Source organism: Clostridioides sp. ES-S-0190-01 (genome assembly GCF_020658275.1).
Taxonomy (GTDB): Bacteria; Bacillota; Clostridia; order Peptostreptococcales; family Peptostreptococcaceae; genus Clostridioides.
Window position 1 is genome coordinate 346,030 of the sequence record NZ_JACVWA010000015.1, and the last position, 57,671, is coordinate 403,700.

Below are 57,671 nucleotides of genomic sequence, written 5' to 3' on the forward strand. Positions count from 1 at the left end.
CTTTAGTTTTTCACCTAAACTTCCTCCTGGATGATATTTATAAAAATCAGCTGAGTCAAAATTACTGTTTTTAGATAATGCACATGCAATAGAATCTCCTAAAACCAAAGTAATCGTAGATGATGTTGTTGGTGCTAAATTTAAGTGGTCAGCTTCACCCTTTGCAGGATATATTAAAGCATAATCGCACTCCTTTGCCAATACTGAATTTCTATTTGAGGTAAAAGCAATTGTTTTAGAACCTATTGCCTTAACATATTTTATACAATTTACAACTTCCATAGAATTACCACTATTTGAGATTAAAATTGTAATATCTCGACTTTCAATCATTCCTAAATCTCCATGTACTGCCTCTGTTGCATGTACAAAAAAACTTGGTGTACCAGTACTTGCAAATGTAGCTGCCAATTTTTTACCTATATGTGCAGATTTACCTACACCCATAAAAATCACTTTACCTTTACAATTTGCAATTTCATTAACTATATTTTCATATTCAATACCTGCTTCATCTATTAAACACTTTATAGCATTCATTTCAGTAGTCATAACATCAACCATTGTTTTTAAATAGTTCATAATCATCTCCCCTTCTATATTAAATATTTTTTGCAATATAATCTATAGTTTTTTTAATTCTATTTAAACCATCTTCAAGTTTTTCTCTTGAACATGCCACATTTAACCTCAAATAAAACTCACTTTCTTCTCCATATACCTTGCCTCCCATAATAGCAACTTCACCAATATCTATTAATAGATTTTGGAATTTTTCACTACTTATTTTAAGCTCCGAGAAATCAATCCAAGCAAAGTAACAACCTTCTGGCATAACCAATTTTAATGGCCTTAAATTATCTTCTATATAGTTAATTGTATATTGAAGATTCTCTTTAATGTATTTCAGTAACTCATCTAGCCAATATTCACAGTCATTATAACAAGTCATTGTTCCCAAAATAGCTAGTATAGCTGGTGAATTTACAAAATCACGATATCTAGTTATATTTTCAAACTTAGTTCTTATCTCTTCATTAGGTATAATTACATATGACCCAGTCAATGCTGGTATATTAAAAGACTTAGATGCTGATGTACAAATAAATATAGACTCCAAATAATTGTCTGCCACATTTAAAACAGGTGTCATTTTACTATCATATACAATATCCATATGTATATCATCTGATATTATTTTTACATTATTTTCCTTACAAATCCTTACAATCTTAATAAGCTCTAATTCACTCCACACCCTACCTGTTGGGTTATGAGGATTACATAAAATAAATATCTTAGAATCTTTACATTTTTTCTCAAAATCATCAAAATCAATAGAGTAAAATCCATTCTTATTTGTAAGAGGAGATTTTATAATATTGCGATTGTTATTTCCTATTACTTCATAAAAAGCATTGTATGCAGGAGTGTTTAGTAATACTCCATCTCCTTCATCACTAAAAATTTCAATGAGTTTACTAATTGAATACATTACACTTGGACTGTAATATATCCAATTGCTATCAATACTGCAATTAAATCTCTTAGAGTACCAATTTCTGATAGAATCTTTAAAATCATCATGCTTCCATCTGCTATATCCTAATACTCTATGATTTAATCTTTCTTTCAATACTTCTGTTATCTCATTTGGAAATTCCAAATCCATATCTGATATTGTAAAAGGAAGTAATCCTTTTTTTCCAAATCTATCTTCTACATAATCCCATTGGGTACAATATGTACCCAATCGGTTTACTTTTTTATCAAAGTTAATCATTACATTCCTCCAAATGACCTTCCATCGCCTTATCCATTTGCTTTCTTAAAGAATACACTTGAGTACCTATAATTACTTGAATTGTGTGTTCATCTAATTTAACAACTGCTATACCACCAGCTTCTTTAATTGCATCTTCATTTATTAGTGATACATCTTGTAATTTTAAACGTAATCTAGTTACACAATTATCTAATGATAGTATGTTAGATTTCCCTCCTAGCGCTGCTATCATTTGCTGACCTTTGTATGTAGATAGATTTTTAAAATCTGAACCATTTCCTTCAGAAACTTTTATTTCTTTATCTTCACGTCCTGGAGTTTTTATATTAAATTTAAGAATTGCCCATTTAAATACAAAGTAATATATTGCAAAGTATAAAGCTGCTACTAATACTGCTATTGGCCATCCTGTAGCTGTTCCTCTCAAGACTCCAAAACTTATAAATGCTATTAAATCTCCTGTGAATCCCATCAATACACCTAAGTATGGAAGTACCATGTTTGCTAAACCATTCATAAATGTATGGAAAGCAAATAATGCTGGTGAGATAAATAAGAATAAAAACTCTATTGGTTCACTTATTCCACCTATAATAACTGTCAACACTCCTGATATTAAAAGCCCTTTAAGTGCTTTTCTATTTTCTGGTTTTGCTGTACGATATATAGCTAATGCAGCTCCAGCTAAACCATATTGAATCATTAATTTACCTTGCTCCATTTTACCAGCTAAATCAAGAGGTATAATCTGATTATTCTCCACATATGCCATAAACATATTCAATGTTCCAAAGTATGTTTCTCCATCAATAACAGCAGTTCCACCTATTGGTGTAAAACGGAATACAGATGTTACAAGGTGATTTAATCCAAATGGTATTGTAACCCTTTCAGCTACTGCATATGAAAAATATCCTAATGGCCCTGCTGAAGAAATCCATCTTCCTAAACTTTGGAACGCATTGAAAAATGGTGGCCAAACAATAGGTATTAATAATCCCACAATACTCATAACTATTAAACTAACAATTGGAACTAATCTTGGTCCACTATAGAATCCTAGTGATTCTGGTATTTTCAAATTACTAACTTTATCATACATTGCATAAACAATTAAACCTGCTATAATACCACCTAAAACACTTGTGTTATATGTTTGTATACCCATAATCATGGCTTGACCATTAGTTGACATTTGGTCTGCTGCTACTAATAAATCAGCTCTTGTTAAATAAAAATTTGTACCTATATGCATTGCTATAAATCCTACTAAACCTGAAAATGCACCAAACTCTTTTTCTTTTTTTAATAATCCTAATGGAATTGCCATTGCAAATAATGCTCCCAAGTTATTAAATGCAAATAATCCTATTGTTAACATGAAATTTAAAATCATATTAACATATTCATTTCCTAGAAATGGAACCATTGCAATCATCTTAGGATCTGTAAAACCAGCCCCAAGACCTAGCATCATACCAGAAACACTAAGTAATGCTATTGGGAACATAAACGTTTTTCCTAACATTTGGAAGAAATTCCATAGACCTAACTTATTTTTTTTCATATTTTCACCCTCCTATTTTTATATAAAAAACATAATCTAATTTATAGAAAAACCTAAATCAAAAAACTTAATCCAATAACTAAGTTCAATGATTTAGGTTTTGCCTGCTCAACCAGTTACAACCCTAAAAGTCACTGTTTGTATTTAATAAAAAAGCCTAAATCAAAAAACTTAATCTAATAACTAAGTTCAATGATTTAGGTTTTGCCTGCTCAATCAGTTACAATCCTAAAAGCCATTGTGTTTATTTAATAAAAAAACCTAAATCAAAAAACTTAATCTAATAATTAAGTTCAATGATTTAGGTTTTGCCTGCTTAACCAGTTACAATCCTAAAAGTCACTGTCTGTATTCAATAAAAAAGCCTAAATCAAAAAACTTAACTAAAATTAAGTTCAATGACTTAGGTTTTGCCTGCTTTATCAGTTACAATCCTAACAACCACTGTTTGTTATTTTATTTATATGAATCATTAGATATAATTCTTCTTCTTTACTAATTTTATATTCAAATCTGTCTAATACCAATGCTGCAATTTCTTCAGTACATATTTTAGGTTTATTATAGTTTTTATTTACTAGTTTATACATATCTTCAACATCACTATCTTTGTAAGTTTCTTTTCTTAAAATTCTTTGAACGAAAAACTTTAAGTGAGTTATAAGCCTAGAGTAATTCAGTGAGTTTACATCTAATTTAAATCCATGTACTTCTTCTATTATCTGAACAACTTGTTTTGAAAACTCTAGTATATTAATACCTTCATCTTTTTGAGAATTTTCTAATCCATTGATTATATGAATAGCAATATAGCCTGCTTCATCTTCAGGCAACTTTATACCTATCTTTTTTTCAATTTCATCAATTGCCCATAATCCAAATTCAAATTCTTCTCTATAAAGTTGTTTTGTTTCATTAAGTATCAGGTTTGGTAATTTTATACCCTGTTTTTCTCTTTGGACAGCGAATTCTATGTGACTAGTTAAAGCCAATATTATTGAATCATTTACTTGAGTATTTAAAACTTCATTAGCTTTTTCTATAATTTCTTCTGAAATTTTAAAATATTCAATTGAGGTTTTATTAAGTATTTGATTGTATTTGTCTTTTTGATTATCTTGAACAAAATATTTCTTAGAAATCAAACTTTCATCTATCAAATCTCCTACTTTTTTCTTGAATCCAACTCCAGCACCAGTTACAATTATTTCTGTGCCATCTTCTAGGGAGCTTACTACTACATTGTTATTAAATACTTTTTTTATATTCACTATAAATCCCCTCTGAAAAAAATGTTTCATCACACTTACATAGTATATTATATTTAATTTAATGTCAATATTTAAAATTTCACTTTCGCATATATTTTGCATTTTCCCCTATAATACTACAATTGCAAAATATTTTAATTGTGCACTATATAATTGTCGTTTTTTGTATTTTTTTATTTAAATATATTTAAATATTTATTATATATATTCAATTCTTTAAAGTTATTCAAGATTTTTTATTACACCATATATTTTCCAGTATTTTCAAGTATCTAAATGCGCATTTATTAAGTATTTATTGAAATTTAAATTATATTGTATTATAAGTTTTTTTTTAATAGATATATCTAAAATGAGATTAATATAAAATATTCTTTATATGAAATTTTTATCAAATATTTTTTAAATTATATTTTTATTTTGTATTTATGAATAGATTTCGTATTTTTTCCTAAATTGCTGTAAATACATTAATATTTTAATACCTTATATAATATTTTCCAACTATTTATAATACATTTTATCATTAATTTTCTCTAATTATAACTTTATCACTTCTAATAATATCTAAGCAATTATAACATTTAACATTTTATGTAAAATTTATAAAAAAATGTATATAATCTAAAATAAGTGACTATACTAAAAATATGATACGGATAACCAATAAGTTCAACCTATCTCCCCCAAAATAGAATGAGCTACAGTTCCCCCCAACTGTAGCTCATTTTCGTGTAATTTAAATATTTTTCATATAATTTCAATATAAACTGAAACAACTTCTTTAAAGTTTAATCCATATTCTTTTCTTTACTTTTTATAAACATTAATTTTCCATTATTTATTCCCCATATCTCATCAGCAAATAAAGCAACTTCCTCTGAACTTGTTGCTATTATCACACATTTATTATCTTTATGTGCCAAATTGTAAAACACATTTATTAGACTTTCTTCACTTTTATCATCCGTGCTTTCTATAATATCATCACATACTATTAAGTCAGGATTATTAGATAATGACTTAGCAATACACACTTTTTGTTTATCATAATAAGATAAGTTTTCTACTCTATCCAGTACTTTTTCTCTATCAATTCCTACCTTTTGTAGAATTTTACATGCTATTTCCCTCTTATTCTTTTTCTTATTTTCACTAATTCTCATTGGTAAAAACATATTCTCCAAAATAGTTTCATTATTTAATAAGTTATAATCTTTAAATATGACTCCTATATCTTTATTTCTATACATATCCTTATTTATATTTCTTAAATCCTTACCCTTATAAATAATACTTCCATCAGTGTAATCATCAAGACCTGATATTATAGATAACAAAGTACTCTTTCCTGCCTGATGCTTTCCTATAACAACATACATTTTTCCAGTTTCAAATTTGGCACTTACATCTTTTAATACATATTTATTACTTCCCTCATACTTGTAATTAACATCTATCAGTTCTAGTATTATCAATCTACATCACCTAATTTCTATCATAAATTATCTGTATTGGTTTATATACAATTGTACTATATATGGCCACTATGCTAGTTAATAATATCAATATTATCGCTACAATAATTATCTTAAATATCAGATTTGGAATCAATTTATCTCTTAAACTTTTTATTTCTTGTTTGATATCATCACTATTTATATCTATATTTTTATATTCTCTATTATTCAGTAAATCAACATTATGTATTACATTATATTGATTTTGATATTCAAAAACATAATTTGATAGTTTTGAAGCTGATATACTTACAATTCCTCCTCCAAGTATAAGGCATACTAAAGTTATCATAATACTTTCACATATGAAACTCTGAACTATCTTAAATTTAGGCATTCCAGTTAATATTAACACACTAATGTAATACTTTATTTTTTTTATTGATATTATAGAATTTATCATCAATAATATCGAACCTAATATTAATATTCCAAGCGTAACTGTAAAAGCTATATTAGACAAATGTTGCATTGGAGTTATTAATTTACTGTACGCAAACTCATCTATAGTAACTTTATAAATGTCACTTAGACCTTTATCTCTTACCTCTTTCTCAAAATCTTTTCTACTATTAGAGTCTATCAATAAAAACCTAGCATTTGTATAAATTATTGGATTTTCTGATTCAATCTTCTTTTCAAATTCTACTAAAGTATTATACGAAGTTAATATATTATCATATATACTTTCATCTTGAGCTATTTCTATATCGTTAACATTCTTATTATCTTTTTTCTTATATGTTCCTACTATTTTTAAATTCAGTTTTGTATTAGTACTATAATCACTTAATAGAAATATCGTATCTCCAATTTTCAACTTATTAATATCAATAAATTCTTCGCTTACCATACATTCATTATCTTTTTGAAATAGTCGCCCTTTTACCTTCTCCAGATTATAGTGCTTAAGACTTTCATTCTTTTCTGTATATCCCATAATCCCGCAATTTTCAGCCCTCATATCATCATATAAGATTTGTCTGTCATCATTAGAATTATATTTTTTATTATCAAAGTGTGCTGTGATATTTCCAATAAAAGATACTTTTTTTACATATTTTGACTTTGCAAAATTTAAATAATCATTTACACTCAAGTTACTATATTTTATTAGAGATTCTCCTGAATCACTTTGAACAATCTTTTTAGCATCAAGCTTAATTTGAACTTCTGATTCAAATTTTTTCTCATAATTCGCCTTTATCACATTAACGTTTGAATTTATTATTGAGGAAATTAATATTGCTAAGACCATCAATAATATAACAACTGTACTAAATGAATTACGCAATTTATTTCTAAGTAAGTTTTTGATTGCATTATTTAAAATATACACTTCACATCTCCTCTTACCAATTCAATAGTGTCTTAGAGTTATTATATCTATCTTAATTTATTCTTTATATTCTTTAAATACTAAATAAAAAGTTGACCCTTTACCTTCTTCACTTTCTACCCATATAAATCCATTACATAAGTTACATACATGTTTTACTAAACTAAGACCTATACCATATCCATCTTTATTTAATTCATTTATTCTATATCTATCATAAAATATTTTTTTCATACTCTGTTTGTTCATTCCAATGCCATTATCTCTTACTGATACAATAACACTACCTTTTTGATTTTTCACATTTACACATATATCTTTACCTTCACCATATTTTATTGCATTGTCTAAAAGATTGGATACACCTCTATAAATCCACTTTTCTTTCCCATAGATACTCATATTTTCATCTTCATCAAAATCAAAACTTAAATTAGCATATACTTTAGAATAGTGGTCACATACTTGTGCACATATTAAAGCTATGTCAACTTCATACATATCTTCATTATTTTTTGTATCACTTATTGCAAGTACATCTTCTACATTATTTGCAACTTTATTGAGAGTATTCAATAGTTCTTCATTTCCGCTTAATTCTAAGCTTGTTCTAAGTATTGCTATGGCATTTTTTTGTTCATGAGATAAATATGAATTTAATCTTTTATAATCTTCAATATGAGAATCAAATTTATCTTTTAAATCTTTATATACTTTAGACATAATAGGGTCTATACTCAACACTTCGTCTTCATCTTCTATATTATTTATATTATTTAATATCTCCATTCTTTCTTTAAACTCTAGTCTATTCAATATTGATAAAAGGATAAAGTTAGAGGTTACTGTAAAGGCAAAAAATAACATTATAATTATATTAAAGTTACTATTAAGTACAATATTATAATCAAAACTTAATCTTTTATCTAAAGTCTTATCTTCCATAGTGTTATAAGTATTATCTATATTCATTCCATAATATGAATTTGAATCATTAGCTATTAATTCTTTACTTGTATTAGATATATTTATAATATATTTCAAACCTACTGTAAAAATTATAAAGACTATAACAGAATATAAAATTAAAACTATAGTTTTTTTATCTTTTAATCCTTGCATATAGAATATCCTATCCCTCTAGTAGTTATTATTATCTCTTTTCCTGCAACTTCTCTTAATTTCTTTTTTAATCTAGCTATATGCACCCTTAATACAGATGATAATGGGTCAAAGTATTCATCATAAACATGTTCTGATATATCTATACTTGATACAATATCTGGATATCTACTTGCAATATATTCTGCTATATCAAATTCTTTAGTTCCTAAGTTTACTTCTTTGTTATACACATACACTTTTCTAGATGATGGACTTATTGTAAGAGGACCTGCCTCTATATTTGAATTTGTCCTACCATAAAATCTTCTTATAACTGCTTGTATCCTAGCTCTCAATTCTATAATTTGAAATGGCTTTACTATATAATCATCAGCTCCCAAATCAAGACCTTTTGCCAATTCATTTACTCCATCTCTTGCTGTTACAATTATTATAGGAGTATTTAGATTATTACTTCTAAAAAATTCTAATATCTCTATTCCATCTCTATCTGGTAAATTTAAATCTAATAATATAGCATCATAGTCATTTATAAATGCTTTCTCTTCTCCATCTAATCCGCAATTTGCTATATCTACTACTAATCCTTCATTTTCCAGCCCTATCTTCATATTATAAGAAAGCTCTTTATTATCTTCTATTATTAATACTCTCATATAATCATCTCCTAAATAAAATATCAACTTAATCATTATATATAATTAATGTTTATTGAATGTTAATTATATTATAATTATTTAATTCTTATATAAAATCTAACCTTATTATTATTCAAATATTCATACTTGTCAAATTTATGCTTAATTAATATTCTATTTAATATCTCTACCAATATAACTATTAACTTGTTCATCATATTTAATAATTCCAAAATATAGATTAATAAGAATTAATTAACAAAATTCTTTACAAGAACATAACCTATATTAAACAAGCTCATAACTAAAACTTGAGTTTATTAAATTTAAAAATACGAAAGAGAATTATTTATATGCTATTAAAAATTTGGCTTTTAAATAAAATTTTTTTATTCCTTTTTAGTAATAGATAAGTAATAGCTAAAAAGACAATTTTATTGCACACTTAAAAAGGGGATGTCTTACAATATTCTTAAATTATAAATGAGATACCCTTTTTTATTTACATATAGACTATTCAACACTTTACAAAAAAAGTGGACTCATCTGATAAAGTCCACTTTTTTCTGTAGTCAAATCTTTATTTTGAAATAACTTCTTTTGGTGTTGGGAGTGTATTAAATAAATAATACCTGTAATTTCTATTTTATTAACTTTAAATACTTCTTTCAATATTGTATAAAACAACAATAAATACTTATAATAATTTCAAATATATGTAAAAATTTATTAACTATATTATAAATATAAACTTATAGTTATAACCACTAGTACTACTATTTACTTTTACTTAATAAGTATCAACAAGTACAGATTTTTTTATTTTCTGTTTATCTAAATGTGAAATTGCACTAGATACAGCAGTTTGACCTTGTCCTGCTGGTCCACTTCCTATTATTGCAATGTCGTATCTCATAATCTCACCTATTTTCTAGTAACCTTTCTTTTTTCTTTTATATAAATATAATATCAATAGCCAATATCACTGACAATTAGGCACTTATTTGTAACTACATAAATAAATCTTATAAATAAAAAAACTCATTTTATGATGAGTTTTTTATTTATATATATAATTGAAATTAGTTATATATATGATTCAATTTTATTTTTCAAATTATCTTTAGGTATAAACCCTATTAATCTATCTATAGGTTTACCATCTTTAAATATTATTACAGTTGGTACTGTAGAAATTTCAAACTTTTGGGCTAATTCCATACTTTGGTCTATATCTACTTTTAAGAAATTTGCTTTTTCAGACATTTCGTTTCCTAAAGCCTCGTATACTGGTGATAACATTTTACAAGGTCCACACCATGTAGCAAAGAAATCCACCACTACTAATCCATCTTTGTTATTTACTTCATTTATAAATTCATTGTTATTTATTATTTTTACCATAATATATATCTCCTTTATTATTTTATTGTTTTCTTGATATTAATATACTACGACTTATGTACTAGTTCAATTAGTCACTTTTTTGTAACCATCTATTTTTAACACTCTTAAGATTATCATCATAATCAAACATTAATTAAACTTATTTATGAAAATTCAATAGTTACTTATGTAGTAATTATAGAAATCTGTAAATTTTATATATATGTTAACTAAATTTGAGCTTCATTTCAAAAATATACTAAAAAACTTTTCTAATTTATAACTTAATTTTTTGCTTTGTATGATTGACAATTATATATATACATTATAAAATAATATTAGTACCTACTAAGGTAGTTATTATACTTTTGTTAAAGGAGTTTATATATGGATACTATAGTTAACGAACTACAAAACATAGGATTTACCAAATATGAATCACAAATCTACATATCATTACTAACGGAAAACCCTCTAACTGGTTATGAAATAAGTAAATTATCAGGTGTACCACAATCAAAAGTCTACGAAAATATAACAAAATTACTTAACAATAATATAATTATCAATATTGAAACTGACCCTATAAAATATGTACCTATAAACCCTAATGAATTACTAAAAAGTAAAAAAGAAGAATTCAATAATTCTATGGACAAACTAGAAAACAACTTACAGATATTAAATAAAGGAAAAAGTATAGAATATGTTTTAAACATAAAAAGCTCTAAAAATATATTAAAAAAAGCAATCGAAATGATAAATAACGCCAAACAAGAAATTATAATTTCTTGTTCTCATGAAGAAATTCTAGACCTAAAAGATGAGCTTTTAACTGCTTCTAAAAAAAATGTTAATGTTGAAATACTACTTTTGGAAGATAAAAAGATAGAAGGTCTAAGCAATATTCGTATCCATGGAGGTAATGAAACTACACTTAAAAACAAAAAACTTTATAAAGGTATTCTTTTAATTGTAGATGAGTCTGAAATATTAACAGGAAATTTATCTGAAGGTAATGAAGCTATTTCAATTTGGACAAAAAATTCTAATATTTTATATATTGGAAATCAATACATACAACATGAAATTTATATTTCACAAAAAATAAAAGGGGGTCTTAAAGATGAATAAAGTTAAAATCAAACAAGTTGATGCATTTACAACAATACCTTTTGGAGGAAATCCTGCTGGTGTAGTCACTGATGCATCCAATATTTCTGACGAAATCAAACAGAATATAGCAAAGGAAATGAATTTATCAGAGACTGCATTTGTTTCAGAATCTGATGTAGCAGATTTCAAGGTTCAATTTTTCACACCTGGCTTAGAAGTTGACTTGTGTGGTCATGCTACAATAGGAACATTCCATGCTCTTTTAGAAGAAGGAAAACTTAATACTAATAAGAATATCTTTTATCAAGAGACAAAAGCTGGTGTACTATCTGTAGAACTTAAGGAAATAGATAATGAAAACATATTTATGATGGAACAAAATCCTCCTAAATTCGAAAATCTAAATAGCTATAAAAAAGAGATTGCACAAATGATAGGTGTAAAAGAAGATAGACTTCTTGAATATCCAATTATGAAAGTAAATACAGGAATTTGGTGGCTTGTTTTTGGATTAAAGTCTCTAGATGATTTAGAAAATATTTCTCCAGACTTAAATAAAATAAAAGAATTTAGTGCTGATAATAATCTAATTGGAATAACTCCATTTTGTATAGAAACTATAGATAAAAATTGTGACTATCATTTAAGATCTATAGCTCCATATGTTGGAGTCACAGAAGACCCTGTATGTGGAACTGGCAATGCTTGTGTATCATCTTATATAGTACAACACAATATTTTAGATAAAACTGACTTTATTGGTGAAGAAGGAAACTTTATAAATAGACCTGGAAAGGTATATGTAAATATATCTAAAGAAAACAATGATATCACTTCTGTAAAAATTGGAGGAAGTGCCTATACTATTTTAAGTGGAGAAATTGTGTATTAATTTTTTATCTGATTTAACAATAAATAAAAATACTAGTCTTAATTGACTAGTATTTTTATTTATATATTTTATTTAATAAACTTATTTCACCATATATCGTGTTAAAAAGTAACACTTTATGATTATTACCAATTAGCTTTATATCAATCTAATACAATATAACCATACTAAATTAATCTCATTAGTATAATAGTTATTTATTGATTAGTTATCTTCCTCAACAAGTTTACTTAATGTCTTGTCAAATAAGAATAATAATATAGCTGCAACAAATAGTATCACTGGAATTATAGTATATACTTTAATCATATCAAATTTAAGAGTAAATGCATATATATATCCATATCCTTGACCAGCTATAAAAGTAGCAAATGTCCAAACTCCCATAAGAACACCTAGAAGTTTTTTAGGAGCATACTTACTTACGAAAGAGTTCCCAAGTGGTGAGAATAACATTTCTCCAAAACTTAGAAGTATACCAAACATAATTATCCATATTATACTAGCTTTAACAGTTTCAGGAGCTCCAACACCTCTTGTAAGCTCTGCTCCAACAAGCATTAAGAATGCAAGACCTAAGAATATTAATCCAAGACCTGTCTTCTTAAATAAACTTATATCACCTTGTGGTCTACTGGCAAGTTTAAACCATAATGCTCCAAGAACTGGTCCTAGTACAATACATACAAGTGCATTTAATGAGTCAAACCAAGCTAAAGGAATGTCAAATCCTCCAATAGTCATGTTTACAAACGCTGCACCATAATCATAAACTGCAAGATAAGTTAGGTACCAGAATAACCAGAAAATTACAGAGAAGAATGAAATAAGTATAATAGCCCAAATTCTCTTCTTATCCATACTTGTAAGAGGAGCATTATCTTTTTCTTCAACTTTCTCAGCTACCACACCTTCTTTAAAAGGTCTTTTTCCTGCATTTCCAAGGAATCTCCATCCATATGTGAACCATATTGCACCAATTACACAAAGAACAGCTGCTATGAAGAAACATTGAGAGAAACCATATACTCCATTTTTCATAAATGTATTGGCATAAAGTATACCTACTGCTGTTGTTCCGATGAAAGAACCTATATTAACAAAAGAATATTGTACTGAGAATGCTGTATCAAGTTCTTCTTGATTATCAAAAAGTTGTCCATTTACTGCTGATACATTTCCTTTAAAGAATGCAGTACCAATTGAAACTAGAATTATCATTGCATTTACCATAGAAGCTGTAGTTGCAATAGAACCAAGATAGTATCCTATCCCCATGATAAGCATACCTATAGGTATAGTATACCTAGCTCCTATCCATCTATCTGATATATATCCTCCAATTATTGGCGCAAGATATGTGAATGCAACAAGGTTAGCTTGCATTATAGCTGCTTGTCCTTTATCTATTCCAAGACCACCTTTAACAATTGCTGTTGTAAGGAATATATAAATTAAAAACTTTGCAGAATAATATGCTGCTCTTTCAAACGAGAAAGTTGTTGCACAGATATAAAATCCTATAGGGAACTTACCCTTTTTATTTACTGTTGTGCTCATAAGTTTAAATCCTTTCTTAATTGTATTTTTATATTTTCTACGTTTTATCCAGACTCTTTCTTTCAATGAAAGATATGGTGATATTGTTTTGTAAAACAATTCGTAATAATTATTAAGATAATTGCGTTTTTATTTGTAGAATCTAGATGTTTTCATGGAATAAAGATTAACATCTTTATTGTCAATAAATTCAAAATAATATAGCTATAAATTTAAATTATATAAATTCATTATTTTCAGGTATATTTATAACCTGTTATCTTTATAAATTGACACCACAAAAAACCAAACTATAAATTATTAGTTCATTAATTATTATTTAGCTTAAATACAATATTGCCATAACACAATGGATAATTTTATATCTAACTTCTAAATTCATCACTCTAGTAATTTTTTCTAATTTAACTACTACTAATTAAATGTGAAACTCTTTACTATATGCAATTCTTATTTTTTTACTTGATAGTATTTTACAAACTAAATTCCTCCTTTTATGGCAAACGGTGTAATCACCTTACTATTGCCTTTTTAAAGGAGTTTTGAATAAAGCAACATGTATTTATACAAATAAATACTGTCTTTATTTTTTTGAAAAATTTCTAAATACTTCATTCAATTACTTGTCAACTTAAATAAATAAACTACTATCTCTTCACAGATTAAATTTATTTCTTGTTAAACATACACATGAATTCTGTGAACCTAAATATAAAAACTGTTGTTTTAAAGTGATTACCTAGATATTCGCTTTGACATTATTAATTGAGGTGATACTATTATAATTTATTAACCATAAAATACCTCAATTTGAAAACTTTTTCACGAATATTTATTTTTCACCTCCCTTTATTTATTTCACCATGTAAATCGTACCATAAACACATACTTATATGCAACAAAAAAATAAGAAAAAAATCGAATAATCGACAGTAAATAATTAGAATAAATCAAATTATACTTGTCAAGTATATTATATAATTTTTTTGTCTGGAAATATAAGTTAAACTAAGCCTCAAAATAGTTTTTTAGATATGAAATTTTGTTGTTCTATGTATTCATATTATTTATTGGATAGGTTTTTGATATGAAACTTATATTATTTAGACTATACTCCACCAAAGAACATTTATTATTTAAGAAATATTATCAATGATAAAATTAAAAAAAAGGATATTCTAATCAATTTTAATTAACTATTTTTAACTTTTAAATGATTGTTATTTTTTTGATTAATTTAATAAATTTCATTAATTTTTAGAATAGTAGAGATACTTCACCTTTAAGATATAACTTTATTTCTTAAACTTATAAATTCTAAATTTACACCTAATCATAATTATTCTAAATACACAATCAATGAAATTGTTAAATAAATACAACAAAAGTAGTAAATACTTTTTTAATAAATTTAAATTCTTTAAAATCCATCATTTTTTATCTGTTAACTTAATATTTACTTAATTAAAATAAAAAAGTTTGATTAAAAACAAACTATAGTAATTATTATATATTACTATTTTAGAAATACTCTAAATTTTGTATATCTATAATTTTTCAAGTTACACTATAAATATACAGCAAATATATCAATTCAAATTATAAAGATATATTTAGTCTTATTTTGTCGATTATATTTATAATGTACTCTTCTAAGCTAGAAGCATTTATCTAATCTATGTTTTCATTTATAAAAAATAATTATTTCTTAAATAAATAGCTAAATTGTAGTATTTATAATAAATATAGCTTATGTTTATATTAGTATAATTCCAAATAATTTAATGTTAATATTTAAAAACATCTTCGTAATATACTTAATTCTAGCAATAATATAAAAATAATAATCTGGATAAATTTAAGTTAAAAGTTTGTTTATATGAAGCTAAAAATAAGATTTTTTACATAGAAATTAAAACTATGTGTAACTTAAATGAGCCTATTTTACTTTAATAAAATATAAATTTTTACGATGTAGGTAAAATTAAATAAGATGACTTCTATTTAATATAGTAGTCACCTTATCAATTAACACTAGAATATATTTTATATTGTCATATATTTTAAATGATAATACTCTTATAATATTATTAATTTTACTTCAGATTTTCAACATGCTTATTAAACTTACCATTCAATCATCCCCTTGATTAAAAAGTATTTTCAATAATAATTTAATTTTTTAAGAATTGTATATTATAAACATCATTTTAACAATTCCTATAATATTATATATTCAATTTTTAGTAAAACAATGCGAATAAATAATATTCTGAAATAATTAAAAATAGCAATAAAATATTCATAAATACTTATTGTAAAATTATATTTAAATATTATTTTCTTTTTCTTTATAGTTTTAACTATGCTATACTTTTTAAGTAGGAGATAATATAAAAAATACTTTATTGCGGTATATGACTTGATATATATGAAGTAACTTCATCAGGAGAAATATTCAAAACAGTTGCAAACTCTTCATTTAATAATCTTTCTGCTTCTTTCATCATATTATCGTCTGCTTGATGTGATTTTTTACCAAGAGATTTTATATGTTCTTTATTACAGTATATACTTCTTATTAATTTAAGTAACTCTTCACACTTACCACTTCTAAGCATCACTTTAAATTGCTCACTTCTCATTTTTTCATTATCTATCCATGATGTATCCATATTAGGTATATCATTTATTAGCGAAGCCACAGTAACTTCAGAAAGTATCTTTCTCATTGGAACTTTCTTATTATCAACAGGTATTTTTATTATTGTATTATTAGAATAAAGGGGACTTAATACATAATATTCTTTTTGTACACCATTTGTAATTTTTTCGTTTGTTATGTCCAAAACTTTACAAACACCTGTCATTCCGTACATTATATAATCATCAATCTTAAACACAAAACCTCACCATCCTTAACAAAAAATAGTTTTGACAACTGAATTTACATCATCAAAACTATCTACTATATACTAATTGTACCATATTTTGAGAGTTTAAGCTAAGTAAAACTTTTATTGTTTAAATAATAAAAAATACATTGACTATTAATCAATGTATTTTTCATTAATTTGGATAGTAAGTAAACCATAACAATCGAACAAATCATACCCATTATAATATTTATAAAATTGGTGCTTGACTATTCATTGAGTATCCATCATTTCTAATATCGTTTATCTCTAATATATCATCTTTTGTTTCAACTTTACTAAGTTTTTTAACTGCTCCATAATGCTCTCTCAGTGAAAGTTTATCTCCATTTCCAGAAATAACCCATAAAATTTTATAACCTCTAGGTATTACCTGTAGCTTATTTTCACCTTTACCATCAGTAAAGTAAACTAATAAGTTAATCTTTTTATTATTAGCATATTCGAAAACTGGAGTAAATTTTGTGCCTCCACCTATTTTAACTCTATCTTTTATATCTTTTATATTTTTTGCTTTATATACACGTCTAATTTCACTGTCACACTCTATAATAGTAATTTCATGATTATAATTTTTAACTATATTAAGAACTTCTTTAATTGCTTGTTTAAATTCTTCATCACTAATACTTCCACTTATATCAATAGCAACGGCTATTTCTGCTTTATGACTTCTAAGTTCTCCTCTTAAATCTAATCGATTAGGCTGTCTTCTATTTCTCCTTGTTATAGTCTTCTTTTTATTGTTTTCAACAGTTCCCATTAACCTACTAAGATATAAATTCCATGGTAATTCGCCTTTACTATTTTTAAGGGCTGCTATCATGTTTTCTAAGTGTGTTGGAATTTTACCTTTTTGAGAACTATCAATAAATTTCTCTGTAAATTCTCTAAGAGTTCTTTCATCTATATCATCGGATTCTTCCCATATATCATGAGTTTTTTCTGGTCTATAATCAGTTTCTATAGTTCCATACTTGTCACTATCATCTTCTTCACCATCTTCATCTTCTTCTAACAAATCTAATTCAGTTTGAATCTTTTCTACATAATACTCAAAAGGTTCATATGGCTCTAGCTTTAGAGAATATTTTAGATTTACCCATTCTAAAGTAGTAGCATATGGTGGTAAATTATTCAAATATTTATTTACTACTATATCCATTGCCATATTAATGGCTAATGTACTATACTTTCCTTTTAATTCTTTTGCTCTTACCAAATGCATAGATACTATATGATAAATTTCATGCTTTATTGTACTTTCCATCTGTTCTATATTGAGAGTTAAAAAAATTATTGGATTAAAGTATATGACGTATTTAGCTCCTTTAAAATTCACACCTGTAGGACTACTTATATCAAATCTTATCTCCCTTGACATCTGAAACAAAAAATAGCCATAAAAATTATCTTTTTCTTCCATAAGGCTTAAGCTAACTTTATCTACAAGACTAAAAAATTCATCTTTAAAATCTTTTGGTATATCTACCTCAAATTTCTCATTAGCACGATTTGCCTTTAACATAGAATGAGTATTTATAATTTCACTAGCTTTAATATAGAGTTCTTTTGCCTGCTTATCAAAATAATTTTCCATATATTATCCCCTTATTAAACGATATGACTCAAAGTAAGATTTTACAAACTCTTCATTTTCTATAGCTTTTTTATACACTTCAATATAGCTATTTCTAATATCCTTCATAATTCCTATCATTAAATCTATAGGATATATTTTTAAGAACTCAATAAATCTATCAATATAATATTTTGATTCATACTCATCATTTTTCATATTTAATTCTAAGTTTTTTAGAATATTTATCGCTGATAAATAAAGTCTTGTATGACTTTCATTTTTTACTCTTTCTACAAGATGTTCATAAATAGTATCACCTAAAAAAACATCTTCATAAGATATCAATGGACTAGAATCTGATTCAATAAAACTTATAAACTCTTCTGCTATAACCTTACCTACATTCCCCTTTATAACATTTAGAAATACTGTTCTAGGAATTTCTTTCTTTTTGTCCTTATAAACTTTATAAATTTTAGAAACTCTCTCATAACTTCTCGGAGTTGCTCTTACATCATCTTCATTTGTTTTATGCAGATATTCTGGGAAAGTTGAAATAAACTCTATAATCTTTTTTTCAATTCCTTCATCTATTGCCCATTTCAACCATTGTGTATGGTCACTCTCCATATTTAACCAAACAAATCTATTTTCTTGAGCTGAATCCATATCTACAACTTGATAATCGAAATCTGAACCATATTTACTTGATGGATTCATTGCTGCTAAAATCTTTACATCATCATGTAACTTATATCCATTAATCTCTCTATTTAAAATTAGATTCATAAGTTCTTGTTGTACAGTATGCTCACAACGATTTATCTCATCTATAAATAAAAGAACTGTTTTTCCTTTAGATATTTCTTCATCAATTTCTCTTAATTTATTATGAACAGCATATACTGTAGTTTTCTTTTCTGTCTTGTATCCATTAGAATTAATTCCTACATAAGATTCTATAGTTGGAAGACCTCCTATTTCACCCTCTTTAAGTAGATTTCCATCAATTACAATCAAACTCCAATTATTTTCTTTGGCAAGTTTTTTTGCTAGAGCTGTTTTTCCTATCCCACTTTCACCAACTATTAGAGGAACTTCTCCAGTGGATAATATTAAGTCAACGCTTTTTAATGTATCTATAAAATTCATTTTTTCTCTCTCCTACATAATTTTCAATTTTTCGTCTACAGCTATTTTTTTTGCTGTTTTACTTCCATATTTGTAAATAAACATCATTTTGTCTATTGCTATATAGTCACTGTTTCTATCTATAATATTACAATTTAAAAAATCTCTAATATACTTTTCTTCAACATCTTCTTTTGATAGTACTTCTTTTAATACTTCTTCTAATTCCTCTTTAGATATTTTCTTTACAATATACTTAATCACTAAAATATTTACTTTTAGGAATTCTAATATTTTATTCTTATCTAAATTAGTTATAAAGTTAATAGCTGCCTCATTATTCTTAATAGCTATAAGTTCTGTATTATAACTAGGAAAATCTATATATCTTAATGCATCATAACTTATTTTTACTGCTTCTTCTTGTACACTTTCATAAGGTTGTTTTATAAACTTTATCGAATCATAATTTTTTCTTACTGCTAATAATTGTAACTCTTCACTTGGATTTTTAGAATATTTAATAGCCCACCCTGCTTGATTTATAGCTAATTTAATCACTTTATCAGTTGGATTTTTTATATAGTCTAATATACTCCATCCATCATTTACTGCTTTTATCATCATATCTTCTGTTGGGTCATTTATAAATTTAATTGCTCTAATATTGTTATCAATTGCTAATTCTTGCATCTCTTTAGTTGGATTATTTATATATTCTAGTACAAGTCCATTTTCTTTGATAGCTAATAGTTTCATCTCATCAGTTGGATTATTTATAGTTGCTATAATATTAGGATTATTTTTTATCATTTCAATAACTTTTGACTTTTCCATAATATGCCTTTCCTTCTATAGTTATTTTTATTTATATATTAATCTATTCCTATTTATATAATTGTTTCTTATTATAATAAATATACTTTTTAAGCAAGTTTAAACAGAATAATTATACCAATTTTAAAAAAAATTTCTAAAATGTCATAAAACTAAGTGTTTTTAAATTCTGTTATTATATGTTAATTATAGTAGTTTTTTAATGATTTGTATGATTTATTGAGGTTTTAAGACTTTTTTTCTCTTTAAATACTTTTAAACTTTTTACAATTGTTCATATTATTCTTATTCAAAATTTATCACATATAAAAAATACTCTAATTTATAATAAAATAATAAAAAAAGAGATTAAACAATCAGTTTAATCTCTTTTATAAATTTATATAAGCTTAATCATTTTCATTTAACCATTTAGTTAGAACTTCTATATATTTATCATTTTCTTCAACAAATGGCATATGTCTTGAATATTCAAATAGTTCCCATTTACTATTAGGTATCCTATCATACATAGTCTTTGCAATATATGGTGAACACAAATCTATCGCTCCACTAGTTACTAAACAAGGTTCCTTTATTTCATGTAATCTATCTGTAAACTCATATCCAGAAAGAGTACCTGTAGGAGAAAATTCATTATATCCCCATCCTACAATATATGCTTCAGAACCAGACTTTTTAGGTCTTCTTAAACATTCAGGAGAATCTTCAGTTACTTCCCCTGCACAATACATCTCCATAAACTTTTCTAATGCATCATTATATTCTTTACTAGAGTAATCTCCAGTATTTACTGCATCAAGTAACGCTTTTTGGTCAGCTTCACTCATATATGATATTCTTCTTTTTTGTTCTTTTTCCCAAAGTTTTGCAGAAGAAAGAGTAGATGAAAGAATGTACGACTTGATACCCTTTGGTTTATATTCAATAGCATACCAAATAGCCTGCATACCTCCCCAAGACTGACCTAATAGATGTATTTCATCAAGCCCTAGATGTTTTCTTAGTTCGATAAGTTCTTTTATCCAAGTGTCTGCATTAAATAACTCAGGATGCCCTTCTACAAATGAATTACCACAACCAATTTGGTCATACATTATAACTTGTCTTCCACTTTCAGCTATCTTGTCCAATACTTCAAAATAGTTATGTGTAGAACCTGGACCTCCGTGAAGTAGTACTAATGGTTTCTTTCCTTCTGTATCTTCTCCCACTATACGGTAATAGGTTTTAAAACCTTCAAAAGGCATGTATCCTTCAGTAATTTTCATGTTTATCTCCTCCAATTTGTCATTATGAACAATAATTAAGTTCATTAATAAGGCTATTTAAAACTTCTCATACATATTTAATTATGTATTTTTATCTTTATACTTACTTTTATAAATAGTATAACATAAAAGTTAAAAATCACCATACAAAACAAATTATAAAATCATATTAATTATATAATTTTATTTTTTATTAATAATAGTATATACATTTTTGACTATTTTCATTTGATACAACTATTTTTATTTGTTATTATGATATGAAATAAAAAAAATATCATCATGATGTATACCAGTTTTCTTGCATTTCTAATATTCTTATGAACATACTATACTTATAATCACATAATCATATTTTAAAGTCAGTTATACTTGTCAGTATGAACTTTATAGCGCTATTTATTGGTATTATTAACAAATCATCAAAAGCAACAATTATTACATCATTTTTGTTAATATTTTTAACTCAAGCAAACGTATGAGATTTTACACTGGCAAATAATATATACAAAAAACTTTCATAAAATAAAAATATATTGATTGTATTTAGCTAAATAGGGCAATAAAATAATTAAGTACAATTAATTACATTTCAAACCCTATTAGTTTTATGTTAAAATTATCTTTATTATATTTGTTCACAGGAGGTTTATATTTGAATAATATTAATTCACTTAAAGTAATAAAATTATCTCTTGGATGCTCTCTTGCTATATCTATTGCTTGGCTGTTAAAACTAGAATACTCAATGGTTGCTGGAGTTATAGTACTACTTACAGTAAAGGACACTAAAAAAGAAACGCTTAAGGGTTCTATTGGAAAGGTTTATGGTTTTCTTTTATGTACTATTTTTTCCTATTTATGTTTTAATATTTTAGGATATAATTTGACTTCATTTTCAATATTTATATTCATAATTATACCACTTTGTTTTTTATTAAAAATTCAAGATGTTATTGCCATGTGTGTAGTAATTGCATCCCATTACTTCCTACAAGGAGAAACATCTATTAAATGGATTTTAAATGAAGCTGGAATATTTGCAATAGGTACTGGAATAGGTGTCATAATAAATATGTATATTCCAACAAATATACATAAAATCTATGAAGTCCAAAAAAAGTTACAAGAAGAAGTGAGTATTGTGCTTATAGATATTGCCGATATTATTGTAAATCCTAAAAAAGAAAATAGGTTCAGTAGAGATTTATATACCTTAAATTCACTTATTGATAGTAGTATTTCTGAAACTTATGATAATATTAATAATACTTTATTAAGTGATACTAAATTTTTCTTAGAGCATATGGATATTATAAAAAGCCAACGGGATATCTTAGAAGACTTGTATAGTTATGTATCTCAACTAGACTCTACTCCACCACAAGCTCATATTCTATCTGCTTTCATACATAAGATAGGTTATACTGAATTTGAAGCCGAAACAGGGAATCTTCTTCTTGAAGAATTGGGCAGGTTAATGCTTAGTATGCAAAATCAACCTCTACCTGTTGATAGAACAGAATTTGAAAATAGAGCTATTTTATTTTTTTGCTTAACTAAATTAAAACAGTTTTTAATTAACCGTATACGTGCTCAAGTTCTCAGAGATAATAATTTTTATAAATAGTATTATGAATCAAAAACAGGTAGATAATCTCCCTGCTTTTTGATTCGTAATACTATTTCAAATTATGTTCTACAGTAAAATACTACTATATTTTTTAGATTTAAAGTGGATACATTCAATCTATTAATTTAATTATTTAGATTTAAATAATCAGATATATTATAAAAATGAATATTAAAAATTGTATAAACACCATTTTCTGAGTATACATCAATCTTATGACCTAAGTTATCTATCATCTTTTTTGCAAAGTATAATCCCATTCCAGTAGATTTATACAATCTATTTCTTCCATTTGTTCCTGTAAATCCTCTATTAAAAACTCTACATATATCCTCTTCATTTATACCTATACCATAATCCTTTATAGATAACACTACTCCGTTTTCTAATGGCTTTGCATTAAATTCAATTTTACCAACTTCTTTTGAGTATTTTATAGCATTATTAATAATTTGGTCTAAAATATAGGCTATACATTTAGAATCAGTGTAAACAGTATAATTTAAGTTGTTTAAACTAACTTCAATATTGTTTTTTATGAGTAAAAACGAGTTATTCTTTATAGAGGATTTTATTAATTTTTCTAAATTAACTTTATTCATAAATATGTCCTCAAACATACTATTACTTCTACTACTATATAAAATAGAATTTACTAAAAAGTTTATTTTTGCAATTTGATTCTTAATATCTATACTATCTTCTATATTATTTAATCTATCTGTAATTATACTCAAAGATGATATTGGAATCTTTATTTCATGAACCCATTTAGCTATGTATTCATCTAATTCTTTTAGAGATTGTTTGTAATTTTTTATATCATCATTATTCTTTGATTTCAAATTTTCAATAATATCTCTCATGATATTTGCTTCAAAGGATTGTCCATTAATCAAGTAGTTGTCTATATCATCATTATTTTCTAGACACTTACATAAATCTTTATAGCTATTTTTAAAGTTTATATAATCTACAATAAAAAATACTATTATTATGAGTAAAGCTAGAAAATCTAAGTATATTAACTCTGCATATTGATTCTCAAATATATTTATAGCAAATAAGTAAATATTTATTATACTAATGATAATAAAAAAAAGCACAATATACTTGAATCTGTCTTTTAAATATTTTACTATCATTATATTATATATCCTATTCCCTTTTTAGTTTTTATAAAATCATCAACACCTAACTCTTTAACCTTACTTCTCAATCTATTTATATTTACAGTAAGAGCATTATCTGTAACAAATTCATCATTATCCCATAAAGTCATCATAAGACTTTCTCTTGATACAACTTTATTTTTATTTTTTAATAATAAGTTTAAAATTTTTATTTCGTTTTTAGTCAATTCTATATCTTTTTCCTTGTACTTGTGTTTTATAATTCCTTTTCCTACATCAAACATTAAATCTTTGTAGTATAGAATACTATTAGAGTCGCTATAATTATAAGCTCTTCTTATTATCCCATTTATTTTGGTAACTAAGATATCTATAGAAAATGGTTTTGTAATATAATCATCTCCTCCATTATTTATTCCCATTATTAAATCCATATCAGAATCTCTTGATGAAAGGAATATGATTGGAACATTTGAAACACCCCTTATTTTCTCGCACCAGTAAAATCCATTATACAGTGGTAAATTAACATCCAAAAGTACTACATCTGGTTTTTTATCTATAAATTCTTCTAAAATCAGTTCAAAATTATCAATTACTTCTACTTTAAATCCCCATCGTTCTAATGCCAAAGCAATTTCTTTTGATAAATCAATATCATCTTCTATTAATAAAATTTTATACATTTATGCAATCTCCATTATTTTAATATTTTATTATAATATAAATTATCTCTATCATATTATATTTTGTATACATTTATTAGTCAAACGGCTTAAATCTAATTAATAAGAGACTCTTATTGTAAGAGTCTCTTTGTTTTAATAAATTTGTTGATTAATTTTCGTATATTACCTTCTTAAACTTATTAATAGATACTGCTCCATATATTATGAAGATTATTAAGCATATTACTAAGCTTAATATATATATACTAAATAAATCAGCCATTAGTAAACTGCCTGCTAGTCTTAATGCAAAGTAACTTGATATTGTTGCACTTAACATTGGTAAAGTGTAAAATATAGCTACTTCTTTAAAGACAGCTTTATTTATTTCTTTTTCTGTAGTTCCTATCTTCAATAAAGTTTTATATTTATCTCTATCTTCATAAGCATCACTATATATTTTCATGTATATTATGCTTCCAGCCACAAGCGTAAATACTAAAAATAAAAATACAAGCACTACATATGCAAATTTCATCCATTGACTTTCGTTTTGAGCTTTATATCCATTTCTCATATAGCCACTTTTCATACTTAAATTTTTTTCAATATTATCGAACATCTTTTGGCTATTTTCTTCCTCAGATACTTTCGCTCCATAAAAATATATTTGTTCTCCTTTGTCTTTTAACTTAGAGTAGATGTTATCATTTACTACTATAATACTGTCATTAATCCCTGTTCCCAATACTGGTACTTTTATTTCCCCTTTTGTAATATTATATACTTGTCCATCAATGTTCACACTAGTTTCTTTTTTAGCTAATGTTAATATCGTTTGAGGACTTTTTAACTGCATTACATTATTTCCTTCAACTAATTTTTCGCCATACTCTTTTAATTCCTTCTCATTTCCATTTACTTTGAGAATATTGTAAAAATCACTGTATTTCATTATTATATTTAATTTATCATAATCATCTTTGCTATCTGGATTTTCTAAAGCTATTAGTTCTGGATTTACTGAATATCTTATACTATTAGTATCTTTTATTATATCTTCTATTTGTGTTCTATCTACTTCATTTTTATCTGTTGAAACTATACTAACAGTATATACATTCCTCTGTTCTTGAGCATTTTGTTGTATATGTTTTATGGCAACTGATGTACCAAGGGTTGATATTGTAGTCGTTATAATTATAGCTATTATAGAGTAAGTTTTATAGTTTTTATTTAATCTATAATTTATATTGTTTATAGAAATTATATTATTTCCATTGAATAATACCTTTTTATTTTTCATTATCATATGAAATACAACAGGCATAACTGATTTAAATAAACCATAAGTACCTATTATTATTATCACTATAACTGGTATTACACTAGCTATGTTTCCAGAGCGTATATCCATAGAAAGATAATAACCATATCCTAATACTAAAATTGATATTATGGCTAATATGTATAATCCTATTCCTACTTTTGGTATTTTGTCTTGCTTCTTAGATGTGTTAATTAGGTTTATTACACTACTCCTACATATTGTTACAAAACCTTTTATAGTCATTATCATAAATATAGAAATAAATATCAAACTGGCATACATTATAGCTTTGATACTAAACCCATTGGATACATTTATATCAAATCCTGATAATTTTATTATTACTACCTGGAAAAATCTAGATGTTATTATCCCTATAAGTATTCCTGTGATACAAGAGCTTATTCCTATAAGCATATTTTCTACAAAATATATTTTTCCTATAGTATATAAATCCAACCCCATAAAAGATAGTATACCTATTTCTTTTGACCTATTTTTAAAGAATATATTTGTCGCATACCATATAAAGAAAAATAAAAATACTGACAATATTATTATTACAGATATTAACACTGATAATGTGAATTTCTGATTTTCCCCTTGCAATACATTTATGGCATCACCATATCTTAGTAATTCAAAATTAGTCAGTACAACTACTGAAAAGACCATAGATATAAAAAATGCCAGATAAGTTCTTATATTACTTTTAAAATTATTATAAGCAATTCCAAGTACACTCACTTACATTTCACCTCCCATAGAGGCCAACATATCCATAATCTTTCCATAAAATTCTTTTCTACTACTTCCTTTGTTCAATTTACACTTTATAGTTCCATCATTTATCATATATACTTCATTTGAATAACTTGCTGTTAGAGGGTCATGTGTAATCATTATAATAGTAGCATTATTCTCTTTATTTATTCTTTCTAATGAGTTTAAAAGTTCATAAGCTGATTTAGAATCTAAAGCACCTGTTGGCTCATCAGCAAATACTACTGCTGGATTTGTAATTAGTGACCTCGCTGCTGCACCTCTTTGCTTTTGTCCTCCTGATAATTGGTATGGATATTTATCTAAATGATTTTCTAATCCAAATTTTTTGGCTATCGAAAATACCTTACCTTCAATTTCTTTACTTTTCTTTTTCCCTAATGCCAGAGGAAGTGCTATATTATTCATGAGTGTCATATTATCTAATAAGTTATAGTCTTGAAATATAAATCCTATTTTCTCTCTTCTTAATTTTGATAGTTCATTATTTTTTACTTTAGATATGTTAATTCCATCGAGTATTATTTCTCCTGAGGTTTGTTTGTCAAGTGTAGACATTAGATTAAGTAATGTTGTTTTTCCTGCACCTGATGGCCCCATTATTGCTATAAAATCACCTTCATTAACTGTAAGAGATATACTTTTTAGTACATTTGTCTTAAATCCTTTTATACCATAATCTTTTGATATATTCTTTATTTTTAATATTTCTTTCATAATTAATAACCTCCACTTGTTCATTTCTTAGTATATCTTTATTTTAAAGGTTTTGTACGGTTAAATCCTTATGTAAATATTACATTTTATCTACCAGTATTACACTTTTGTAACATAGAAAGGTTATTAATAAATATGTTTCTTAAGTTTGTATTTATATTAATTTCTTAATTCTGAAAATATCATTTACTTATTAAATAATCATCATATATATGTATTTTATTTTTATATTCAATACTTCTAAATGCCTTACTTATATTATTTATTTTATTAATCTCCGTCATTTTAGATTTAAAATATAATTTTTAGCATCCTCAAAATTATCAAATAGTCTAAAATTATTTGATTTATTTAACTCTAACATTAGTTCTGAAAATCTTTTATTTATCCTATTTTTATCATCAACAATTGCAGCAACTTGTATCCTATAATTTATAAATTTTTGTATTGTAATACCTGCCAAACCTGTCTTTAAATTAAAAAAATCATCTGTAAGTGAATTCTTACTCAACATCAAATAATCTGTACCATGTTCCATACACAGTGATATAATATCCATGATTTCTTCTTCATTACTAAATTTGCTATCTACAAAAATATATTTTTTATCCTTTTGTTCTCTTATATCGTAATTCATTTTAATTCCTCATTTCTACTTTAAATATTTTCTATTAATAAAGATATAGAGCTTAACATTTCCTCAATAAACTTTATATCTCCCCATAACATAACCCTAAGCCTATTTTCATTTTCAGCATACTTCAAATTAATGGTAGAACCACTTGATATTGAAGTTGGATTATTTGTAAGTGCCAAAAGCAAATTTGATAAACGTGAATATTCATTATTAGATATATTATTTATCTCAACTACTGTAGATACATTAACTTTTGGGATGCTCGCTAAGTTTTCAGATGCATTTAACCTAAATTCTATACCCTTATCTTCATTTTCACTCTTTACATCCATAAAACTATTTAAATCCTCTTGTGATACTCTCCACTGCTTACCGACTTTATTAGCTTTTAATTTCCCATCTTTTATAAACTTTCTTATTGTTTTATGATGCATTTCTAAAATATTCGCAACTTGGTCTATTGTATAAAACTTTTCCTCCATAACTACACTTACCTTTCATTTGATAATAATAATATATTAGTTTAAGAATATAAAAAAGTCAAATTTATTTTGTATTTTATTGCTATTTATTATATTTTATTGCTTTTTAATGCTCTATTGAAATTATTATAATCTTTGTATAGAGGTTCCAATCAAATTTTAAAAGGACAAATAAATCTTATAAAAAACTTCAAAACTTACATAAAAAAGTAACTCAAAATCATTTAAAATCATTTTGAGTTACTTTTTTACAATTTTTCTATAATTTTTAATGCTAAAGATAAATCTCTAAAATAATATCCAGCAACATTTAATTGTTATTTAATAATTGATATTTTCAAGCTTTAATACCCTTTTTATACTGTTATCATCTTTAAAATTTGTTGTTCTTTTACAGTCTTTTACTTTAAACTCAGGAATAGTTTTAAATTCTTCATCGCATATTCCGTCTTTGTTTAAATACATACAACTTGACATTCTAACTATTAAACCACTATTTTTTAACTCAAACAACACAGGGTCTATTCCTCCACCATCACCTCCAGTAGTTTCTCCTACTAAAGTTGCAAACTTAGTCTCTTTACAAAACATAGAAAACGACTCTGATGATGAATATACTTTTTCATCTACAAGTAAGTATATATTACCTTTAAATTCCAAATCATTATTAGTATTTATGGTATAAGAAGTTTTTTCAAAATCACTAAAATTTTTTAAAGTTTCCTTTGGTGCATTTTTCTTTACACCTACTGGTAGGTTTTCTATAGGCTCTAACTTTATATTTCTTGCATTGGTGTATTTTTTAACTATTTTATTATTATTTCTATAGAGTCTATAACCCTCTATTTTTATATTATTTTTTATAAGTTTAGATACAATTCCTTTCCAATACCTATCACTTCCGCCTGAATTTCCTCTTATATCAATAATTAGAGTTTGATATTTTTCTAAAGTATTAACATAATCTCCTATCATTTTTAAATCCTTATCCATTGACCCATTTTGTGGTGACATTGATGGTAAATACATGTATCCAACCTTACCTTTAATTATATCTTCTAAAATCAGTTCTTTTTTTACAAAAATATCATTTGGTATTTTTATTTTAGTATTTATAGAATTATATCTATCTACAACTTTTTTGTCATTAAGAAAGTCACACCAATTATTATTAGAGTATGATTTTTTAAAAAGTTCATATCTGTTTTTATTATCTATTAACTCAGTATGTTTATTGTTTAATTCTGATAATATAGAGGATACTTCTTCTATAAACTCTTCATCACTTTCAGTATTTTTAATTCTTTTTATATATTTGTCCTTATTTTCTAACCAGTCAATATGATTAAGTCTCTTATTTACATCCAAGTAAGGATACCCTGTTTTTATAACATTATATACATATTTAAAGTCATCTATCTTTTCTTCCTCAGATAGTTGCTTCTTTTGGGAATAAGTATAATTACTTAGTAAAATTATAGATATACAAATAATTCCTAAAAACAATATTTTCTTTTTCATACAATTTTCATCAACTCTCCAAGTTTATATTTTAATAGCCTATATTATTATAACTATTCTACACTAATACTTATATCTTATTATAATTTATATTTACACAAATATACTTAAAATTCGTCTTCTTATGATTCTATAAAAAGCCTCTAAATATATAAATATACTTGAATATGGCTACTCTAAAGTAAAATTACTATTTAAATAATTTTCTTTTATATCTAAGTGCATATATTATTTTACAAAACTATCATAAATATTATAATTAATTTTTAACTGCAACCATACATACTGTAATCTTATTTGATATAGAATTTTCTATATTTTCTTTTAACAAGTCAATTATTTTTTATACAACCATTACTATTTTTAAGTTTAATTTATTACTAATGATAATATTAAGTTTTTATATCCTATTTTTTATATAATCCTTTTTTATTTTCTACTATTAATATTACATAGTTTTATATTTCATTATAGATAATAGTATTTGTAAAAATATATGAATTATTTCAAATTTAACCCTTATTAAAAATAAATTATTTTACTGTTTTAGGGCATACTTACTATTAATAAAATTAGCATAAAACTTTAGGATAGGAGAAACACATATGATATTTTTCATCGTAGGATTTATTGCATCTATTGTAGGAGCAATTTCTGGACTTGGTGGAGGAGTTATTATAAAACCAGTGTTAGATGCAGTAACTACACTAGATGCTTCAGTTATAAGTTTTTTATCAACTTGTGCCGTATTTACTATGTCTTGTTCAGCTGTTATTAAACATATTAGATATAAAACTAAATTTGAAAAACCAACAACTATATTGCTTGGAAGTGGAGCAATTTTAGGAGGTTTAATTGGTACTGAAATATTTGAATTTATAGTTGAATTTATTAACAAAGATAAACTTGTAAAAATAATTCAGAATGGACTTCTTTTTACTTTATTAATATCTATATTAATATACATAAATCTACCTAATAAAAAACAATTCCATATAAAGAATCGTATATTTATAATTTTACTTGGATATACTTTAGGAATGATTTCATCTTTTTTAGGAATAGGTGGTGGTCCTATAAACATAACAGCCCTGACGTTGTTTTTCTCGATGGATTTAAAGAACGCATCTGTTAACTCAATAATACTGATACTATTCTCTCAAGCTTCAAAAATAATAACTCTATTAATTTCAAACTCTATTCCTTTAGGTCTTGATATATCAATGTTATTATGCATAATACTTGCTGCAGTTTTAGGTGGGTTGTTAGGTACTGCTATTAATAAAAAAATAAGTAAGGCAAAATTAATCATTGCTTATAATGCTGTTATGTTGTTTGTAATAATAACATGTTCATGGAACATAGTAAGGTTATTTTAAAGGAGGAATTCTCAATGAATAAGAATGATTTACTTAAAATAGTTAAAAATACTTATATATATGGATATCCAATAGTAGGTATGTATGAATTGCTATATACACAGATTATGAATCCCCAAACTAAATTAACAAATTTTAATGAATTTGCTCATACTGCCACTGTAGCATCACCACAAACATCGTTTATACCAGCACCAAACAATGATACTACATACTCAACAGCTTGGCTTGACTTACGTAAAGAACCTGTAATAATAGAAGTACCTAACACTTGATAGATGCTATTTGTGGTAAATGGTTACCTCCTGTTGTTACTAGAGTAAACTAATAAAATTTTTAATATTTAAAAGGAGTTATGTCTATGAGTAATTTCGCTTATACTGAAAAATCGAAGTTTGTTAATCCTAGATTGACAGAACATTCTAAAACAATGGAACAAAAAATTTATAAAACAGGTGAAAATGTATATAGTGCTGTTGGATTTGGATTATCTTATCCAGTTATGATTGAAGGAACTGATGGCATTATAATCATAGACCCAGCTGAAACTATAGAAATGATGGAAGAAATAATGAAGGGCTTTCGTAAAATCACTGATAAACCAGTCAAAGCAGTCATAGTTTCTCATAATCATGGTGACCATTGGGGCGGTATGAGTGTCTGTGTAAGTCAAGAACAAAGCCAAAATAAAGAAGTTTTAGTTATTGTCGATGAAACATTTATAAAACATTTCTCTCAAGCTAGTGGGGAACTACTAGATATTAGAATGGGAAGAGCTGTTTGGATGTATGGTTCTATACTTCCCAAAGGAGAACATGGCTATGTTAACTTAGGTTGTGGACCTGTTTTATCTAAAGGTTCTAATAAATTTATTACACCAAACACATTTGTATCTGTTGAAAATGGATTGAAAATTACTATATCAGGTGTTGATTTAGAGTTATTCCACTGTGAGGCTGAAACTGAAGATGCTGTATGTGTATTTTTACCTAAAGAAAAGATAATGTTTGTTGGAGATGCTGTTCAAGGCGAAATATTTCCTAACATATATACTGTTAGAGGTACTGTTCGCGATGCTAAGAAATGGTATGCAGGAATTGATAAAATTCGTAATTATCAACCACATTATTTAGTTGGAACTCATATGAGACCACTACATGGTAAAGATGAATGTACTTCTCTTCTAACAGACTATAGAGATGCTATACAGTATACTCATGACCAAACAGTTAGACTTATAAATATGGGATATACTCCTGATTATGCAATAAATGAATTAGGACAACTTCCCCCGCATCTATTTCAAAGAGAACGTTTAGGTGAATTTTATGGAACTTTTAAACAAGGCATTAAAGGTGTTTATGACCAATATATAGGCTGGTTTAATGGTGAAGCAAGTAAATTAAATCCTATTTATCCTAAAGATGCAGCTAAAAAATATATAAAAATTATGGGTGGTCGTGAAGTAATATTAACTGAAGCTAAAAAGGCTATCGATGACAAAGATTATGAATGGGCTGCAGAAATATTAAACTATCCTATCCGTATAAATAATAACGATATGGAAGCTAGAAGCCTTAAGGCATCTGCTGTTCGTATGCTTGGATATCAAACAGAGAATGCCACTTGGCGTAATTGGTATCTAACTAGTGCAATGGCATTAGATGGAACTTTTGAACAGATAGTAAAACAAGGTGGAGCCAATGCAGGATTCCCTCCTTTTTCAAATTCATTTATAGGTCTAACATCCAAAGCTATGTTTGAATCTTTCAAAGTTAAGCTAAATGGTCCTAAAAGTTCTGCTGTTCATATGACACTACTAGCATGTGTAACTGATACTAATGAAGTGTTTAATTTAGAGTTACGTAGAGGAATTATTGAAATACATGGTCAAGATAGTGATATAGAAGCTGATGTTTCAATTGATGCTTCCAAAGAAATATGGGCAAAGCTAATAACAAAAGAAGTTAATATTATTGAAGCTATTGAAAATGGTCTAGCAAAATGTAATGAACCACAAAAAGCCCAAGATTATTTGGACTTATTTGATGAATTTACTCCATTTGTAGATATGCCATTCTGGTTACAATAATTTTAAAGTGCCTATTTTGGATTTATTATTCAAATATAGGCACTTTGTTGTAATTTAAATTAATTTTTTAGTATCTTTGGCCTCTTACTTTGCATCTTTAGTCTTCCACTTTAAAATAAAAGCTAGAGAATACTCCCTAGTTTTTATTTAATCAGTTAAGATTCATAACTATACAACTACTTGTTAAAATTTACTTAAATTTCCTTTACATTCTATTAATACCTTGTTTAATATATCGTTATCTTCAACTTCTAAAACCTCAATAAAACTTGGCATTATCTTTTTTCCATTTTCAATATGGATATTCTGTTCTATTGCATCTTTATTTTTCTTCCAATATTTTGATTTTTTATTTATATTCTCGATACTATTCATCGTGATAAAGTATTTATTTCTATGAGCATTTACTTTTTTAACACCATTTATATTTTCTATCTCTTTTAAAGTTTTTTTATCATAACTTACTGTATTTTGTAATATAGTGGTTTTAATACTGATATTATTATGGTGATGGTTCAAAGTATATAACATCCTTTGTACCTAACTCTTTTTTAGATTGATTTATCATTAAATTTCTAACATCTTCACTTATTATATTCATTACTAAAAATAATGCAGTTGAAATTACAATACTTATAACTATTAATAATGTATTTTTCTTATCTCCTATCATATATTTTCTTGCTAGTTTTTTTAGGTCCATAGCTACATCTACTCTCTTATAACTCCATCTTCTATTTTTATCACTTTGTTTGCATACTTAGCAATATTCATGTTGTGAGTTATCATTATTATTGTCTGATTGTATTTTTTCTGAGATTTTTTTAGCAAATTTAAAACCTCAGATTCACTTTTAGTGTCTAGATTACCAGTAGGTTCATCTGCTAATATTATTGATGGTTTGTTTATAAGTGCTCTTGCTATTGCTACTCTTTGTTGCTGTCCACCAGATAGTTGATGTGGTAGATGTTCTTTTCTATCATTTATACTTAGTAATAGCATTAATTCATCAACATAATTATCATTTTTATTATTGATATTTATTGTTGGTAATTTTATGTTTTCCTCAACTGTTAAAGCAGGAATTAGATTGTATGATTGAAATATTAAACCTATTTTTTCTCTCCGTAAAATAGATTGTTGTTTTTCATTAAGAGATGAGATATTTATATCTTCTATAATTACATGTCCACTTGTTGAAGTTTCAAGACCAGCCATTATATGTAATAATGTACTCTTTCCACTTCCACTCTTGCCTATTATTGCAACAAATTCACCTTTGTTTATTTTTATATTTATATTATTTAATGCCTTAACTTCTGTTTCATCTTTTCCATATATTTTAGTTAGGTTTTTTATTTGTAAAATACCCATTTTACCCTCCTTAGAATATAACTGTTTTATTTTTTATAGTTTTAATCATATACATGTACATTCCATATGACTTTAAGATAATTATATAAATCAACATTTATATAATTACTCCAACAAATATACTATTTTTTTAATTGAGTTATCTTAAATACAAAATAGCATTAAGGCATTCTACGTTCAATATTTATAGCACAAGTGGGTATTTGGGAGACACAACTGGGGTTAAACTTATGTATTTTTCAATTTTTAGGTTACTATATAAATTCATAAAAAGGGTGATTATTCTCCTTCTTCAGAATAATCACCCTTTTATATAAAAGCTTCTATTACAAATATTTATATGAAGTTTTTGAATCTGAATTTATATTATTATAGCTATCTAATATTCTTTTAGATAAGATAGTAAGCTTTTATAATATATCCTTAATATATTTACTTATCTTCTCTAAGTTCGTCAAATCCAACTATAGGTATTTCTAAATTATATTCATTAAGTAATTTTTCTAACTCATCTATAAAAATACCTTTCTCTTCTACCATTTGGATATCATTTATTTTATTCATCAAATCCTTGCAACCACTTAATTCACCAAACCAATTTTTAGAACTACAGGTCTTGTTATATCCACAACTTGGGCTACCATCTACGGCAATGATACTTTTTATATTATAATTATTTTTTAAATATTCATCAAACTGTCTTATATAAGGTATTAGCATTTGTCTACATTGTTCTCTAAAAAACAAATTGTCAAACTGTTCTTTTACATGTCCCCACCCATTTATTCCATACAAAATCATCTCTGGACATGGTAATTGAATTATTCCATATCCATTATTTATTAAATCTATTGTTATACTTTGTGCACCTTTAAACTCTGATAGACCCTCTACTTTAGAGTTACAATTTAATATACAATGGCAAACTACTACAATCTCTCTGTTTCTTTTCATAATATTCTCCTTAAGTATTCTCACTTTTAATAATACTACATATTTTGATAATTATATTATTCATTTGCTCTATATTTATAGTATTCTATATAGAAATATACAATTAGTAATCTTTTATAATCTATACTATGATAAATATATACACTTTTTTAGGAGGTATTATAATTGAATACTAAGAAAATAACATTTTCTTCAATGTGTATAGTTATTAACATTGTTTTAGGTATAGCTATATCTATGATAAATATACCATTATTATTTTTAGATACGGTTGGTACTGTGCTTGGATCTGTAGTATTAGGGCCTTTTTGGGGTGCTCTTATTGGTGGCTGTACAAACTTGGTTTTAGGAGTTATATCAGGCCCTACGAATATACCTTTTGCCCTTGTAAATATTGTTCTTGGTCTTATCGTTGGTTATATTTCTAAGAAAAAAGTTTTGGTTATAAGGAGGCTATTATTACAGGACTAATTCTATCTGTTGTTTGTCCTTTAATTGGTACTCCTATTTCAGTTTTATTGTTTGGTGGTTTAAGTGGAAGTGGTGCTGATTTATTAGTCGGTTTTTTAGTTCAGTCTGGTCAGAAGATATTTACTGCTGCATTCTTTCCAAGAATACTTAGCAATATAGTAGACAAGCCTTTATCTTGCATTATGGTGGTATATTTTATATGTAAAATGCCTAAAGGTTTTATAAGCCAATATAGTAGAAATACATCTAGCTTGTCTTAATAAGTAATTTATCACATCTGACTTATTAATCTTTATAATGAAGTCATCTACTCGTTTTGTATAATATTTTTATTAATTTTTAATATTAACAACTTAATTAGGTAGTATTTAGATTGTTTTGACTATCCAGTTTATTAATCAAAAAATAAAATAAGGGTTCTATGATAGAACCCTTACATTAATCCTACTTATTATTTTCTTTTATTAACACTCCACTTCCCCTACTGCTTTTCCTACACATCCACAAACTTCCATCCTACTCTTAACAAATTTTTTAACTGAATCTAGACCTTTTTTACCATATTTCTTAGGGTCAATTACCTCAGGGTCAGAATTAAGCACATCCTTAACCCCATTACTATAAGCAATCCTTAACTCTGTTGCATAATTAACCTTACAAATTCCTCTTTTTATAGATTCTTTAATAATCTCATCTGGTATCCCTGACCCACCATGTAATACTAATGGAACTGATACAACCTCTCTAATTTCAGATAATCTATCCAAATCAAGCTTTGGCTCTCCTTTATATAACCCATGTGCTGTGCCTATTGCTACTGCTAAAGATGATACCCCTGTTCTCTCTACAAATTCTTTTGCTTGTAGTGGGTCTGTATATGCTCCACCATCACCACCATCTAAATCGTCTTCCTTACCTCCAACTTTACCTAATTCAGCTTCAACAGGTATATCTGAAGGTGTACATGCATCTACAACAGCTTTAGATATTGATATATTATCTTCGTAACTTTCATGAGAACCATCAATCATAATAGAAGTATATCCAACTCTAAGTGCCTGCATTGCTAGCCCAAAACTTGAACCATGGTCTAAGTGCATAGCCACAGGAATACTTGCCTTTTCTGATGCAACCTTTACATTTGCTAAATAATAATCCAATCCTGCATACTTTATTGTTGAAGGTGTTGTCTGTAGTATTACAGGTGATTTAAGTTCTTCAGCAGCTTCTATTACTGCCATAACCATCTCCATATTTTCAACATTAAATGCTCCTACTGCATAATGCCCTTCTTGTGCATCTAATAATATTTGTTTAGTTGTCACTAATGCCATAATTCATCCTCCTATATATTTATAATGATTTAATTTCTTCATTATTTAATTTTGATACTATTTCTATGCTTGTCTTGCTATTTATTAACTCATTTAAAAATTCTTCGTCCATTAGTTTTGCAGATAGTTGAGACAATGTCTTTAAATGTAAATTATCACCATTGTCTGTAGCTGCTATCATAAATATAAGATGTACTGGGCTTCCATCCTCTGATTCAAAATCAAATCCTTCTTTTGATACACCAACTGCTACTCGTGGTACTTTTACTGCATCTGTTTTTGCGTGTGGTATCGCTATGCCCATACCAAAACCTGTAGATGATATTTCTTCTCTCTTATGAATTTCTTCTTTAAATTTATTTTTATCTAAAAGAACACCTGATTTATCAAGTATTTCAACCATTTCATCAATTACATCTATTTTATTTTTTCCTTTAATATCTAAAACTACTGTTTCTTCGTTATACAAAGAAACTTTATTAGATACGTTTTCCGATTTTGTAATTTCATTTTTATATTCATTTTTAATTTCATCTGTATTTTCTGTAGTATTATTGTTATTTACTACCTTAGGTGTAACTATCATATAAAGTATCGCTCCTATATTTGTATAAGTATAGATAATGATATCAAAATAGGTGTAACTATCATATAAAGTATCGCTCCTACTAATGAACCTGCAAGTATACATCCTACCCATAAAAGCGGCTTATTTACTAGTCCTAAGACTAAAAATCCTCCATGTGGAGCTGGTACTTCTATTTTCATTATGTAAGTTAAAATCGCTGATATTGATGACCCAATCATAAGTACTGGCAACACTTTCAGTGGATTCTTTGCCGCGAAAGGTATCGCTCCTTCTGTTATATGAGTACTACCTAGTATATAATTAATTAATCCTGCCGCTCTATCTTCTTCTGTAAATCTATTTTTAAATAAAGTAGATGCTATAGCTATTACTAATGGTGGTGTTATACAAGCTGCAGATACACCTGCCATAAATAAGTAGTTTCCTTGACCTAGAAGCATAGTTCCAGTCACATATGCTGCTTTATTTACTGGACCTCCCATATCAAATGCTGACATACATCCTATTACTAATCCTAGGATTATAGGACTTGAGTTCTGTAACCCTGAAAGGAAATTCATCATAGCATTGTTAAGAGCTGAACATGGTCCCCCAAGTAACAACATAGATATACCAACAACACCCACACTGACTATAGGAATTATAAAAATAGATTTAAGTCCTTCTAACTGTCTTGGTAATTTTCTCAATAAGTACACAAATAATTTAACTGCATAACCTGCCAAAAATCCCGATATAATTCCACCTAAGAACCCTGAACCTGTGTCAAACGATATCATTCCTCCAACAAGCCCTGCCAACATACCAGGTCTACCTGATACAGATTGAGCTATAAACGCCGCTAATACAGGAACCATCAAATTCATAGAATATCCACCAACAGATTTTAATGTAGCTGCTATCTGATTATACTGTTCTGAATTTGGGTCAAATGAGTAAATCCCCCACAAAAATGATATAGCAGTTAGCACTCCGCCTGCTACTACTAAAGGTAGCATATGAGATACTCCATTCATTAAGTCTTTATATAGTTTTTGACCAAACGACAAATTCCCTTCTTCTGTAAATTTGCTACTTGATGTATTTCCCTTTCTAACTGCTACTTTACCATCAATACACTTTTGTATAAGCTCACTAGCTTTGTGTATACCTTCTTTTACAGGTACCTCTATTACTGGTTTTCCATTAAATCTATCCATATCAACGTTTTTATCACAAGCAACTATTATTGCATCTGCCATTTCGATATCTTTTGCTGTTAATTTATTCTCTACTCCTATGGCTCCATTTGTTTCAACTTTTATATCACATCCTAATTCTTTAGCTGATTTTTTTAATGCTTCTTCTGCCATAAATGTATGTGCAATTCCAGTTGGACAACCTGTTACCCCAAGGATTATCTTTCTCCCCATTTTTATACCACCTTTCTGACTTTTATATTTTTTATGTACTCTTCTACATTCGCCAAACTACCGATACCATTACTTTCAGCCACACTTGCACCCGTTGCAGCAGACCTTTTCAATGCTTCTTCAATATCTTCTGGATTTTCCAACCATATACTTAAAAAAGCAGCTAATGCAGAATCACCAGCACATGCAGAGCTAACAACTGTAACTGGTTGAGCACTAGCATAATAAATTGCTTCTCCATTGTAAAAATAAGAACCTTTTTCTCCTAAAGTTAGTAATATATTTTGAGCTCCTTTCAAATGTAGTAACTTAAGCACATCCTTAATGTCCTCTTCATCTCTTACAATAATTCCAAATATATCTTTGATTTCTTCATCATTTGGTTTTATCAAGTATGGATTATATTCTAATAACTCCTTTAACTTCGGTGAACTTATATCAAGTATTGTTTTTATATTTTTATTTTTACAAATCTCAAATATATCTTCATAGTAATTATCATCAATACCAGGTGGTAAACTTCCACTTATTGACAAGTAATTTATATCTTCTAATGACTCTATCTTCCCTATCATTTCTAACTTTTGCTTTGCATTTACATATGACCCAGAGTTTACAAATTTAAACTCATCATTTCCATCATTTAAAAATATATTTATACGAGTTGTATCTTCTACCCAGGTAGGTAGTACATCAAACCCTTTCTTTTCACTTTCTTCAACTATATATTTTCCTGAGAATCCTCCAAAAAAACCTAATATCTTGGACTCTACACCATAATGACCTAGTACAAATGTCACATTTAAACCTTTTCCATTAGGAGAATATGTAGCATTTGATGTACGATTTACTAATTTACTTTTTATACCGTTAGTAGATATGTTCATATCTATTGCTGGATTCGTGGTTAATGTATATATCATTGTCTTCCCCCTTGCTTCTGCTGTGTATGTTTTCATTATAATAAAAAAGTCTATGAAAATCTTTTCATAAAAAGAAAATAGATTTTCATAGACTTTTTCAATTTAATTTTCAGAATTATTATATTTGACCATATAATCTATAATTATCCTAGATATAATGTACAATGGTAACCTAGATGACACTTCATACTCAGAGATTGAGATATGATAATGTTTATATCCTACAATATATAAATCAGAATAGTTTATAAGTTTTGCATTTTCACTACAACAACATGTTATAACTTTGGCTCCACTTAAATTGGCATTTTGTGCTGATTCTACAAGTTCTTTAGTGTTTCCATTCAACGAAAATATGATTATAAGTTCATCTTCTTTCATTGATTTAGATTTTATTTTCATTATATTAGGGTCATTTATAAAAAACACATTAAAATCAAGTAATTGTAACTTAAGGCTAAACTCTTTTGCTACATATTCAGTAAGACCTCTTGCTAAGACGTATATCTTACTAGATTCATTTATAGTTTTTATTATATTAATTAGTGTAGTTAAGGATATTTGTTCTATAACTCTCTGCGCTTCTATAAAAGACTTGTTTATTATATCCCCCATATTGTGTATATCATTATTTTCATCTTTTACTGTCAACCTGTATCTAAGTTCATTAAATCCATTTAGGCCACATTTTCTAATTGCTCTTGAAACAGTTGCTGGAGACGAATATGTTTCATGAGCAATCTCTACTATGGACAATTCTGATAATATTGACTCATTTTGATTTATAAATTTAATTATTTCAAGTTCCGTTTTCGTTAGATTTTCAGAATTACTTTTGTTTAGCTCAATTATCATATTTTTTCTCTCCTTGTATATAAGTTTTTTGTCTAAATTTATCAAGTAATATAATAATATATTTCCTCTTAACTACTTATTTTTATACACAATCATGATTTAGTCAATGTCTATAAGTATAAATTTATAATATTATAATTTTGTACTTTAATTTATTCTGTAATTACTATGTTATTTTGCAATAAAAAAGTAATTACTTAATCACTAAGATTGAGTAATTACAAATTTTTTAGCCTGCAAGTAGCTTATTATGAATAGTTAAAATTATTTTCAATATGGATTAATATATCCTCTAAAGGACTTATTTCAATATCAAACGCTAGCTATGTCAGTCTTTTTATTTAGTACTTTTTAATACCTTTATAAGATTAAATATTTGTACTGTTGTGACAGTCATATTATTACTTGCCGTTTCCTTATCCATTGCTTCTTCTATGGTCATAGCCCTATTTACTATAGAAAAATAAGCATCTATCCCTTCTTCATTACACTTAACTGCATCTTCTGTCGTTGCTCCAGCCAAACCTATTACTTTTGCCCCATATTTTTTAGCCATCTTTGCAACTCCTATTGGTGCTTTGCCCATAGCTGTTTGATTATCCAATTTACCTTCTCCAGTTATTACAAAGTCTGCACATTTTAACTCGTTCTCTATTTTAATTTCTTCTAATATTATTTTTACTCCAGATTCTAATTTTGAATTTAAAAACGCTAAAAATGCAAAACCTAATCCACCTGCTGCTCCAGTACCTTCTATATTGGTTATGTCTTTATCTAAATCACTTTTAACTATCTTAGCAAAATTTCTAAGGCCATTATCTAACTCTTCAATTATTTTTGGTGTTGCACCTTTTTGAGGTCCATATATGTACGCTGCTCCATTTTTACCAAACAGTGGATTATTCACATCACAAGCTATTTTAAAGCTACATTTATCTAATTCTTTTAACCTATTATCTATTTTTATATGTCTTATTTCATTTAAAACTTTTCCACCTAACCCTACTAAGTTGTTGTTTTCATCATAAAACTCAAATCCTAAAGCTTGAAGCATACCTACCCCAGCATCATTAGTAGCACTTCCACCTATTCCAACTATAAAGTTTCTATAGCCTTTATTTATTGCTTCTTTTATTATTTCTCCAACACCGTAAGTTGTGGTGCTTAAAGGATTTCTAAGTTCAGTTGGAACTAACGTTAATCCTGATGCTTGAGCCATTTCTATTATTGCTGTATTTGTACTTTTTAATAATCCATATGTCGCATTTACTTTCGTAATTATTGGTCCAGTGACTTCTATAGTTTCTTTTTCACCATTCATACCTTGTACTAAAGCGTCTACTGTTCCTTCCCCACCATCTGCAAGTGGCAATATCTTTACTTTTGCATCTTTTTCAACTTTTAATATCCCCTTTTTTATTGCATTTGCTGCCTCAATTGAAGATAAACTGCCTTTCAAAGAATCTATAGAAATTAATATTTTCATATTTATCTACTCCTTATTTTAAAAATAAAAATTTATAAGTTTTAATTTACATTCTATTTTATACTCTACTCCTTTCTTTGTACATACAGTTTCTTGTTTACATCCAGCTCTTACTAGAAATATGCTATACTTTATCATAATTAGCAAGTTGTCAAATCGTAATTTAGGAGGATAAAACTATGGAATCTAAATATACAGAAATAAACTCAAAGACCTTTGATAAATGGAATAAAGAAGGCTGGGAATGGGGACAACCTATCAGTCATGAAGTTTTTGAACGAGCCAAAGCTGGAGATTGGTCCGTTGTACTGACACCCACTAAACCCGTTCCGAAAAATTGGTTCTGTGATATGAAAAATACAAAAATACTAGGATTAGCGTCTGGAGGCGGACAACAAATGCCAATTTTCACTGCATTGGGAGCTCAATGTACAGTTTTAGATTATTCAACTTCACAATTATTAAGTGAAAAAAAGGTTGCAGAAAGGGAAAAGTATTCTATTGAACTTGTACAAGCTGACATGGCAAAGCCACTACCTTTTAAAGATGAAAGTTTTGACTTAATATTTCATCCAGTTTCTAATTGTTATGTAGAAGATGTATTACCAATTTGGAAAGAGTGTTATCGTATACTAAAAAAGGTGGTATACTTTTATCTGGACTTGATAATGGCATCAATTTTGTATTTAATGAAGAAGGAACAGAATTCCAATATAGGCTTCCATTTAATCCTTAAAAAAATAAAAATATATATGATGAATCAATCCAAAATGATTGGAGAATTCAATTTTCTCATACAATTGAAGAACAAATAGGTGGACAACTACAAGCAGGATTTATTTTAACAGATATTTATCAAGATACAAATGGTTCTGGTAATCTTCATGAATTTAATATTCCATCATTTTACGCAACTAGAGCAGTAAAAAAATAAAACTATTTATACAAAAAGCAGTATAACACCAAAATGCTATACCGCTTATCATAAATTCAAAAGAATCCTTATAAAATATCTATAAATATAGCCCTTTGTGAATTTCAATACTAGAGATAAAATTCCAAAAACTACACACGATTATATTTATACATCCAATTTATAGATAGAAAATTTATTACAATCTTTATAATTTTATTCTCTAATAATTATAAGAATTACTTGACTTCAATATCATTATATTTTTTTGAATATACATTAGTCATATAGAAATATATAGGAACTACAATTACCATACCACCTAGTCCCCAAACTATCTTCATTGGTTCATCAATACCTGCTTTTATCAATAATACTATACTTATAGCTACTGCAAATATTGGTATAATCACTCCTCCAGGTATCCTAAAGTTTATGTCTTTACCAGCATACTTCTTCCTTAATATTAATACAGCTAGACAGGTAGGAATATATTGAATAAATCTAGATACAACACTTATTTGAGATAGTGTTGTAAATGACCCTGACCATGCTATTAATAAAGTTCCTATAACAGAAACTATAATTGCTATATATGGAGCTCCATTTTTATTAGTTTTTCTTATAGACTTAGGCATTAATCCTTGCTCGACCAAAGCAGCCGCAGACCTTGGTGTAAATATAGACGATGCAATATTTATTCCTCCAACAGATACTATAGTCCCTATTGTAATTATATATCCACCTATAGGACCTAACATTTTAATAGCAGCATCTGCAACAGGAGTCGCTGACCCTCTTAATCCATCTCCCAATACACCTATACTTATCCCCAATATAAGCATATATATTACTGATACTACAAACATTACCATTACTAATGCCTTAGGTACATTTTTCTTAGGATTTTCCATATCTTTTGCTGCAACAGCTAAAGATTCAAACCCCGTAAAAGCATAAAATAAAGTTATTGATACTGCTACAAAAGCTGATGATGTACTTTGACCTTTTTGTATTATTATAAATGGCGTAAAATTAGAGCCTTTTATAAAAAATAAACCTACAGCTATAAATAAAACTATTGGTAATAATTTTCCTATAGTCATTATATTGTTTAAATGCTTAGATTGCTTCATTCCCATAAAATTTATAAGCCCAAGCCCTCCAACTAATATACCAATTATTATATTTTTAATAAGTGGCTCTGCTGCTTGAGGCCATATAGATGATAGTGTGACTGCAAAAAAGTTTGCCATAGTTGCCCAAGCAATCATACTAACTATCCACTTCATAAATCCAACTTCAAACCCAATAAAATCTCCAAAGGCCTCTTTTGCATAAAGATACGGCCCTCCATCAGTATCAAACCAACTCCCTGCTTCAGCAAAACATAAAGCAATAGAGACAGCTAAAAACATACAAAAAACTAATACTAAGATACTCGCTGGACCTATACTTGTATATGCATCTCCAGGTAAGCCAAATATACCTGACCCTATTATTGCATTAATCCCTAATAATACAATACTCCAGAAACCTAACTTAACACTTTTTTTCATTGTTATTCCTCCAAACTCAACTTAAAATATAGTTATAATTATTTTTCTTTAGATGCTTCTTTAACTATCGCCATAAATATTTTTTTCATATTATCACAATCCTTAGTCATCATTTCTGGATGCCATTGTATGCCTATTACAAACTCATTCCCATCCTTTTCTATAGCTTCAATTAAACCATCTTTGGCAGTAGCTGAAACAATATATCCTGGAGCTACCTTATTGACAACTAAATGATGGAAACTATTAACTAGGATTTCTTGTTCTCCTAATATTTCATACAACTTTGTACCCTCTTTTATCTGTGCTGTATGTGTAGGTATATTAGATAAATGTTGCTGATTATGTTTTATGTAAGCTCCTTCAATTAAAGATAAATCTTGATATAAACTCCCTCCCTCAGCTACATTTATAATTTGTTCACCTCTACATATACCTAACACTGGTTTTTTCATATCTAAAGCATACTTTAATAACTTCATATCAAAAACATCTCTTTTAGGTGATATTGCACCTAGCTTATTATGAGGTTCCTCCTTCCATATAAGAGGATTTACATCTTGTCCTCCTGATAGTATAAGTCCATCTATATTTGATACTTGTTCCTTTATAATCTCATCATCATATACAATTGGTACAATATATGGTATAGCTTTACACATAGCTACTGACTGTATATAGTCATTATTTACATAAGCCCTTTCATAACCAGGAAACATCCCCCCTTCATCAATTAATAAGTTTCCTGATATTCCTATTACTGGATATTTCTTTTTAATCACTTTCTTCACCCCTTAAATTATTTATGAACAATAAAAAATGCTACTTCTCTCTTAAAGAGCAAGTAGCATACCAATATTTTAATTGTTTAAAAATTCTAATTTATTTTTAAAATACTTTTTCTAAGGAATCAGTTATATAAATCACTCTATTGATTTATATTTTATTTTAATCCTATTTAATTCGACTTTTTGAATAGTGTTAATTCTAATTAATAGGCAAAATAGGCATTCATACTTTCCTTTTTATTAACCTATTAAATACTATTTAATATATTTTTTCCTCTTCTATTTAACTCACTTCCCTTTCTACCTGATTCACATATTATCAAATCTAGTTCTTTAAGTATATTAAGTATTCCCCTTACCTCACCTTCTGTTATACTATAACCTAATTCATTTATTGAATTAAGAATACCATTTCTACCTATGTTTTTATTAAGGTTATTGGCATTTTTTAAGCATTCCATTACTAATCTTACTTTTTCTATAGATGTTCTATCTTTTAATGTACTTATTTCTTTACTATAGTCTTCAGTTATATTTAGTAAATTATGAGGTAAGTCATTAATTAAAATAACATGTTCAGAACTCATAATGTTAATATACATAGCTGTATTTTTTAATTCTCTTATATTCCCTGGCCATTCATATGAATTAATAATGTCTTTAACATCTTGACTAATTTCCCTCTTACTTTTCATAAAATGCTTTAGCATAACTTCTATATCTTCTTTTCTCTCTCTTAAAGGTGGTATGTTTATAGGCAATACATTTATCCTATAATATAAATCAGCTCTGAACCTATCTTTTTTTATCATTTCTAATAAATTTTTATTTGTAGCTGCAATTACTCTTACATCAGTGTCTATTACATTTTCCCCCCCAACTCTCATGACTTGATTTTCTTGTAATACTCTAAGTAATTTGCTTTGTAAATATATGGGCATGTCTCCTATTTCATCTAAAAATATAGTTCCATTATTAGCTTGCTAAAATAAACCTTTTTTCCCTCCTCTTAAAGCACCTGTAAAAGCACCTTCTTCATATCCAAAAAGTTCACTTTCAAGTAGGTTTTCTGGCATAGCTGCACAGTTTATCGCTATAAATGGCTGACTATGCCTTGGTGATGCATTATGAATAGACTGAGCCATAAGTTCTTTTCCTGTTCCACTTTCTCCAGTTATAAGAACTGTATAATCAGATTCCGCTATTTTCATACCTAGCTCTTTAGTTCTTTCCATTTTTACTGATACTGTTTTTATGTCATCAAAGGTATACCTAGCAACTTGTCCCTTTTCTCTAAGCTTCTTTGATAGGTTTTGTTCCAATTTCCTTATGTAAGTTATTTCTTGAATACAAAAATAATATCCAGTCACCCTTCCAAAACTTTCTATATTATACTTATTTACATTTAAATATTTATTATTAAACTTTATAACTTCATCATGTGCCTTACTTAATCTAAAAATCTTTTTAATATTTTCATTCTCTAATTCATCTATATTTTTTCCTATAATATCACTTTTAATATCTAGTATATCACTCAAGCTATTATTACAAATAATTACATTTTCCTTCTCTGATATCATTGCCATACCTAGGTTTGATAAGTTTATTATAGAATTCAATTCATCTGCTTTTATAGTAAGTTCTTTATATTTAGTATTTATTCCTGAATATAAACTAATCACTTCATCTGTATACTTAATTAGCCTTTCAGTAATTTCCTTATCATCCAGTTTGAGTTTTGCTATTATTTGAATAAATGTTGAACTATCAATATACCTATGCCCTAAATCAATAACTTCTTCAATATATTTTGGAACTAAATCTGCTTCTCCTGGTGTTACAGCTATCTTAATATTTCTATATTCTTCATTAGGATTATATGGTATGAAATTTAAGTGATTTATTCCTATATTGTATAAATTAGATATTGTTTCTAATACAGTGTGCTTATTATCATTTACTACTAATACATCTATTCCTTCTGGTAATGAAAATAACTTGTATATATCCTTTTGCTTTATAGTTCTATTTATAATTATTATCTTTGAGACATCTTTTACATATTTTTTTATTTTCAATACTCTATCATCTATCATTACTAATATTATGTCATCTTTTATCGATTCTTCTTCTGTTATTCTATTTAAATAATAGTTTTTTATTATTACTTTATCTTTAAATATCAGCTTTAGGTTTTTATTTAAAAAACACTCTAATTTAGATAATCCATCAGTTACTACTGCTATTGTTTTCATTATAAATCTATCCTTTCTTTTGTTTATATTATATAAAATTTTAATAGTTCTAATATAGTTCAAAATCTTTTAACTTATATAAAGCAAAAGTTATGCCAAATTGATAGATTTCTTATTTTTTATTTAACCTTAAGCTAGAAATATTATTATATGATTAAGATTAGATAAATAATATAACTTTAGCTATAGAATCTACAAAAACATGACTCCTATCAAAAAATAAAAAGGTATTACCAAATTTCTGGTAATACCTTTTTATCTTATTTTTAATTTAAATTAATTTAAGTGATTTTTCTTAATCTCATCAAGTAGTCCATCTTCTAGATAAATTTCTAACGCACATCCTGCCATTGCCTTTACTGCTTTGTGAAGTTTATCATAAGCTTCCTCAGAATTTGCATAATTTAAAAACTCTTTTTCATGAACATATACCATTGGATTTATGTCTAGAGCTATTTCCGTATACATAGTAGGACAAACTTGGCTTACATTTCCTATGTCTGTAGAACCTACTGGACCTTCTTTTCCTTCTAATATATCTGTTATACCTGCCTCAATTAGATTATTCTTTGTTATATTCTGAAGCACCTTATTATTTATTATATTGTCAAAAGAATTTTCAAAGTATCTATAAGAAAGTTTAGCACCTGTCATTAACTCTGCACCTTTTGCACAGTTTATAACCTTTTTAGTTACTTCATCTAAATAACTTCTTTCAGCAGCTCTTACGAAAAATTCACAGGCAGCTTTTTCTGGAACTATGTTTGGAGCTTCTCCTCCATTTGAAACTATCCCATGTATTCTAACATCTGATTTTACATGCTGTCTTAGTGCATTTATTCCTGCAAAAGTAAGTTGTACTGCATCTAATGCATTAACACCCATATGAGGATGGCTAGCTGCATGTGCTGATACCCCTTCAAAACTAAACTCTATTGAATCTATTGCCAAAGCCTTGCAGTTTATGTTATTAAAAGCTTCTATATGCATCTGATAACTTACATCAATATCATCAAAAGCTCCTGCCTTAACTAAATCACACTTTCCTCCTGTTGTTTCTTCAGCTGGTGTTCCTATTAGTACAATTTTTCCTTTAAAATTTTCTTTTAACTTACTTAGTACTATACAAGCTCCTAATGTAGATGCAGCAATCCAGTTATGTCCACAAGCATGACCTGGTTCTTTATTTTCCCCATATCCAGGCAATGCGTCATACTCAGCTAAAAATGCTATAGTTGGACCATCATTATCCCCTAGTTCTGCTCTAAAAGCAGTATCCATATTACAGTATGGATAAGTTGTATCAAATCCATATTCCTTCATTTTATCTACCAAGTACTTTGATGATATATATTCTTCTTCTCCTAGTTCTGGATTGTTAAATATAAAATCACATACTTCTTCAATTTCTTTTCCCAGTTCATTCTCTATCTCATAAGCTCTTTTCTTTATACTTTCAATCATAATATACCTCCTATTAGAATCCAACAAATAATCCTATTGTTAAAAACACCATTACAGTAATTGTTAATACTACCATTAAAGGCATTACAAATCTAACCCACTTTGACCAAGGAATATTAGCTACTGCTAGTGCTCCCATTAAAACACCTGATGTAGGTGTTATTAAGTTAGTTACACCTATACCAAATTGATAAGCTGTAACTATCATTTGTCTAGACACATCTACTAAATCTCCAAGTGGAGCAAGTACAGGTATTGTAAGTGATGCAAGTCCTGATGCAGATGGTATAAAAAATGCTATTAAACCTTCTATTAAGAAAGTTAAATTTATAAATATAGTCTTTGGAAGTCCATTTAATAAATTTGCGGCAGAATTTAAAATTGTATCTATTATAAATCCATTTTCTGCTATTATTACTATTCCACGTGCAAATGCTATACATAGCCCTGCTGTCATTAAATCTCCTGCTCCACTTATAAATGAATTAACTATGTCATCTTGTTTAAGCCCTGATGCTATTCCTGATATTATACCTATAGCTGTAAATATCATTGCAATTTCAGTTATGTACCATCCTAGCTTTAAAACTCCATATATCATAATTGCCATACCTATTGTGAAAATTGCTATTACCATAGCTTCTCTTTTTGTAAATTCTTTTATGTTTGTATCAGTATTAGCCATTGATTCTTGATTCAATGATATACCATGTACTAAAGACTTCTTAGGGTCTTTTTTAACTTTATTGGCATACATCATAACAAATCCTATAGATATAGCCATATATATTATAAACATAACAACTCTCAACTCTATCCCAGAACCTGGTGTTATTTGTGACAATGCTTGTGCTATTCCTACAGAGAAAGGATTAGTAGTAGCTGCTCCAAATCCAGCTGTTGCTCCTATAAATACTGTAGCCACTGCTGTTAATGAATCATATCCCATACTGGTCATGAGTGGAATAAATATCATATAAAAAGGTAGTGTTTCTTCACTCATTCCAAATGTTGTTCCACCTAATCCAAATAGAATCATTGATATAGGTATTATTAAGAATTGGAATCTCTTCATTTTATTTACAGTATGAGCTATAACAGCTTCTATAGCTCCTGTTTTGTTAACTATTCCAAAAGCTCCTCCAACTATCAAAACAAATCCAACTACTTCAGCTGCATCTATAAATCCATTTATAGGTGCTGTAAATACATCAGTAATTCCTTGTGGATTTGATGCTGCTTTTTCATAAGTTCCAGCTACAACAACCGACCTTCCATCTATATCTACCCTTTCAAAATTTCCACTTGGTACTATCCAAGTAAGAACTGCCATTACTACTATTAGTAAAAATATTATAGTAAGTGTCTGTGGCATAGTAAACTTTTTCTTTTTTAAACTGCTCATTTTTAATCTCCCCCACTTTTAAAATTAAAATATTTTATTATTGCTTCCCTTTTCTATCCTATTTTATATAGATGTAAAAAAGCTCAACATGGATACATGTTGAGCTGAATGCGCTAAATACAATATACCTACATCTTCCCTTTATCTTAGTTAAGATAGCTCTCCATCAAAATTCGGGATAATTTTGATGACAGTACTGTACTTATTAAATACAGCCCCAGCACTAGATTTGGACACTAGCACTTCGGCACTTACTCCTTTTATATTGCTTCATTGGCTTCCGACCTCTTCAATATTAATCTTAGTAAATGCGACCTCTACCTCAATCTTTTTATTAGATGAGGTAATTCTTATTAAATTTTATTTATTCTAAATAATTGTAGCATAATATGTCGAGATTGTAAATATTTTCAGAAGAGTTTATATGCTTCCATAATATTAACAAATCTAGCTTATACTATTCCAGTATATAATTACAACTTTAGTTTTATGTTTAAAAATATATTTGTTTTCTCTTTTTTCTATTATCTTATCTATATACTTATCCAACATATCGCTAAAGTTAATATTTTTATTTAATTCTGTTTCCATTTTAAAAAGTATATCCTCTACACTATCGAATTCAATTTCATTTTCTACATCAATAAACTTTATATCTGCACATATATTTAAAGAATGTAGTATATTTGGAATGTATATATAATCTGGACAAGTTCTATCTTTATCACCTAAATCCATATACAAATCATTAAATAATGGTTTTTGAATAGTTCTCACTATAATCACTTTTTCTTTAGCTAGCTTATCCATCTTACTCAAAGCATCTTTAATATCCCAAATTCGATAAAGAGAATTCACAGATAAAATATAATCACTATGCCCAACATTAATCTCTTCCCATTTTCCTTGTATTGTATCTATATTAGTTATATTATGTTCCCTAGCCTTTCCTTCAAGCACATTAAGCATATCTATTGAAAAATCATTAGCAATTATACCTTTACATTTCTTAGAAAGTGGAATAGTAAATTTTCCGGTACCTGCACCAATTTCTATAAGATTTTTTCCTTCATCTATTAACTTATCTACAAAATTAAATACTTCTTTTGAATAATCATAAAGCGTTGGTCTATCATCATATTTATGAGATAATTTTTTAAAAAACTTTCTTTCCGCTTCATCATCAAAAGCTCTTTCTCTTGCATATCCTTCTTTACTTTCAATATACTCATGCCATTTTTTCTCAAAATCTATATCTTTATAGTACATAATTACTTTTCCTTTCTAAAAATATTAGGGCGAGATTTGTAATTTTCTATACTCAAAAAACTACTCTTACTAATGTAATGATTGATTAAACAATTGATTACTATATTTTAAAAATTAGTGAAATTCTCAACAAGCTCTTTGGTATAAGCATGCTTTGCACTTTTATACAATTCCTTAGCATCTATAATTTCAACTATCTTGCCATTTAACATGACTGCAACCTCATCACTAACTTCTTTTACTAAGTCTATATCATGAGATATAAATAAATAGGTTATATTAAACTGTTTTTGAGCTTTCTTCAAAACCTGTATAACTTGAGCTTGCACAGATACATCTAGCATTGATGTAGGTTCATCTAATATCATAAATTTAGGATTTAATAAAAGCACTCTAGCTAAAGCAACTCTTTGTATTTGTCCTCCACTTACTTGATGTGGGTATCTATTTAAAATTTCCTCACTAAGCCCAACAAAACTTAAATATTCCATTATGTATTCTCTTGCTTTATTCTTTTCGTAGAGTTTATGAATTTTTAATGGTTCCACAAGGCTGCCATATATAGTTTTTTTAGGGCTTAGGGCAGAATCTGGATGTTGAAATATTATCTGCATCTCTTTTCTTAAATCCCTCATTTGAGAAAAATCATAATTACTGATATCTCTACCATTAAAATAAATTTTACCTCTGTCACATTTAATAAGTCTTAAAATAAGCCTTGATAAAGTTGATTTTCCGCATCCACTTTCTCCTACAAGACCTAAGGTTTTTCCCTCTTTGATTTCAAAAGATACATCATCTACCGCCTTAACTATCTTTTTATTGATTATTCCGCTTTTAAACTCCTTATAAAGGTTGCAAACTCTTATCATAAAGAAAACACCTCACTTTTGAACCATTAACATCAAATAGTCTTGGTTCATAATCAATACATGTTTTTTTTGCAACCTTGCATCTCGGAGAAAATCTACATCCTTTTGGTAAGTTTGTTAGACTTGGCACTATCCCTTCAATGGGTATTAATTTTTTATTTGGCTGTGAATCAATTAAACCTCTCGTATAAGGATGTAGTGGATTATTAAAGATACTATTTTTTGTACCCTCTTCTATGATTTTACCTGCATACATAACTACAACTTCATCACAAAGCTTTTTAGCTAGCATTAAATCATGAGTTATAAGTATCATGCTAACACCCATATTACTTCTTAAATCATAAAATACTTCATATACTTGCTTTCTTATTATTGCATCCAACCCTTTAGTTGGTTCATCTGCAATTACCCAGTTAGGTTTTAATGCTGTCCCTATAGCTGCTAATGCTCTCTGACTCATACCTCCACTTAACTGAAATCCATACGAATTATAAACCAACTCACTATTTGAGAAAAAAAATTTTTTTAATATCTCCAAACTTTTACTCTTACAAGAATTCTTTTTTTCTTTTCCATGATAATAAAAAAGTTCATTCATATGACTTCCTATTTTCAATATTGGATTAAAAGAACTTGATGGATTTTGGGGTATTAACGCTATTTTTTTCCCTCTGATTTCTCTAATTTCATTTTCTTTAATTTTTAGCAAATCTTTTTCTTCATATAAGACACTGCCTGAAACAGTTGAGTTATTAGATACAAGGTTCAAAATCCCTAGTCCTAGTACCGATTTTCCACTTCCAGTTTCTCCAATAATTCCTGTAATTTTACTACTTTGAAAGGTTCTAGATACTCCATCTACAGCTCTTACTTTTCCTTCCTTAGTATTAAAATGAATTTTTAAATCTTTTATACTTATATCTCTATTCATAGTTTTTATTCCTTCTAAAGATATTGGCTTAAAGTGTTGCTTTTTTCATCAAACATATCCCTTAGTGCATCTCCAATTAAATTTATACTGCAACACAATAATAATATACTAAACCCAGGTGCTAATAATAGATTTGGATAGCTTCTAAAATGAGTCTTAGCATCATTTATCATAACACCCCAATCTGCTTGTGGTGGTTGTATTCCTAGACCTAAAAAACTTAACGATGCCATAGAAAGTACACTTTTTCCTACCCTTATTGCAAATAGTACTATAAAAGGAGCAAATATATTTGGAATTATATAGTGCAAAATTATATAAATATGACTAGCCCCTAGTGCTCTTGCACCTTCAACATATTTTTCTTCTTTTACCTTTAATACCTCTCCTCTAACTATTCTTGAAAAACCAGCCCAAGAAGTGAATACTATTGCAATTAATAAACTTTTTATACCTGGCCCAAGAACTCCAGCAAGAGCAATCATAAAGCTAAGACTTGGAAGACCTTGAAATATATTTACAATTGACTGTATTATCGTATCTACTATCCCACCACAATATCCTGCTATTATACCCACAAAACTACCAAATAGCATTGTTAATAATGTTGCTAAAAAAGCTAAAGATATTGATACTCTGGCTCCATATAATATCCTACTTAAAATATCTCTGCCTAGAGTATCTGTACCAAGTATATGTTCTCTAGAAATTCCCATTAATCTATCATCCATTTGTACTTTATTAGAGTCATATGGAGCCAACTCTGGTGCAAATATTGCAACAAGTATCATAATTATTAGCACTAAAAAAGCTAGTTTATGTATAAATAACATTTCTTTAAATTTATCCATCTCATTTACCTCCCACCCTCATTTTAGGATTAAGAAATAGGTAACATATGTCTACAATTAAATTAAACACTATAAATATAATCCCTGTAAATAGCACATATCCTTGTACCACTGGATAATCTCTACTCATTATTCCTTGTATTACATAACTTCCCATACCTGGAATACTAAAAATAACCTCAACCACTGTGGAGCCTCCTAAAATAGCACCAAAATAGTTTCCCAGAACTGTTACAATGGGCATTAATGAATTAAAAAAAGCATACTTAAAAATAACTATTTTATTTGACAGACCCTTAGCTTTTGCCACTGTTATATAGTTTTGTCCTATACTTTCTATTAAAGTTGCTCTATTTAACCTTGCTACAGTTCCTATAGTCCCAGCTGCTAAAACAAATCCAGGCATTATTAAATGTTTAATCGTACCATACCCACTCGTAGGTAGCCATCTAAGATTCTCACAAAATATACTTAACATAATAATAGCTAACCAAAACCCTGGAATAGATATCATAAGTAAAGATACAAAAGTGCCAATCTTATCTATCGCTGAATCCTTTTTTAAAGCCATGATTATAGCTAATGGTATAGATAACACTATAACAAAAAACATAGCCATTAAAGATAAAGAGAAGGTTATTGGTAACCTTCTTAATATCTCTTCTGTGATAGATGTCTTTTTGATATAGGAAAGTCCTAAATCTCCAGTCATAGCTTTTTTAGTCCAATTAATATACTGAACTATAATATTATCATTTAACCCTAACTCTTCTCTAACTCTTTCTATTTCTTCATCTGTAGGAGCAGAAATACCATCCATGCTTAAATATTCAACTGCTGGGTCACCAGGTGCTATAACCCCTAATATAAATCCTAGAAAAGTTATTCCTATCAAAATAGGGATAGTCATCAATATCCTTCTAATTAAATATTTAAATGGTGTTTTCACTACTTACTCCACTCCATATTTGCTAATGTAGTCCCATATAATGTAGGTTTGTATCCAGTTATTTTTTTATTATAGGCAATTAAGTTAACATCTTCAAATAATGGTATAGCTGATGGGTGTTCTGCTGATATATCTTGAAGCTCATCATATATTTTACTTCTTTTATCTAAATCCATTGTTTTTTCTAATTGACCTATTAATTCATCTGCTCTTTCATTTTTATAGCCCAATGAATAAGCTATATTACTTGACCCTGTGCTTCTCATATAACTATCAAATATAGAAAATGGTTCTGCATTTGGAAGCCCTTGAGTGTGAAGTGCTATGTCATAATTTCCTGTTTTTTGTGCTTCCTTAAAAGCAGCACCATCAAGTATAGTTATTTTAGAGTTTAATCCAACTTCACTTAATACAGATTGTATATACTCTGCTACAGTTTTGTATGGATAACGGTCTACACCATAAGATGGTATTATAAACTCTAACTCTTTTGTTTCCCCTTTTAACTCATTCTTTATGATTTTTTTTGCTTTTTCTGCATCATAAACAGGTTTAATTTCCTTAGCAAAAGGTGAACCTTGGTTCAATATATTCATAGTCGGAGTTCCATATCCTCCATAAAATTTATTTACTATAGTTTCTCTATCCACCAACAAGCTTAGTGCTTCTTTTATCTTAA

At 27.4% G+C, this 57,671-nt stretch carries 50 protein-coding genes, 2 pseudogenes and 1 riboswitch (2 of these 53 only partly in view); of the genes and pseudogenes, 8 read left to right on the forward strand and 44 right to left on the reverse strand.

Annotated features, from left to right (window positions below):
- The 10 genes from IC214_RS05030 to trxA all read right to left on the reverse strand — a co-directional run.
- Positions 1-582: the 5' portion of a KpsF/GutQ family sugar-phosphate isomerase gene (locus IC214_RS05030; protein WP_227481991.1), read on the reverse strand. It extends 18 nt beyond the left edge of the window; 582 of the gene's 600 nt are visible here — the first part of the coding sequence; the start codon lies at positions 580-582; its stop codon lies off the left edge, out of view.
- Positions 583-601: 19 nt separating this feature from the next.
- Positions 602-1,783, reverse strand: a complete 1,182-nt coding sequence (locus IC214_RS05035; RefSeq protein WP_227481990.1) for a MalY/PatB family protein — start codon at positions 1,781-1,783, stop codon at positions 602-604.
- Positions 1,776-3,353 carry a PTS transporter subunit EIIC gene (locus IC214_RS05040; RefSeq protein WP_227830917.1) on the reverse strand — a complete coding sequence of 526 codons (1,578 nt, stop codon included), beginning with the start codon at positions 3,351-3,353 and terminating at the stop codon, positions 1,776-1,778. Before IC214_RS05040 ends, IC214_RS05035 begins: the two co-directional genes overlap by 8 nt.
- Before the next feature lie 434 nt (positions 3,354-3,787).
- Complete coding sequence (locus tag IC214_RS05045; RefSeq protein WP_227830918.1) at positions 3,788-4,624, reverse strand: PRD domain-containing protein; 837 nt, start codon at positions 4,622-4,624, stop codon at positions 3,788-3,790.
- 791 nt (positions 4,625-5,415) lie between these two features.
- On the reverse strand, positions 5,416-6,102 hold the full coding sequence (locus IC214_RS05050) for an ABC transporter ATP-binding protein (protein ID WP_227830919.1): 687 nt from the start codon (positions 6,100-6,102) through the stop codon (positions 5,416-5,418).
- Positions 6,103-6,112: 10 nt separating this feature from the next.
- The gene (locus IC214_RS05055) at positions 6,113-7,483 is read right to left on the reverse strand and encodes an FtsX-like permease family protein (protein ID WP_227866329.1); all 1,371 of its coding nucleotides are present in this window, start codon (positions 7,481-7,483) and stop codon (positions 6,113-6,115) included.
- A gap of 57 nt (positions 7,484-7,540) precedes the next feature.
- On the reverse strand, positions 7,541-8,605 hold the full coding sequence (locus IC214_RS05060) for a sensor histidine kinase (RefSeq protein ID WP_227830921.1): 1,065 nt from the start codon (positions 8,603-8,605) through the stop codon (positions 7,541-7,543).
- On the reverse strand, positions 8,593-9,264 hold the full coding sequence (locus IC214_RS05065; RefSeq protein ID WP_227433896.1) for a response regulator transcription factor: 672 nt from the start codon (positions 9,262-9,264) through the stop codon (positions 8,593-8,595). Before IC214_RS05065 ends, IC214_RS05060 begins: the two co-directional genes overlap by 13 nt.
- Positions 9,265-10,036: 772 nt before the next feature.
- Entirely contained in the window at positions 10,037-10,162 is a 126-nt protein-coding gene (locus IC214_RS20810) for a hypothetical protein (RefSeq protein WP_255606358.1), read from the reverse strand.
- A 170-nt stretch (positions 10,163-10,332) separates the two neighbouring features.
- A complete protein-coding gene (gene trxA, locus IC214_RS05070; protein ID WP_227835643.1) occupies positions 10,333-10,650 on the reverse strand; it encodes a thioredoxin in 318 nt (105 codons plus the stop codon).
- Between the two features lie 369 nt (positions 10,651-11,019).
- Between trxA and IC214_RS05075 the strand changes: the two genes are divergently transcribed.
- Positions 11,020-11,766, forward strand: a complete 747-nt coding sequence (locus IC214_RS05075) for a helix-turn-helix domain-containing protein (protein ID WP_227866330.1) — start codon at positions 11,020-11,022, stop codon at positions 11,764-11,766.
- On the forward strand, positions 11,759-12,640 hold the full coding sequence (locus tag IC214_RS05080; protein ID WP_227835641.1) for a PhzF family phenazine biosynthesis protein: 882 nt from the start codon (positions 11,759-11,761) through the stop codon (positions 12,638-12,640). Before IC214_RS05075 ends, IC214_RS05080 begins: the two co-directional genes overlap by 8 nt.
- Positions 12,641-12,844: 204 nt before the next feature.
- Here IC214_RS05080 and IC214_RS05085 read toward each other — a convergent pair whose 3' ends face one another.
- From IC214_RS05085 to pepI, 6 genes are all read right to left on the reverse strand, one after another.
- Complete coding sequence (locus IC214_RS05085; protein WP_227433892.1) at positions 12,845-14,200, reverse strand: peptide MFS transporter; 1,356 nt, start codon at positions 14,198-14,200, stop codon at positions 12,845-12,847.
- A 2,405-nt stretch (positions 14,201-16,605) separates the two neighbouring features.
- Positions 16,606-17,103, reverse strand: coding sequence for a CarD family transcriptional regulator (locus tag IC214_RS05090; RefSeq protein ID WP_227433891.1), 498 nt, complete (start codon positions 17,101-17,103; stop codon positions 16,606-16,608).
- 223 nt (positions 17,104-17,326) lie between these two features.
- Positions 17,327-18,736, reverse strand: coding sequence for a VWA-like domain-containing protein (locus tag IC214_RS05095; RefSeq protein WP_227481981.1), 1,410 nt, complete (start codon positions 18,734-18,736; stop codon positions 17,327-17,329).
- Positions 18,737-18,739: 3 nt separating this feature from the next.
- Entirely contained in the window at positions 18,740-19,870 is a 1,131-nt protein-coding gene (locus IC214_RS05100; RefSeq protein WP_227866331.1) for an AAA family ATPase, read from the reverse strand.
- Between the two features lie 12 nt (positions 19,871-19,882).
- Positions 19,883-20,686, reverse strand: coding sequence for a hypothetical protein (locus IC214_RS05105; protein ID WP_227481979.1), 804 nt, complete (start codon positions 20,684-20,686; stop codon positions 19,883-19,885).
- Positions 20,687-21,075: 389 nt separating this feature from the next.
- Positions 21,076-21,957, reverse strand: coding sequence for a proline iminopeptidase (gene pepI, locus IC214_RS05110; protein ID WP_227866332.1), 882 nt, complete (start codon positions 21,955-21,957; stop codon positions 21,076-21,078).
- A gap of 655 nt (positions 21,958-22,612) precedes the next feature.
- Here pepI and IC214_RS05115 point away from each other — a divergent pair.
- The gene (locus IC214_RS05115; RefSeq protein WP_227433886.1) at positions 22,613-23,587 is read left to right on the forward strand and encodes an aromatic acid exporter family protein; all 975 of its coding nucleotides are present in this window, start codon (positions 22,613-22,615) and stop codon (positions 23,585-23,587) included.
- Positions 23,588-23,715: 128 nt separating this feature from the next.
- On the opposite strand, the gene IC214_RS05120 is transcribed toward IC214_RS05115, so the two are convergent.
- From IC214_RS05120 to IC214_RS05150, 7 genes are all read right to left on the reverse strand, one after another.
- A complete protein-coding gene (locus IC214_RS05120) occupies positions 23,716-24,735 on the reverse strand; it encodes a sensor histidine kinase (protein WP_227866333.1) in 1,020 nt (339 codons plus the stop codon).
- Positions 24,735-25,409, reverse strand: a complete 675-nt coding sequence (locus IC214_RS05125) for a response regulator transcription factor (RefSeq protein WP_227433884.1) — start codon at positions 25,407-25,409, stop codon at positions 24,735-24,737. The genes IC214_RS05120 and IC214_RS05125 overlap by 1 nt, the downstream gene beginning before the upstream one ends.
- A gap of 151 nt (positions 25,410-25,560) precedes the next feature.
- A complete protein-coding gene (locus IC214_RS05130; RefSeq protein ID WP_227866334.1) occupies positions 25,561-27,468 on the reverse strand; it encodes an FtsX-like permease family protein in 1,908 nt (635 codons plus the stop codon).
- On the reverse strand, positions 27,469-28,221 hold the full coding sequence (locus IC214_RS05135) for an ABC transporter ATP-binding protein (protein WP_227433882.1): 753 nt from the start codon (positions 28,219-28,221) through the stop codon (positions 27,469-27,471). It lies immediately after the preceding gene.
- Positions 28,222-28,501: 280 nt separating this feature from the next.
- Positions 28,502-28,858, reverse strand: a complete 357-nt coding sequence (locus IC214_RS05140; RefSeq protein ID WP_227824389.1) for a DUF4180 domain-containing protein — start codon at positions 28,856-28,858, stop codon at positions 28,502-28,504.
- Positions 28,859-28,878: 20 nt separating this feature from the next.
- Complete coding sequence (locus IC214_RS05145) at positions 28,879-29,340, reverse strand: helix-turn-helix domain-containing protein (protein ID WP_227481975.1); 462 nt, start codon at positions 29,338-29,340, stop codon at positions 28,879-28,881.
- Positions 29,341-29,661: 321 nt separating this feature from the next.
- On the reverse strand, positions 29,662-30,861 hold the full coding sequence (locus IC214_RS05150; RefSeq protein WP_227866335.1) for a S41 family peptidase: 1,200 nt from the start codon (positions 30,859-30,861) through the stop codon (positions 29,662-29,664).
- Between the two features lie 605 nt (positions 30,862-31,466).
- Between IC214_RS05150 and IC214_RS05155 the strand changes: the two genes are divergently transcribed.
- The 3 genes from IC214_RS05155 (at position 31,467) to IC214_RS05165 (ending at position 34,332) form a co-directional block, all read left to right on the forward strand.
- Positions 31,467-32,240 (forward strand): sulfite exporter TauE/SafE family protein, encoded by a 774-nt coding sequence (locus IC214_RS05155; protein WP_227824391.1) that lies wholly within the window; start codon positions 31,467-31,469, stop codon positions 32,238-32,240.
- 14 nt (positions 32,241-32,254) lie between these two features.
- Complete coding sequence (locus IC214_RS05160) at positions 32,255-32,515, forward strand: DUF1254 domain-containing protein (protein WP_227433877.1); 261 nt, start codon at positions 32,255-32,257, stop codon at positions 32,513-32,515.
- 86 nt (positions 32,516-32,601) lie between these two features.
- A complete protein-coding gene (locus tag IC214_RS05165; RefSeq protein ID WP_227433876.1) occupies positions 32,602-34,332 on the forward strand; it encodes an alkyl sulfatase dimerization domain-containing protein in 1,731 nt (576 codons plus the stop codon).
- A 183-nt stretch (positions 34,333-34,515) separates the two neighbouring features.
- Here IC214_RS05165 and IC214_RS05170 read toward each other — a convergent pair whose 3' ends face one another.
- From IC214_RS05170 to IC214_RS05185, 4 genes are all read right to left on the reverse strand, one after another.
- Positions 34,516-34,851: a hypothetical protein gene (locus IC214_RS05170; protein WP_227433875.1), complete on the reverse strand. Its 336-nt coding sequence runs from the start codon at positions 34,849-34,851 to the stop codon at positions 34,516-34,518.
- Positions 34,835-35,035 carry a hypothetical protein gene (locus IC214_RS05175; RefSeq protein WP_227433874.1) on the reverse strand — a complete coding sequence of 67 codons (201 nt, stop codon included), beginning with the start codon at positions 35,033-35,035 and terminating at the stop codon, positions 34,835-34,837. The genes IC214_RS05170 and IC214_RS05175 overlap by 17 nt, the downstream gene beginning before the upstream one ends.
- A gap of 8 nt (positions 35,036-35,043) precedes the next feature.
- Positions 35,044-35,706 (reverse strand): ABC transporter ATP-binding protein, encoded by a 663-nt coding sequence (locus tag IC214_RS05180; RefSeq protein ID WP_227433873.1) that lies wholly within the window; start codon positions 35,704-35,706, stop codon positions 35,044-35,046.
- A 432-nt stretch (positions 35,707-36,138) separates the two neighbouring features.
- Positions 36,139-36,660 (reverse strand): CD3072 family TudS-related putative desulfidase, encoded by a 522-nt coding sequence (locus IC214_RS05185; RefSeq protein WP_227824393.1) that lies wholly within the window; start codon positions 36,658-36,660, stop codon positions 36,139-36,141.
- Between the two features lie 165 nt (positions 36,661-36,825).
- Here IC214_RS05185 and IC214_RS21070 point away from each other — a divergent pair.
- A pseudogene (locus IC214_RS21070) lies at positions 36,826-37,391 on the forward strand (CD3073 family putative ECF transporter S component).
- A 204-nt stretch (positions 37,392-37,595) separates the two neighbouring features.
- On the opposite strand, the gene gatY reads toward IC214_RS21070, so the two are convergent.
- From gatY to IC214_RS05225, 6 genes are all read right to left on the reverse strand, one after another.
- Positions 37,596-38,465 (reverse strand): tagatose-bisphosphate aldolase subunit GatY, encoded by an 870-nt coding sequence (gatY, locus tag IC214_RS05200; RefSeq protein WP_227866337.1) that lies wholly within the window; start codon positions 38,463-38,465, stop codon positions 37,596-37,598.
- Between the two features lie 19 nt (positions 38,466-38,484).
- On the reverse strand, positions 38,485-39,051 hold the full coding sequence (locus IC214_RS05205) for a fructose PTS transporter subunit IIA (RefSeq protein WP_227866338.1): 567 nt from the start codon (positions 39,049-39,051) through the stop codon (positions 38,485-38,487).
- A gap of 14 nt (positions 39,052-39,065) precedes the next feature.
- Positions 39,066-40,466, reverse strand: a complete 1,401-nt coding sequence (locus tag IC214_RS05210; RefSeq protein WP_227866339.1) for a fructose-specific PTS transporter subunit EIIC — start codon at positions 40,464-40,466, stop codon at positions 39,066-39,068.
- 2 nt (positions 40,467-40,468) lie between these two features.
- A complete protein-coding gene (locus IC214_RS05215) occupies positions 40,469-41,389 on the reverse strand; it encodes a 1-phosphofructokinase (RefSeq protein ID WP_227481960.1) in 921 nt (306 codons plus the stop codon).
- A gap of 102 nt (positions 41,390-41,491) precedes the next feature.
- Complete coding sequence (locus IC214_RS05220; RefSeq protein WP_227433867.1) at positions 41,492-42,244, reverse strand: MurR/RpiR family transcriptional regulator; 753 nt, start codon at positions 42,242-42,244, stop codon at positions 41,492-41,494.
- Positions 42,245-42,581: 337 nt separating this feature from the next.
- The gene (locus tag IC214_RS05225) at positions 42,582-43,730 is read right to left on the reverse strand and encodes a glycerate kinase (RefSeq protein ID WP_227866340.1); all 1,149 of its coding nucleotides are present in this window, start codon (positions 43,728-43,730) and stop codon (positions 42,582-42,584) included.
- Between the two features lie 179 nt (positions 43,731-43,909).
- On the opposite strand from IC214_RS05225, the gene IC214_RS05230 reads away from it, so the two are divergent.
- Entirely contained in the window at positions 43,910-44,545 is a 636-nt protein-coding gene (locus IC214_RS05230; protein ID WP_227862911.1) for a class I SAM-dependent methyltransferase, read from the forward strand.
- A gap of 337 nt (positions 44,546-44,882) precedes the next feature.
- Here the strand turns inward: IC214_RS05230 and IC214_RS05235 are convergent, their stop codons facing one another.
- The 11 genes and pseudogenes from IC214_RS05235 to IC214_RS05285 all read right to left on the reverse strand — a co-directional run.
- Positions 44,883-46,202 carry an APC family permease gene (locus IC214_RS05235; RefSeq protein ID WP_227835160.1) on the reverse strand — a complete coding sequence of 440 codons (1,320 nt, stop codon included), beginning with the start codon at positions 46,200-46,202 and terminating at the stop codon, positions 44,883-44,885.
- A gap of 38 nt (positions 46,203-46,240) precedes the next feature.
- Positions 46,241-46,993, reverse strand: coding sequence for a gamma-glutamyl-gamma-aminobutyrate hydrolase family protein (locus tag IC214_RS05240; RefSeq protein WP_255606356.1), 753 nt, complete (start codon positions 46,991-46,993; stop codon positions 46,241-46,243).
- A 245-nt stretch (positions 46,994-47,238) separates the two neighbouring features.
- Positions 47,239-49,248 (reverse strand): annotated as a pseudogene (locus tag IC214_RS05245) (sigma-54 interaction domain-containing protein).
- Between the two features lie 276 nt (positions 49,249-49,524).
- Positions 49,525-50,712, reverse strand: coding sequence for a M20 family metallopeptidase (locus tag IC214_RS05250; RefSeq protein WP_227866341.1), 1,188 nt, complete (start codon positions 50,710-50,712; stop codon positions 49,525-49,527).
- Between the two features lie 13 nt (positions 50,713-50,725).
- Positions 50,726-52,117 carry a YfcC family protein gene (locus IC214_RS05255; protein WP_227433860.1) on the reverse strand — a complete coding sequence of 464 codons (1,392 nt, stop codon included), beginning with the start codon at positions 52,115-52,117 and terminating at the stop codon, positions 50,726-50,728.
- A gap of 148 nt (positions 52,118-52,265) precedes the next feature.
- Positions 52,266-52,445, reverse strand: a riboswitch (Lysine riboswitch).
- 119 nt (positions 52,446-52,564) lie between these two features.
- Positions 52,565-53,386: a class I SAM-dependent methyltransferase gene (locus tag IC214_RS05260; protein ID WP_227866342.1), complete on the reverse strand. Its 822-nt coding sequence runs from the start codon at positions 53,384-53,386 to the stop codon at positions 52,565-52,567.
- Positions 53,387-53,493: 107 nt separating this feature from the next.
- Positions 53,494-54,258 carry an ATP-binding cassette domain-containing protein gene (locus IC214_RS05265; protein ID WP_227835619.1) on the reverse strand — a complete coding sequence of 255 codons (765 nt, stop codon included), beginning with the start codon at positions 54,256-54,258 and terminating at the stop codon, positions 53,494-53,496.
- Positions 54,233-55,192 (reverse strand): ABC transporter ATP-binding protein, encoded by a 960-nt coding sequence (locus tag IC214_RS05270; protein WP_227866343.1) that lies wholly within the window; start codon positions 55,190-55,192, stop codon positions 54,233-54,235. Before IC214_RS05270 ends, IC214_RS05265 begins: the two co-directional genes overlap by 26 nt.
- A 14-nt stretch (positions 55,193-55,206) precedes the next feature.
- Positions 55,207-56,043 (reverse strand): ABC transporter permease, encoded by an 837-nt coding sequence (locus tag IC214_RS05275; protein WP_227862907.1) that lies wholly within the window; start codon positions 56,041-56,043, stop codon positions 55,207-55,209.
- Position 56,044: 1 nt separating this feature from the next.
- Entirely contained in the window at positions 56,045-56,992 is a 948-nt protein-coding gene (locus tag IC214_RS21075) for an ABC transporter permease (RefSeq protein WP_227866344.1), read from the reverse strand.
- Positions 56,992-57,671 carry the final stretch of an ABC transporter substrate-binding protein gene (locus tag IC214_RS05285; protein WP_227866345.1) on the reverse strand. Its footprint extends 901 nt past the window's final position, so the window shows 680 of its 1,581 coding nt (coding positions 902-1,581); its start codon lies beyond the right edge, outside the window; it ends in the stop codon at positions 56,992-56,994. The genes IC214_RS21075 and IC214_RS05285 overlap by 1 nt, the downstream gene beginning before the upstream one ends.

What these genes read in the sequence shown, in the direction of transcription:
- IC214_RS05120 (WP_227866333.1), bottom strand. Translation starts at nt 24,735, where the DNA reads ATGATAGTAAAATATTTAAAAGACAGATTCAAGTATATTGTGCTTTTT.
- IC214_RS05075 (WP_227866330.1), top strand. Translation starts at nt 11,020, where the DNA reads ATGGATACTATAGTTAACGAACTACAAAACATAGGATTTACCAAATAT.
- IC214_RS05165 (WP_227433876.1), top strand. Translation starts at nt 32,602, where the DNA reads ATGAGTAATTTCGCTTATACTGAAAAATCGAAGTTTGTTAATCCTAGA.
- IC214_RS05155 (WP_227824391.1), top strand. Translation starts at nt 31,467, where the DNA reads ATGATATTTTTCATCGTAGGATTTATTGCATCTATTGTAGGAGCAATT.
- IC214_RS05225 (WP_227866340.1), bottom strand. Translation starts at nt 43,730, where the DNA reads ATGAAAATATTAATTTCTATAGATTCTTTGAAAGGCAGTTTATCTTCA.
- IC214_RS05140 (WP_227824389.1), bottom strand. Translation starts at nt 28,858, where the DNA reads ATGAATTACGATATAAGAGAACAAAAGGATAAAAAATATATTTTTGTA.
- IC214_RS20810 (WP_255606358.1), bottom strand. Translation starts at nt 10,162, where the DNA reads ATGAGATACGACATTGCAATAATAGGAAGTGGACCAGCAGGACAAGGT.
- IC214_RS05255 (WP_227433860.1), bottom strand. Translation starts at nt 52,117, where the DNA reads ATGAGCAGTTTAAAAAAGAAAAAGTTTACTATGCCACAGACACTTACT.
- trxA (WP_227835643.1), bottom strand. Translation starts at nt 10,650, where the DNA reads ATGGTAAAAATAATAAATAACAATGAATTTATAAATGAAGTAAATAAC.
- gatY (WP_227866337.1), bottom strand. Translation starts at nt 38,465, where the DNA reads ATGGCATTAGTGACAACTAAACAAATATTATTAGATGCACAAGAAGGG.
- IC214_RS05145 (WP_227481975.1), bottom strand. Translation starts at nt 29,340, where the DNA reads ATGGAGGAAAAGTTTTATACAATAGACCAAGTTGCGAATATTTTAGAA.
- IC214_RS05065 (WP_227433896.1), bottom strand. Translation starts at nt 9,264, where the DNA reads ATGAGAGTATTAATAATAGAAGATAATAAAGAGCTTTCTTATAATATG.
- IC214_RS05275 (WP_227862907.1), bottom strand. Translation starts at nt 56,043, where the DNA reads ATGGATAAATTTAAAGAAATGTTATTTATACATAAACTAGCTTTTTTA.
- IC214_RS05175 (WP_227433874.1), bottom strand. Translation starts at nt 35,035, where the DNA reads ATGGACCTAAAAAAACTAGCAAGAAAATATATGATAGGAGATAAGAAA.
- IC214_RS05160 (WP_227433877.1), top strand. Translation starts at nt 32,255, where the DNA reads ATGAATAAGAATGATTTACTTAAAATAGTTAAAAATACTTATATATAT.
- IC214_RS05180 (WP_227433873.1), bottom strand. Translation starts at nt 35,706, where the DNA reads ATGGGTATTTTACAAATAAAAAACCTAACTAAAATATATGGAAAAGAT.
- IC214_RS05095 (WP_227481981.1), bottom strand. Translation starts at nt 18,736, where the DNA reads ATGGAAAATTATTTTGATAAGCAGGCAAAAGAACTCTATATTAAAGCT.
- IC214_RS05230 (WP_227862911.1), top strand. Translation starts at nt 43,910, where the DNA reads ATGGAATCTAAATATACAGAAATAAACTCAAAGACCTTTGATAAATGG.
- IC214_RS05215 (WP_227481960.1), bottom strand. Translation starts at nt 41,389, where the DNA reads ATGATATATACATTAACCACGAATCCAGCAATAGATATGAACATATCT.
- IC214_RS05185 (WP_227824393.1), bottom strand. Translation starts at nt 36,660, where the DNA reads ATGAAAAGAAACAGAGAGATTGTAGTAGTTTGCCATTGTATATTAAAT.
- IC214_RS05205 (WP_227866338.1), bottom strand. Translation starts at nt 39,051, where the DNA reads ATGATAGTTACACCTAAGGTAGTAAATAACAATAATACTACAGAAAAT.
- IC214_RS05135 (WP_227433882.1), bottom strand. Translation starts at nt 28,221, where the DNA reads ATGAAAGAAATATTAAAAATAAAGAATATATCAAAAGATTATGGTATA.
- IC214_RS05260 (WP_227866342.1), bottom strand. Translation starts at nt 53,386, where the DNA reads ATGTACTATAAAGATATAGATTTTGAGAAAAAATGGCATGAGTATATT.
- IC214_RS05250 (WP_227866341.1), bottom strand. Translation starts at nt 50,712, where the DNA reads ATGATTGAAAGTATAAAGAAAAGAGCTTATGAGATAGAGAATGAACTG.
- IC214_RS05150 (WP_227866335.1), bottom strand. Translation starts at nt 30,861, where the DNA reads ATGAAAAAGAAAATATTGTTTTTAGGAATTATTTGTATATCTATAATT.
- IC214_RS05265 (WP_227835619.1), bottom strand. Translation starts at nt 54,258, where the DNA reads ATGATAAGAGTTTGCAACCTTTATAAGGAGTTTAAAAGCGGAATAATC.
- IC214_RS05040 (WP_227830917.1), bottom strand. Translation starts at nt 3,353, where the DNA reads ATGAAAAAAAATAAGTTAGGTCTATGGAATTTCTTCCAAATGTTAGGA.
- IC214_RS05035 (WP_227481990.1), bottom strand. Translation starts at nt 1,783, where the DNA reads ATGATTAACTTTGATAAAAAAGTAAACCGATTGGGTACATATTGTACC.
- IC214_RS05085 (WP_227433892.1), bottom strand. Translation starts at nt 14,200, where the DNA reads ATGAGCACAACAGTAAATAAAAAGGGTAAGTTCCCTATAGGATTTTAT.
- IC214_RS05270 (WP_227866343.1), bottom strand. Translation starts at nt 55,192, where the DNA reads ATGAATAGAGATATAAGTATAAAAGATTTAAAAATTCATTTTAATACT.
- IC214_RS05125 (WP_227433884.1), bottom strand. Translation starts at nt 25,409, where the DNA reads ATGTATAAAATTTTATTAATAGAAGATGATATTGATTTATCAAAAGAA.
- pepI (WP_227866332.1), bottom strand. Translation starts at nt 21,957, where the DNA reads ATGAAAATTACTGAAGGATACATGCCTTTTGAAGGTTTTAAAACCTAT.
- IC214_RS05080 (WP_227835641.1), top strand. Translation starts at nt 11,759, where the DNA reads ATGAATAAAGTTAAAATCAAACAAGTTGATGCATTTACAACAATACCT.
- IC214_RS05210 (WP_227866339.1), bottom strand. Translation starts at nt 40,466, where the DNA reads ATGGGGAGAAAGATAATCCTTGGGGTAACAGGTTGTCCAACTGGAATT.
- IC214_RS05105 (WP_227481979.1), bottom strand. Translation starts at nt 20,686, where the DNA reads ATGGAAAAGTCAAAAGTTATTGAAATGATAAAAAATAATCCTAATATT.
- IC214_RS05235 (WP_227835160.1), bottom strand. Translation starts at nt 46,202, where the DNA reads ATGAAAAAAAGTGTTAAGTTAGGTTTCTGGAGTATTGTATTATTAGGG.
- IC214_RS05100 (WP_227866331.1), bottom strand. Translation starts at nt 19,870, where the DNA reads ATGAATTTTATAGATACATTAAAAAGCGTTGACTTAATATTATCCACT.
- IC214_RS05060 (WP_227830921.1), bottom strand. Translation starts at nt 8,605, where the DNA reads ATGCAAGGATTAAAAGATAAAAAAACTATAGTTTTAATTTTATATTCT.
- IC214_RS05220 (WP_227433867.1), bottom strand. Translation starts at nt 42,244, where the DNA reads ATGATAATTGAGCTAAACAAAAGTAATTCTGAAAATCTAACGAAAACG.